Origin of the sequence: Flavisphingopyxis soli (assembly GCF_007995095.1) — a bacterium.
Lineage (GTDB): Bacteria > Pseudomonadota > Alphaproteobacteria > Sphingomonadales > Sphingomonadaceae > Flavisphingopyxis > Flavisphingopyxis soli.
Genome location: NZ_VOPY01000002.1, coordinates 224,074 through 278,646, shown reverse-complemented (window position 1 = coordinate 278,646; position 54,573 = coordinate 224,074). Strand labels below are relative to the sequence as shown.

Below are 54,573 nucleotides of genomic sequence, written 5' to 3'. Positions count from 1 at the left end.
CGATCCAGCTACGTCAGGCGGGATTCGACGGGTCGATCGCGCTGGTCGGCGACGAGCCCGAACTGCCTTATGAACGCCCGCCGCTGAGCAAGGAATATCTGACCGGCGACAAGGACTTCGAACGGATGCTGTTCCGTCCCGAATCGTTCTGGCGCGAGCGCGACATCACATTGCTAGCCGCATCGCGCGTGACGCGCGTCGACCCGGCCGCCAAGACGGTGGCGACGACGGGCCACGGGACGATCGGGTTCGACCGGATGATCTGGGCAACCGGCGGCCAGGCGCGCGCGCTGCCCTGCCCTGGCGGCGATGACGCCGCGGTGTTCGCGATCCGCAAGAAGCGCGATGTCGACGCGATCCACGCCGCGCTCGCCGACACGCGCCGCATCGTGATCGTCGGCGGTGGCTATATCGGGCTCGAAGCGGCGGCGGGTTTCCGCAAGCTCGGCAAGGCGGTGACGGTGATCGAGATGGCCGACCGGCTGTTGTCGCGGGTCGCGGGCGCGGCGCTGTCCGATTTCTATGCCGCCGAACATCGCCGCCAGGGCGTCGATATTCGCCTGGGCACGACAGTCGAGGCGATCGAGCGGAGCGACGGGGCCGTATCGTGCAGGCTGTCCGATGGTGCCATTCTCGTCTGCGACCTCGTCGTCGCGGGGATCGGCATCGTGCCCGAGGTCGGTCCGCTGATCGCGGCGGGCGCGACGGGCGGCAACGGCGTCGATGTCGACCGGGCGTGCCGCACCAGCCTGCCCGATACCTATGCGATCGGCGACTGCGCGAGCCATGCGAACGTCTGGGCCGATGGCGAGCAAACGCGGGTCGAATCGGTCCAGAACGCGCACGACATGGCCAAGGTCGTCGCGCAGGACATGATGGGCGAAGAGGCGATCTACGATGCGCTGCCGTGGTTTTGGTCGAACCAGTACGATCTGAAACTACAAACCGTCGGGCTCAATATCGGCCATGACGAGGAAATCGTTCGCGGTGACCCGGGTTCGCGCAGCTTTTCGGTGATTTATCGCAAGGCGGGGCGCGTCGTCGCGCTCGACTGCGTCGATCGGGCGAAGGATTATGTCCAGGGCCGCAAGTTGATCGAGGCGCGCGCAGAGGTCGACGCGGGCGCGCTCGCCGACATCGCGGTGCCGCTCAAGGAACTGCTGCCCTAACCCCGGAAACGTCCGCGCCAGGCCTGTTCCCACGGGCCGCCGCGATAGTGCCATGCGGCGAGCCCGGCGATGGCGAGCGGACGCGGCACGAAGTCGGCAGCCAGCGTGGCATAGAGCGCCCGCGCCGCGGCGGGATCGACCTTGTTCTGGACGGTGATGTGGAGATGCGGTGCCTGGCTGTCCTGCGGCGTCAGCAGGCCGTGAAACGCCTCTGCGAGTTCGCTTCGCAGTTCGCGCAACGCAGGCGATTCGACGCGATACGCCACGCCGCGTCCGAGCATCATGACATCGGTTAGCCGCGCCTCGGGCGGCGGGCCCGCGACCAGCACGCGCAATCGCTCGCACAGTTCGTCCAGCATCGACGGCGGCAGATGGTGGAACAGCGTGATATGCGCGGCGAGGACGTTGCGCTCGGGCGGGAAATGCGCCGTACGCAGCGCGTCGGCCCAGTGCTGGTCGGCGGCGCCCATCTCTGCAGTGACGATGATCGGCGCGGCGGACATGCGGCATCGTGGCGCGGAGACACCGCCAGGGCCAGCAAAAAGGGCGCGCACCCCATAGGATGCGCGCCCCTCGATACTCTTGCGTCGCGTTGGCGACGCACTCGCGGCTTAGGCGTTTTCGAGTTCGCGTGCTGCGCCGGTCTTGGCGGGGTTCGCCTTGACCCATGCGAGCACCGGCTCGGGCTTGCTCTCGCCATAGGGATCGCTGTCCGAACCGACGTCGTTGATGCCCGGTTCAACGAACATTGCGGTGATCACGCCGTCGTCGATGACCATGGCATAGCGCCAGCTGCGCTCGCCGAAGCCGACATGATCCTTCTTGATCAGCATGCCCATCCGGCGGGTGAAATCGCCCGAACCGTCGGGGAGCATCTTGACGTTGTTCGCGTCGAGGAACTTGCCCCACTGGTACATCACGAACGCATCGTTGACCGACAGGCAGTAGACGTCCTCGACGCCGGCGGCCTTGAAGTCGTCATAGTGACGCTCGTACGCGGGAACCTGTTCGGTGGTGCAGGTCGGGGTGAACGCGCCGGGCAGCGCGAAGACGACGTGGCGGCCCTGGGCGAACATCTCGCCGGTCGAGGCTTCTTCCCAACGGAAGGGATTGTCGCCACCGATCGCTTCGTCGCGAATACGGGTCTTGAGGGTAACGTCAGGCACGGGACATCCGGTCTGCATATTGGTCTCCTGGTAGGATTGAAGCACGGGGCAGGATGCGCCGCGCGAGAAATGGTGCGTTGCAACATCAACGGCTCGACCGAGATAGTGTTCCGGTCGGCATTTTGTAATGGATTAAATCACTCGCGACGATCGGTTGCGGCGATCACTTCATCTCGCCGCGCGCGCGGCGAATGGCGAACCATTTCTTGACGTTGGCGTTGTGCTCGGCGAGCGTGCCCGCGAACACGTGCCCGCCCTTGCCGTCGGCGACGAAATAGAGCGCCTTGCTGTCCGACGGGTTGAGCGCGGCGGCGATCGACGACTTGCTCGGATTGGCGATCGGTCCCTTGGGCAGGCCCGCCATCGCATAGGTGTTGTAATCGTTGACGTCGTGGATTTCGGACTGGCGAATACGCCGCCCGAGCGGCTTGCCGCGGGTGATCGGGTAGATGATCGTCGGGTCGGCCTGGAGCATCATGCCGACCTCGAGCCGGTTGGTATAGACCGCCGCGACGGTGGTCCGTTCGGCGGGCAAGGCGGTTTCCTTTTCGATAATCGACGCCAGCGTGATCGCCTCGTTGCGATCCTTGGGGAAAGCGCGCTGTCTGCGCTCGGGCCACAATTCGGCCCATGCCGCGTCCATCGCATCCTGCATCCGTTTGATCACGGCCGAACGTTGCTCGCCCTTCTGATAGGCATAGGTTTCGGGCAGCAGCGAGCCTTCGGCGGGCACATCGAGGCTGCCCTTGAGCTGCGGGTTCGCCATCAGCCGGTCGTAGACCATGATCGAGGGCATGCCTTCGGGCACGGTGACGAAGCGCTGGACGGTCTTGCCGTCCTGCATCATCTTGAGGACGTCGCTGCCGCTGGTGCCCTTTTCAACCGCATATTCGCCCGGCTTGATCGCGGCGTCTCCGCCCGACAGCTTGGCATAGCGCAGGAATGCGTCGGCTGATTCGATCGCACCCGCCTCTTCGAGAATCGCCGCCGCCCTAGTCAGGCTCGACCCCGGCGGGATGACGACATCGGCATCGCGCGGGGCGGTCCCGGCCGAACAGGCGGCAAGCAGGAGGGCCAGCGCGGCGGCCAGCCAGATACGCATGTCAGTCCATCGCCTTGAGCACGATGCTGGCGTTGGTGCCGCCAAAACCGAAGCTGTTGTTGAGCACCGCCTTCACCTTGCGCTTCTTGGCATGGTGCGGGACGAGGTCGACGCCCTCGGTACCCTCGTCGGGATTGTCGAGATTGATCGTCGGCGGGACGATCTGGTCGCGCATCGCCAGGATACAGAAGATTGCCTCGACTGCACCGGCACCGCCGAGCAAATGGCCGATCGCCGACTTGGTCGAGCTCATCGAGACGGTCGAGATCGCGTCACCGAACAGGCGCTTGACCGAGGCGAGCTCGATCGTGTCGGCCATCGTCGAAGTGCCGTGCGCGTTGATGTAATCGATGTCGGCGGGGACCATGCCCGCTTTCTTGAGCGCCATCTGCATCGCGTTATAGGCGCCGAGCCCTTCGGGATGCGGCGCGGTGACGTGATAGGCATCGCCCGACAGGCCGTAACCGACGACCTCGGCATAGATTTTCGCGCCGCGCGCCTTGGCGTGCTCATATTCCTCGAGACAGACGACGCCTGCGCCTTCGCCCATGACGAAGCCGTCGCGGTCCTTGTCATAGGGACGGCTCGCCTTTTCGGGCGCGTCGTTCGACGACATGTTGAGCGCGCGCGCCTGGGCAAAACCGGCGATGCCGAGCGGGCACAGGGCGCTTTCAGCGCCGCCCGCCAGCATGATGTCGGCATCGTCGTCGCGGATCATCCGCGCGGCGTCGCCGATAGAATGTGCGCCGGTCGAACACGCCGTGACGACCGCGTGGTTGGGGCCCATCAGTCCGTATTTGATCGAAACCTGGCCCGAGACGAGATTGATCAGCCGGCCGTGGACGAAATGCGGCGAGACGCGGCCCGGCCCCTTTTCGGCGAGGACGAGCGATTCCTTCTCGATCCCAGGAAGGCCGCCGATGCCCGAACCGATCGAACAGCCGAAGCGCATCCGCGTCGCTTCGTCGGCATGTTCAAGGCCCGCATCCTCAATGGCCTGACCCGCGGCATCGATGCCGAAGATGATAAACGGATCGACCTGGCGCTGGACCTTGTGATCGACGCGCAAATTGGGGTCGAAGCCGTATTCGTGCTCGGGCGGTTTGACCTCGCACGCGATGCGGCATTTCTGATCGCTCGCGTCGAACCGGGTGATCTGCGTTGCGCCCGATTTTCCGGCGAGGATATTCTTCCACGTGGTTTCGACGTCGCCGCCCAAAGGCGTGACCAGACCCAGACCTGTTACGACGACACGGCGCATGGCTTGCTCCCAGAATTCAGCAAATATCTAGTGATGATGATCATAAACGAAAACGGCTCCCCGAACGCGGGACGATGGCCCGGGCCGGGAAGCCGATAATCGGTAAGGATGCGGCGCGGCGATTTTCGTCGCGCGCCACTCCGTTCCTCAGCCCTTGTTGGCTTCGATATAGTCGATGGCGTCCTTGACGGTCGCGATCTTCTCGGCGGCATCGTCGGGAATTTCGACCGAGAATTCTTCTTCGAACGCCATCACGAGCTCGACGATATCGAGGCTGTCAGCGCCCAGATCATCGATGAAGCTCGCCTGTTCGGTGACCTTGTCGGCCTCTACGCCGAGATGTTCGACGACAATCTTCTTAACGCGTTCGGCGATCTCGCTCATTCCCTGTTCCTTCTTGTCTTAATCGGTGATCTGTTGCCCCTGCCCTAGTGCGGCTGCACGAAACTGGCAAGGGGCCGGTGGACCCGCGATATCGGTATCGATCGCGCGGTCCGCAAGGCTTTATAGCATCGCCATGCCGCCGTTGACGTGGATCGTCTGGCCAGTGACATAGCCCGCTTCGCGGCTGGCGAGATAGGCGACCGCAGCGCCGATATCGGCGCCATCGCCAAGGTCGCCGGTCGGTATCCTAGTCAGCAGCGCGGCTTTCTGCGCCTCGGGCAGGCCGTCGGTCATCGCCGAGCGGATAAAGCCCGGCGCGACGCAATTGACCGTGATTCCCCGGCTGGCAAGCTCCTGCGCGAGCGCCTTCGACATGCCGACCAGCCCGGCTTTCGAGGCAGCATAGTTGACCTGGCCCGGATTACCGGTGGCGCCGACGACGCTCGAAATCGAGACGATGCGGCCGAAGCGCGCCTTCATCATCGGCTTGGCCGCAGCACGCATCAGGCGGAACGCGGCCTCGAGGTTGACGCGGATCACCGTATCCCACTCTTCGTCCTTCATCCGCATCGCAAGGTTATCCTTGGTCACGCCGGCATTGTTGACCAAAATGTCGATCTTGCCCATTTTCTCGACAACCTGAGGGATCAGCGCATCGACCGCCGCCCCGTCGGACAGATCGCAGGTGAAAATCTCGTGCGCGCTGCCGCCGAGCGTGGCCTTCGCCTCGGCCAGCGCGATCGGGCGCGTGCCCGACAGCGCGATCGTCGCGCCCTGGTCGGCGAGCGACTTGGCAATCGCCGAACCGATCCCGCCCGAAGCGCCGGTTACCAGCGCGGTCATTCCTGTCAGATCGAACATTCTAGTCTCCCTTGGGCTTGCGCGCGACAATCTGGACGACCGCGCTTTCGCCATGATGATATTCGCCCTCGTTTACCGCGCGCATCAGCTCACGCGACACGAGAAATTCGAGCCCGGCCAGTTCTTCGTGGAGATCCGCCTCGGTCGGCATCATGTCCGAATCGCCCGGGCCACCGGTGCCGGGCGCGTCGAGCTGGGCAGGTGTATAAGCCTCGAGTAGGAAGGTGCCGCCCGGCGCCAGCGCCGCAACGACGCGCCGGTGGACCGATTTGCGCAGCGTGCTCGGGACATGTCCGAAAATCGAAATGATCGTGTTCCAGCGGCCGACGCCAAGGTCGTAGCTGGTCAGGTCGCCGACTTCGGTACGGATCGCAACGCCGCGTGCCTGTGCAAGCTCCTGCGCGCGCGCCATGCCGACCTGAGACTGGTCCATTGCGGTGACGTCCCAGCCCTGGCCGGCCAGCCACACCGCGTTGCGGCCCTGCCCCTCGGCGAGGCACAGGCAGGTACCGGGCGCGAGCAGATCGGCGCCTTCGACGAGGAAATCGTTCGGCGCGTCGCCATAAGCGAACCTGCCTTCATCGTATCGTTCATCCCACATGCCGCGTCTCCTCGTTCAAAGCGTCTTCAGCAACGCCTCGATGTCGTCCATCGTCATGACGCTGGTCGTCGTCGCGTCGGGGGCGGTGCGCTTGACCATCGGCCCGAGCACCTTGCCGCCGATCTCGACGAAATGGCTGTGTCCCGCACCGAACATCGCGAGGACCGATTCGCGCCAGCGGACCATGCCGGTGACCTGCTCGACCAGCCGCGCCTTGATCTCGTCGGGCGCGCTGATCGGCGCGGCGAGGACGTTGGCGTAAAGCGGCAGCGTCGGCCGCTCGACCTGCGCTTCGGCCAGCGCCTCGGCCATCGCGTCGGCGGCTGGCTGCATCAGCGGGCAATGGAAGGGAGCCGAGACGGGCAGCAGGATTGCGCGCTTGGCGCCCATCTCCTTGGCCAGCTCGACCGCGCGTTCGATCGCCGCGCGCGCGCCCGAGATGACGACCTGCGAAGGATCGTTGTCGTTGGCGACGGTGCAGATGTCGGTGCCATTCGGTCCTTCGGCAGCGGCGGCGGCGATCGCTTCGGCCTTTTCGATATCGGCGCCGAGCAGGGCCGCCATCGCGCCCTCGCCCACCGGCACCGCCGCCTGCATCGCGCGGCCGCGCAGCTTGAGCAACCGCGCGGTGGTGGCAAGATCGATCGCGCCTGCCGCACACAAGGCAGTATATTCGCCAAGGCTATGGCCCGCGACGCAGTCGCCCTTCTGGGCGATGCTGATATTGCCTTCGCGCTCGAGCACGCGCAGCGTCGCGATCGCATTGGCCATGATCGCCGGCTGCGCGTTTTCGGTCAGCAGCAGGTCGCTGTCGGGGCCTTCGCACATGATCGCAAAGAGCTTTTGTCCGAGCGCATCGTCGACTTCCTGGAACACCTCGCGCGCGTGCGCACTGGCGTCGGCGAGCGCCTTGCCCATGCCGACCGCCTGGCTGCCCTGTCCGGGAAAGATGAAGGCGCGCATGGGGTATTCTCCAGATCAGTCTATTGGGTGAGTGTTCGTCGGGTCGCTGCCTATGGTCGAAGGCGCGCCGATGCAAGACAGGTCAGCGGGCGAACCGTCCGAAGGGAACAATCTTGTTTTCGGCATCGTGGCCGATGTCCGCGCGGCCCAGATAAGGAATGGCGTTTCGCTGGCACCAGAGCTCGGCGATCGCTTCGCAGCTCGCTCCGAAATCATGGTCGTTGGGCAGGACATCGCCGAACCGCCCCATGCGGATGCCGGCCAGTCCTACATCGCGCAGCGCGGTGGTGACATGGTACATCGCGCGATCGAACGCATAATCATATTCGCTGACCTCTTCGAGCATCAGCACATGGCCCGACAGGTCGGGCATCAGCGGCGTGCCGATCATCATCGAAAGCGTCATCAGGTTGAACGCCACGACGGGCGCGTCGGTGTCGGCGAGCGACGGTTCGAGCGCGGTTCGGTCGCCGGTCGCAAACCACGACATCGCGCGCAGGACCGCGGCGTCTCCGCCCGGTCGGCGCAGGTCGGCGGGCATCGGGCCGTGCACCGGTCGGCCCAGCCCGCGGCGATAGAGGCCGCCGAGCAGGTTGCCGCCATCGCTATAGCCCATGAAGACCATGTCGCGCGCGGCCTCTGCGTCGACCGACATCAATGCCACCTCGGCCATCCGCGCAGCACCATAGCCGCCGCGGGCAAACCACAAAGCGTCGTATTTCCCGCAATGGATCGCGCGACAGAAGTTTTCGGCCCGGCGCCGGTCGGAACCGGCGAAATGCCCGTCGCGATCGAAAGCGGCCTCGGGGACATCGATGTCGAGCTGAGGGAAATGTTCGCGGCCCAGCGCAACCAGCCGCTCGGCGTCTTCACGGACAATCGGAGTCGAAGGGGTGATCACCCCGATCCGCCTGATCTGCTTCATCGCGCCCCTCCCGGCCATTCGCAATTGCGTTGCGCCAGCCAACCGAATAGCGAGCAACACGCATGAACGACAAAGACTATTTTTTCTGCGGAATCGGCGGATCGGGGATGTTGCCGCTTGCCGTGCTCGTCAAGGCGGCGGGAGGCCGCGTCGCCGGATCGGACCGTGCGCTCGACCAGGGACGCGGCGCGGGCAAGTTCGACTGGCTGCGCTCGCAAGGGATTGCGGTGTCTGCCCAGGACGGCAGCGGCGTCGTCAGCGCCGACCAGGTCATCGTCGCCTCGGCCGCGATCGAGGACAGCGTGCCCGACATTGCGCGTGCCAAGGCGCTGGGTTGCGCCCGCGTGACGCGCGCCGAATTGCTCGCGAAACTGTTCAATGCGCGCGCTGACGGCATCGCGATCGGCGGGACCAGCGGCAAGTCGACCGTGACCGGCATGATCGGCTGGATCCTCGCCGCGTGTGGCCGCGATCCGACGATCATGAACGGCGCGGTGATGAAGAATTTCGTCAGCGACGCGATCCCCTTTGCCAGCGCGCGTGCCGGATCGGGGCCGTTCGTCACCGAAGTCGACGAGAGCGACGGTTCGATCGCGCTGTTCCGCCCCGGCATCGCAGTGATCAACAACATCAGCCTCGATCACAAGACGCTCGACGAGTTGCGCGCGCTGTTCGGCGGTTTTGCCCGCGCCGCCGGCACCGTTATCTGGAACCGCGACGATGCCGAAACCGCCGCGCTGATGGCTAGCCTCGACCTTGCCGATAGCGTCTCGTTCGGCTTTGGCGAAGCCGATGTCCGCGCGATCGACATCGACGAACAGCCCGTGTCCGCACGCTTTACGCTCTGCTCCGCCAACGAACGCATCGCGGTGACGCTCGCCGTGCCGGGCCGCCACAACATCGCCAACGCGCTTGCCGCGATCGCCGCGGCCAAGGCGGCAGGCGTTCCGCTTGTCGAGGCATGCCGCGCGATCGAGAGCTTCACCGGCCTTGCGCGCCGCTTCGACGTCGTCGGCGGCGCAGGCGGCATCACCGTGATCGACGATTTCGGCCACAATCCAGACAAGATCGCCGCGACATTGCGCACGCTGCGCACCTTTCCCGGGCGCATCATCGCCTTCTTCCAGCCGCACGGTTACGGCCCGCTCGCCAAGATGGGCGAAGAGCTCGCGGCGACCTTTGCCAACGAACTCGGCCCCGAAGACCGGCTGATCGTCAGCGACCCCGCCTATTTCGGCGGCACGGTCGATCGCTCGATCGGCAGCGAGGTGCTGACGGCCCCGCTTGGCGATCGCGCCGAACACATCGCCGACCGCGCGGCATGCGGCGAACGCATCGTCGCTCTCGCGCAGCCCGGCGACCGGATCGTCGTGATGGGCGCGCGCGACGACACACTCGGAATTTTCGCGCACGACATCCTCGCCGGACTTGCAAAAGAGAGTGGCGCGGCGTAGGGGCGCACTCTTCCGGGGCGATGGCACTTGCCGTTGCCCCTGATTTTATTCGAGACGACAGCCGGAGGGGCCCCCGCACTGGGCGGGACAAGCCAGCGATCGGCCAACAATAAAGGATACGCGCATGCCAGCCTATGAGCATGTATTTCTCGCGCGTCAGGACCTTGCCCAGGCACAGGTCGACACGCTGGCGGAAGCTGCCGCCAAAATCGTCGAAGATCACAAGGGCAAGGTCGTCAAGACCGAGACCTGGGGCCTTCGCCAGCTAGCCTATAAAATCGACAAGAACCGCAAGGCGCATTTCGTGATGCTGTCGATCGACGCCCCCGGCGATACGATCACCGAACTCGAACGCCAGGCTTCGCTCAACGAGGACGTCATCCGTTACATGACGATCCGCCTCGAAGAGCATGAAGACGGCCCGTCGGTCATGATGCGCAAGAACGAGCGCAGCGAACGCGGCGACCGTGGTGGTCGTGGTGGCCGCAGCAACGACCGCGGCGATCGCGATAATCGCCGCGACCGCGACGAAGGGAGCAACTGACCATGGCACGCCCATTTTTCCGCCGCCGCAAATCGTGCCCCTTCTCGGGCAAGGATGCGCCGCAGATCGATTACAAGGACGTTCGTCTGCTGCAGGGCTTCGTGTCCGAACGTGGCAAGATCGTCCCCAGCCGCATTACCGCCGTTTCGGCCAAGAAGCAGCGCGAACTCGCCAAGGCGATCAAGCGCGCACGCCATATCGGCCTGCTTCCCTACGTCGTGAAGTAAGGAGCATCTGAACATGGATATCATTCTGCTCGAACGCGTCGAAAAACTCGGCGGCATCGGCGACGTCGTCACCGTCAAGGACGGTTACGCTCGAAACTTCCTGTTGCCCAACAAGAAGGCGCTGCGCGCCAACGAGGCCAACAAGAAGGTCTTTGAAGCGAACCGCGCCAAAATCGAATCGGACAATGCCGACAAGCGCGGCGAAGCCGAAAAGCTGTCGACCAATGTCGAGGGCAAGCAGGTCGTCCTGATCCGTCAGGCATCGAACTCGGGCCAGCTTTACGGCTCGGTCACCGTTCGCGACATCTCCGACGCGCTTGCCGCGCTCGGCGTCGAGGGCGTTACCAAGTCGATGATCGTGCTCGAAAAGCCGATCAAGTCGCTGGGCCTGTTCGACGTCAAGGTCGTTCTCCACCCCGAAGTTTCGGTTGCCGTCGAAGCGAACGTTGCACGTTCGCCCGAGGAAGCCGAGCTTCAGAAGGACGGCGTCGACGTCATGTCCGAGATGTTTGAAAAGGACGAGAGCGGTTTCGTTGAGGATTTCGATCCCAATGCCGAACCTGGCTCGCTCCCCACCGACAGCGATGGCGAAGACACCTCGAACGACGAAGCCGATGCCGGCGCGAACGACGAGACCGCTTCGGACGAGGACAAGGCGGAAGGCTAAGCCCTCCCCTTCGACCATACGCTACAACCGGCCAGCCCTTCGATCCGAAGGGCTGGCCGGTTTGATTCAATAGCCCATCAGGCTCAGCACTTCCTCGCGGCTGCGCGGATCGTCGAGGAAACACCCCAGCAACCGGCTGGTGGTCATCTTGACGCCGGGCGTGCGGACGCCGCGCGCTGTCATGCAGCTGTGGCTCGCCTCGATCACGACGGCGACGCCGCTGGGTTTGAGATAATCGTGGATGCACTGCGCGACTTCGGCGGTGAGGCGCTCCTGGACCTGCAGGCGCCGGGCATAGCCGTTGAGCACGCGCGCGAGTTTGGAAATGCCGACGACGCGCTCCTTGGGCATATAGGCGATCGACGCGGTGCCGATGATCGGCGCCATGTGATGCTCGCAATGCGACTGGAACGGAATGTCCTTGAGCAGGACGAGCTCGTCATAGCCGCCAACCTCTTCGAAGGTCCGCGCAAGGTGCACCGCGGGATCCTCGTCATAGCCCGCGCAATATTCGCGCCACGCCCGCGCCACGCGCTTGGGCGTATCGCGCAGTCCTTCGCGCGACGGATCGTCGCCGGCCCATTCGATCAGCGTGCGGACCGCCTCGGCGACGTTATCGGGAACGGGCAGCTTGCCCGCCTCGCGCGCCTCGAGCGCCAGTGCCATATCGTCCGAGGTTTCCATCGCCATTCTCTTCATTGCCGGAGGGTGCAGCGACCATAAGACAAAGGCCGGATCGCACAAGGCGATCCGGCCAATATCATCATCCGGAGTGGTGCGATCAGAAGCTGGCGCGCACCTTGATCCCGTAGAAGCGCGGCGGCGAGGGATAGACCGCGAAGGTCCCCGTCTGCTCGGGCACGGGGAACGACGTGATGTTGTAATAGGTGTTGAAGATGTTCTCGACGAACGCTTCGACCCCGAACCGGTTGTCGGCGAAATTCAGCCCGACGCGCGCATTGGCGATGCCATAGCCATCGTTCGTCGTTGCCGGCGCGCCCAGGGCGTTGCCCGGAATCGGAATGGTCGGATCGTTGATCGTGTTCGAATCGCTGTTCTGGCGGAAATCGACGTGGACAAGCGCACCGACACTGTCGGTAAGGCGCGGCGTCCAGGTGAGACCGCCGGTCAGCACATGGCGCGGCTGGTTGGTCAGCTGCTGACCGTTATCGGGCGCCAGCGGATCGTTAATCTTCGCGTCGAGATAGGTATAGCCCAGCTGGACGATGAAGTTGCTGACCGGACGGATGATCGATTCGAGTTCGACGCCCTTCGAGATGACCTCCTTGAACTGGCGGACAACGAAGCTGCTGCCCTCGAACCGCAGGCTCTGATACCCCGAGAAATCCTGATAGAAGCCGGTGACGTTGAAGGTGAAGGCCCGGCTGAAATTGGTCTTGAGTCCGATTTCATAGGCATTGACCTTTTCGGCCCCGAATTCGAGATCCGAAATCTGCGCCCCGTTACCCCCGAAGTACGCCGAATCGAACGTACCGCGATCGAGGTTGTAGCCGCCCGATTTGAAGCCGCGATCATAGCCGCCGTACAACAGCACGTCGGGCGTGATCTTGAACGCCAGCTTGGCGGTGCCGGTGAACTCGTTCTCCGACCGGTCACCGTTATAGACGCCGTTGAATTCCGGATTCACCGTGGGATTGCAGATTAGCAAGCGGATGCCGTCAAGCGACGGCTGGCTGGCAAGCACCGCACCGAATACACTCGAGCTGCCGCCGGGCAGAAGTGCCGAACACCCCGGGTTGACGGCGTTGAGGTTCGCGTTGATCGACTTGGTTTCATGGTTGAACCGCAGGCCGAGCGTCAGCGACAGCTGATCGGTGAGCTGCACGATGTTATGCGTGAAGATCGCGAAGGCGTTGGTATCGACGGTGTAATCGTCGTTGTTCTGACCCGCGCCGACATTGCTCGGCAAGGGGGTCGCGAACTGCGCCGCCGAGCCAGGGATGCTGGCGATCAGCCCGTTGACCAGCGCCGCCGAAGGATTGACGAACGGATTGGTCAGATAGGTGCCGAAAAACGGGCGGCCGGGGAGCGAGCCGAACAGCGAATAACCATTCGGCGCAAACGGGTTGGCCGGGTTGGCGGTCGCACCCGCAAGCAGGGCATCGACATACTGATCAGCCTGGGTGCCGAAGCGGATGGTATCGCGCAGCGTCATCTTCTCGTTGAGATAGAAGCCGCCGACCAGCCAGTCGAGCCGGTCGTTCAATGCCTTACCCTGGAGGCGGATTTCCTGCGTGATGTCGCGCAGCGTCGTCTTGTAATCTTCGCGATAGGCGCGATCCAGCCCTGAGAAATCGATATCCTGGTCGCGCAGCGCCTTCCAGTCGCGATAGGCGGTGATGCTGGTCAGCTTGACGCCGCCGAAATCGTAATTGATTTCGCCCGACGCACCATATTCTTCGACCTTTTCGGTGAACGCGCGGTTGGGCGAAATTGCCATCCGGCGCTTGCTCGGATCAAGGTCGGTCGGATAGCCGACATTGCCGCCGAGGCTGGCGAGGAACTGAACCGCGGGCGTCGTTTGGCCGTTGGTGACCTGGATCGCGCCACAGCAATTTTCGTCGGTCTTGTAATAGTCGCCGATCAGGCGAACCGACAGGTTCTCGTTTTCGTACAGACCCTGTGCGCGGACGAAATAGCGATCGAGATTGTTGATCGAGCGATCCGAGTTGACGTCCTGGATATAGCCGTCGCGCTTGTGATAGCCGCCGTCGAGACGCACCGCGAAGGTTTGCGAGATCGGGCCGGTTACGCCGGCCTTGACCTCGATATTGTCATAATTTCCGTAGGTCACCTCGCCATAACCGCCGAGCGTGAAAGCCGGGCCCTTCGTCGTGATGCTGAGTGCGCCGGCCGACGTGTTGCGACCGAACAGCGTTCCTTGCGGACCGCGCAGCACTTCGACTCGATCGACCGGCGGCAGTTCGGCAAGCGCCAGGCCTGCACGGGCACGGAAGACGCCATCGACGAAGACGCCGACCGCAGGTTCGAAACCGGGGTTGTCGCCGGCGGTACCGATGCCGCGGATCGACAGGACGACGCCGGTGGCCGACGACTGGCCAGTGGTCGCCTGGAGGCTCGGGGTCAGCTGGCGCACGCCGCGAATATCGACGACGCCGGCATTTTCGAGTTGTTCGCCGCCCACCACGGTAACCGCGATCGGCACGTCCTGGGCAATCTGGTTGCGCCGCGTAGCGGTAACGATGATGTCATCGCCATAGCTGTCGGCACCGGCATCGGGTGCGACGCCGACCGTGTCTTCCTGCTGCTCCTGCGCCGTATCCTGGGCAAAAGCCGCGGCGGGAGCGACGATAAATGCCGCCGACGCCAGAAGTCCGTGAACAATACGCATGAAATTTCCCCTCCAAGTGCCGATTCTGATGAAGCCGGCCATTATCCGAACCGCGCTGTTCCGCGCGTTGAAGCAATTACGGCACAAAAATCACGTCGCAGAGTCGCTGTCAATCGAAAGCATCGGCACAATGCGCGGTTTATTGCGTCGTGTAGCGCATCCGCCACGTCGAGACGGGGCCTGGCTCACCGGTCCGACACCCTGATCCCGCCTTTTTGCCGCGAATGGTGCGCCCGACAGGATTCGAACCTGTGGCCTCCGGATTAGGAATCCGATGCTCTATCCGACTGAGCTACGGGCGCGGGAACGATCCCCTGCCCTGCCCCTACTATCGCGGCGCGAGGTGCGTCAATTTGACAAATGAGGCGCGGGCCGCGCTCAGTCCGGATTTTCGGTATCCGAAAGCATATCGTCGAGCGCGCCCGAACGGTCGAGCTGGGCGAGTTCGTCGCTGCCGCCAATACCACGATCGCCAATGAAGATTTGCGGCACTGTGCGCGCGAACGGGGCGCGATCACGCATTTCGGCCAAGCGGTCGCCGCCCATCGTTACGTCATACTCGTCGTAGGCGATGCCCTTGCGATCGAGCAGCGCCTTGGCGCGCACGCAATAGCCGCAGCCCCATTTGCTATATATTTCAACCTTGGCCGGCACATTGAAATCCTTGTTTTTTCCCTGAGCTCCATATCGGAATGATCGCCGATTTAGTCAATGCGCCTGGTCGCGCTCGCTCTCGCGATCATCGTCGTGCACGACGCGCGACCAGCACGCCACGACAACGCTGTGCGCGCCGGCCCGCTTGAGCGTGCGGGCGATCGCCCCCGACGTCGCGCCACTGGCATAGACATCATCGACGAGCAGGATCCGCGCGCCACGCACCGCCGCGCGAACATCTGCCGGAACGGCAAAGGCGCCGCGCATCTGCTTGGCGCGCGCCGATTTGCCAAGGCCCCTGAGCGGCGGCGTCGGCTTGACCCGCGTGATCCAGTCCGCGTTGACGCGAAGCCCCCGGTCGTGGCCGATCTGACGGGCGATCAGCATCGATTGATTGAAACCGCGCGACCACAGCCGCCAGCGATGGAGCGGAACCGGGACGATCGTCCAGCCGTCCATGTCGTCGGGCAGGTTGCGCGCGATATGGTCGGCGGCCAAACGGGCGAGGCCGATCCGCCGGCCGTATTTGAGCCGCAGCGCAAGCGTGCGCGCAATCTCGCCATAAGCGAATGCCGCCAGAACACCGTCGTGATCGGGTGGCGCGGCGAGGCATTGCGCGCACTGCGCCCCCGCGCCGCGGTCGAACGCAAATGGCAGGTGACAGGACGCGCACCAGGGCGGGGAAAAGAAATCGATCGCGCTCCAGCAAGCGAGACAGAGGCGCCGGTCGCCGTCGACAATCTCGCCGCATGCGGGACAACGCGGCGGTAGCGCGTAATCGAGCGCTGGTTGCACGAGGCTAGTCAGCAATGCGAGCGGGCCCGCCATGGCAGACTTGTGGCATCGGCCATCTCGCGGCACAAGCGCCCGCATGACCAGCCCGGCCGTTCCAGAGATATTCGATACCGATCGCCTGGCCCTACGCCGCGAACGCGCGCGGCGGAGCGGCACGGGGTTTCTCGCCGATCTCGTTCTTGGTGCGGTCGTCGAACGGCTCGACGATGTCACGCGCCGGTTCGAGACCGGCCTGCTGGTCGATCGTTCGCCCGACGAGGCCGCCGCGCTGTCGAAGCAGCTGGGCTTCCGGCTCGAAGCGATCGATGCGATCGGCCTCTTTGCTGACCGCGAGACAGGCGCGACGCCGCTCGACTGCATCCTGTGGCCCGGCGGGCTGGAAAGTCTCGCCGACATCCCCGGGGCGCTGGTCCGCTGCCGTCGCCTGCTGCGCCCCGACGGGATGATCATGGGTGCCTTCTGGGGCGCGGGAAGCCTGCCCGCGCTCCGGCGCATCATGGCGGCCGCCGATGGCGAGACCCCGCGTGTGCGGCTTCATCCGCAGGTCGATGTTCGCGCGATGGGCGACCTGTTGCAACGCGCGGGCATCGCGCTTCCCGTCATCGATCGCGACGACATCGTCTTGCGCTATCGCAGCTTCGACCGCCTGATCGGCGACCTGCGCGGATCGGGCCTGACTAATGTCCTCGCCGGGCCCGTCGCTGCGCTCGACCGCTCCGCAGTGGCCCGGGCCGAGACGGCATTCGAGGCGGCGCGCGACGAGACCGGGCAGGTCGTCGAAACCATGACGCTGGTGCATTTCACCGGCTGGGCGCCCGATGCCTCGCAGCCCGTGCCCGCACGTCGTGGCAGCGCGAAAGTGTCGTTGCGCGACGCGCTCTCGAGCAAGCCCTGACGGCTTAGCCCCGCGATCGTTCGCGCAGGCTGTCAAGCAGGAGATAGTCGATCGGCGGCATCGCCAGGCGCGCGATCGAGGCGGTGTCGAACCAGCCTATTTCATCGGCATGCAGCGCAGTAACGTCGCCGCTCCAGGTCGCCACATGGTAGAGCAAGAGCAGCAAGTCGCGCGGGCCCGCCAGCCCGCTGGCAAAGGTCAGCGGCGCAACATCGCGCGCCGCGATCCCGATCCCCAATTCCTCGTGCAATTCGCGGATCAGCGCATCGACCGGGCCTTCGTCTGCTTCGACCTTGCCCCCCGGAAATTCCCACAAACCCGCCATGTCACCACCTGCCGGACGTTTCTGGAGCAGCCAGCGGCCGCCCTCTCCCGGCAAGGCCGCAGCCGCCACGATCATAATGGGACACCTATTGGAAATGTGACTGTGCCTCATAATAAATTAACCGAAATCCATCATATCAATCGCCTTTGGATACTACAGCTCCATTCAAGGGACCCGCCATCATGACCAAGATAGTTGGCCTGTTTCGGTCGGAAACCGCTGCTACGGCAATCGAATACGGTCTTATCGCTGCGTTCATCGCGGTCGGATGCATCGGCGCGTTCACCGCCATCGCCGATTCGACTTCGACCAAGTGGAATACGATCGAAACCGAGTCCACCAAGGCGATGAATTAATCTTTTGAAAAGGGTTTTCCCATAAGCCTTGATCGTTGGCCGAAAACCTTTTGGTCAGCCGGGTAGAAGCTAGAAACCTCAGGAGACCAAAAATGAAATTTTTGAAAACCATGATCCGCGACACCAAAGCCGCGACCGCCATCGAATATGGCCTGATTGCCGCACTGATCGCCGTCGCAGGCATCACCGCGTTCCAGGCTGTCGGCACGAGCGTCAAGGGCACGTTCACGAACGCCTCGACGGCAATGAACCAGTAATCAGCGACGCCTCTCGCGAGAGCGAGAACGCGACGTCAGATCTGGACAAGGGCGGTGGACCTTCCACCGCCCTCTTTCATGCGCGCCGTTTGCGATCGCGATCGGCGCATCTTTGCCTCAGCGATTGCCTTTGACGACGATTTTGACCCGATCGCCGACATTGAGCCGGGCATTCGCGCTCAACCGATTGAGCACCAGGAAACGTTCGGTGCGGAAATTGTCGTACGCCATGCGGTTGGCAAGGCTCGCCACCGTGTCACCCGCACGAACGGTCACGACATCGATATAGCGCGGCTTGATTGCCGCGGCCTGCGCCGCCGAGAGGCGACGGACGCTCTGGAACATCGAATTGAACACGCCTGCATCGCCCGCCTTGGTCAGCGTCGCGAAGTGGAACGCGCTTGTGTTCGAAAATTCATAGGCGAAGATCGTGATGTCGACCGCCCCCGACTGCGTATTCGCGCGCGCGGTGACGTAGGACGCAGGCAAGCCGTTGACCGTCGTGCGACTGACCTGGCCGACCTGCAGCTGCGTGTCGCCGGCAATCCCCTTGAGCGCGCGCGTCAGGTAATCGGACATGTTGCCGTTATAACTGCCTGCGGTGGTGAACATCGCCTGGCCGTTGGGGCCGCTGATCGTCACCGCCTGCGTGCCGTTCTGCATGCCGTAACCCTGCGGCACCGAGAAGGCGAAGCGCAGATCGGGATGCTGGAAGGTCTGGCCTTCGACGATACCCTGGGCGGGATCATCGCCATAGAGCACGCCATCGACCGCCGCCTTGAACGCGGCTTCATTGAGCCGCCCGCCAGTGACGCCGGTGCTCGCCGCGATGCGCTGGGCATCGGCGACGCGTGACGCCGGATCGGGGTGGGTGCTGGCCCATTCGGGGATCGAACGCGCATCGCGACCGGCGACGCGCGCTTCGAGATCGTCCTGCGCAGCAAGGCTGGCGAGCATCGTCGACAAGGCACGCGGATCGTAACCGGCGCGCGCGAGATACTGGACGCCGAGGCGGTCGGCCTCGAGTTCCTGGCCGCGCGAATAGCCCAATGTCGCGATCTGGGCGACCTGCAGCGCGTTGTTCTGGAGCAGGCCACCAACGGTGCTGGCAATCCCGCCGGCATTGCCGAGCAGTCCGCCCACGACGGTGCCGAGAACGCCGAGAATGGTGTTGGTCTGCGCCTTCGACTGGCGCTTTTGCGAATGGCGCGCGGCGACATGGCCGATCTCATGGCCCAGCACGCCGGCCAGTTCGGCTTCGTTGTTCATCAGCGCCATCAGCTGGCGCGTGACATAGACATAGCCGCCGGGGATCGCGAAGGCGTTGTTGACCGGCGAATTGAGCAGCGACACGGTAAACGACGAAGCAGAATTCGACAGACCCGACTGGACCGCGATATTCTGACCCACGCGGGTGACATAGGCGGCCTGTGAACCTTGATAGGTGCCGCCGAACTCCTGCAGGATCTCGGGGTGGTTCTTGGCGCCCTCGGCGCGTTCCTGGCTGGTGATCGGGGCCGACTGGCCGGCGACGACATCGCCGCCCCCGGTATTGCCCATCGTCGTGCAGCCCGAAAGGGCGAGGGCTGTCGCCGATGCGAGCAGGATGGCTTTGCAATTCATTGAAATGTCTCCCTGGGGGTTCGTTAGCTTCCCGTTATGAAAGCTAAACCCGTCAACAGGGGTGGGGTTCCGTCGAACGGCGACCGTCGCAATGTCAGCCCGCCAATTGCCCCATTGCGAGGTATTTTTCCTCGCGTTCGGTGCGCAGCGCATCGGGCGTCTTGCCGGCCAGATCGTTCAGCTCTTCGCCAAGCGCCTTTTTGAGCGCGGCGATCGCGACCGAGCGGACGCGATGCGCGCCGCCGATCGGTTCGGGAACGATGCGATCGACGACGCCAAGGCGTTTGAGGTCGTCGGCGGTCACCTGCATCGCGGTCGCGGCATCTGCGGCCTTTTCGGCGGTACGCCACAGGATCGAGGCACAACCTTCGGGCGAAATGACCGAATAGACCGCATGTTCGAACATCAGCACGCGGTTGGCTGCGGCAAGCGCGATCGCCCCGCCCGAGCCGCCTTCGCCGACGATCGCGGCGATCATTGGGACCTTAAGCTCGAGGCACGCCTGCGTCGATCGCGCGATCGCCTCGGCCTGGCCGCGTTCTTCGGCCTGGATGCCTGGAAAAGCGCCCGAGGTATCGACCAGTGATACGACCGGCAGGCCGAAGCGATCGGCGAGTTCCATCAGGCGGATCGCCTTGCGATAGCCCTCAGGCTTGCCCATGCCGAAATTGTGCTTGATGCGGCTCGCGGTGTCATCGCCCTTTTCATGGCCGATGACGAGCAGCTTGCGGGTCCCAAGCCGCGCCAGCCCGCCGATGATCGCGTGATCGTCGGCAAAGGCACGGTCGCCCGCGAGCGGCACGAAATCCTCGAAAATCCCTGCGACGTAATCCTTGAAATGCGGTCGCTCGGGGTGGCGCGCGACCTGCGTCTTCTGCCACGGCGTCAGTTTGCGATAGATGTCCGACAACATCTTGGCCGACTTGGCCTCGAGCTTGTCGATTTCCGACTGGATGTCGACACCGTCGCTCGCGCTGGCGCGCAGTTCGTGGATGCGCTCGTCGAGCGTCGCCACCTGTTTTTCGAAATCGAGGAAACTGACCATATCGGCGCGATCGGTAGGGCGCGGACGACGGTTCGTCAACGCGGTTGGTCGGGCCGCGCTGCCGCCGCGCTACCACCGGGGCGCCGGGCGAGCGGATGGCGCGCATTAACCAGCTCGATCAATCGGCTGGCATCGACATGGGTATAGATTTCGGTCGTCGAGATATCGGCATGGCCGAGCATCACTTGCAAGGCCCGCAAATCGGCGCCGCCTTCGAGCAGATGCGTGGCAAAGGCGTGGCGCAGGACGTGCGGGCTGATCCGGTCGGGCGCTATGCCCGCATCGGCGGCGTGCGCACGCAGCAGCTGGAACAGCCGGACGCGCGAAAGATGGTTCTTCCCGCTCGGGAACAGCCATGCGCTATCCTCGGGGACGAAGGCAAGCCAGCGTGCGACGACCGCGCGGCCACGATCGGACAGAGGGACGAGACGCTCCTTCCCGCCCTTGCCGCGAACGATCATGAACGGCTGGTCGATGCGGATCGCGCGGCGCGGCAGTGACACGAGTTCGGTCGCGCGCAGCCCCGAGCCGTAGAGCAGTTCGAGCAGCGCCAGCAGCCGGATCGCGGCGCGCGCATCGGGTGCTGCAGCGCGCTCTTCGGCGAGCGTGAACAGCGCCGCGATCTGCGCGCGATCGAGTGTTCGGGGCAAGGCACGACCGCGCGACGGGCTGGCTAGCGTGCGCGTCGGGTCCTCGCCGATCATCGTTTCCTCGACGAGAAACCTAAAAAAACTGCGCAGCGCCGATTGTTTGCGCGCCAGCGTCGTGGCAGCGAGCCCCGACCAATGCTGCACGACGGCACGGATCGCTTCGCCATCGGCGCTCGCCAAGCGACCACCGAGCCGTCTGCTCGCCTGTTCGAGGTCGCTGCGATAGGCCGCCAGCGTATTCGGCGCGCAGCCCTTTTCGGCTGCCATCATCTCGAGGAAACGCTCGATCAGCTCGGCATCGCTGCCTTGATCGACAGGCGGGTTCACCGCGTCCGCGCGCGCCTAGCTTCGCGCAATGGCTTCGGCCGCAATCATGCGCGCCTCGGGCTCGAGACCGACCTGACGCAGAGCACGGACGATGTGGAACAGGTGGCGCGGGCTGACCTTGTCCCAGCCCCTGCCCTGCATGCCGACCGCGGTCAGCACCGCGACGGTACCGGGTTCGCCGCGCGAGGCGGCGGCATCGATTGCGCGCGACCAGCGCGTCTGCTGACCCAGGTCGAGCGCCAGATCCTGCGCCCATTTGCTCGCGGTGCCGTCATCGATCCGGCCGAGGCCGGCGAGACCGGCGACGAGGAAGCGTGTCGCGAGTTGCTCGGCGCTCTTGTCGTCGCCGCTGAAACTGTCGATCGATCCCGACGACACGATGCCGCCATTGGGCGCGGCGAGCGCCACCATCGCCCAGGCCGGGCTCCCCTCGTCGAGCGCCTTGGCCCAGCGCGCGGCCACGGTATCGAAGCCGCCGGTCAGCATCGACGCGATCAGCGGGGCGGCGTCGTCGCCATAGTCGCCCGATACCGGCATCGTTGCCGCCGCACGCGCGGTGAGGACGTAGGCACCATAGGCATTGCCGTGCGCGTCATCGCCCCAGATATCGCGCAACGCCGCCAGCCGGTTCGCCGTCCGGCGATCGGCAAAGGCGGTGCGCAGGTCGTCGGCGAGCGCGAGCGTTGCCTCGCCGCGGTCGCCGCTGCGCGCGGCAAAGCCGATGAGATCGCCATAGGCACGGTTCGAGAGGATACCGATGCTCGCGGCGGCCTTGGCATCGCTGACGCGCGCGTCGATCGGCGTCATTGCCGCCGCCATCCGCCATGCGCGCATCCGGGCGTTGAAATTCTGCGTCAGCCGGTCGGGGATATCGAGCCCCGCGGCAGTCGCGAGACCGAAGCGCCAGCCGTCGAGCTTGTCGACATTGTCCCACTGGACGGTCACCGACCGGCGCCCGGCGGCCCCCGCGCCGACGATCCGCTGCGCCAGCAAGATATCGATCGTCTCGCCCTCGCGTCGGCGCAGCCGGTCGATCGTGCTCGACGCGATACCTGCCTCGCCCGCCATCGCGGCGCACATGCTGCGCGCCACTTCCCAGCGCTTGTCCTTGGTCTTGCTCAGCCCCTGGTCGACCAGCGGGCACAGGCCTGCCGGATCGGCGTTGGCCATTGCGGTGCCCAGCGCAACGTTGAGCAGGCGCGGCGTCGCGTTGTCGCTGTCGATCGACTGGACGATCGCCTGCGCGCCGCGCGCATCACCCATCCTGAGCAGCAACGAGGCGCGCGCCGCAGCCCAGTCGGCGCCATTGATCGTCGCAGGCGTGGCGACATCGGACAATAGCGTGCGGCGGAGCAGGATCGACGCCCAGCGCGAGGCGATCGGCGCCTGCGTTTCGCGCATCAGGATGCTGAGATATTCGCCGCCGCTCGCGCCGAACGCATCGGGGGCAAGCCCGCCGACGTCGGTGCCGAGCGGTCCGAACTGGTCGAGACTGCGGCGCGCCGATGGTGGCAGGTCATAGCGTACCGCTGCAGGCACGTCGCTCTGGTCGCCTTCGTCGGTGCCGGTTTCGCCCGAGACATCCTCGCTGGTTGCAGGGGACGGTGCGGGCGTTGTCCCCGGATTCGACGGAGCGCTCGGCGTCGGCGCAGGTGCGGGTCGCGGCGCGGGTGCGGGCGTCGGAGCCGGCGTCTCGCCAAAGCCCGGGGGCAGCAGCGATTCCTGGCTGGCGACGGGCCCCGACAGCGACAGCGCGATCAACGCTACACCCGACAGGCCGAGCGCCAGGCGCCGACGACGGGACGAATTGACCGATGGAGCGGATGTCATTGCGCTGCGCTTATTTCGCCGGAGCGGCCTGGACCGGGGTTTCGATGCGGCTCACCGGCTGTTCGCCGTTGCGCGAGGCAAAGAAGAACAGGCCGCCGACGAGCAGCACCAGCAACAACAAAATGATTACGAGCGAACGCGACATGATACCCCCGGGGTGGCGGAACAGAAATGCGGCGGCGCGTGCTTGGTGCCAGTCGTCGGTCAAAAGCTTTGCCCGCCGCGATGGCAAAGCTATAGCGGGCGCATCCATGCAGCGGAACCCGAAAACCAGCCCCCAACCTTCGCCCACGCGTGCGGCGAATGCGGTCGGCCCATTGCCGCCAGCGGTCGCATCGCGGACGATCGTCCTCGTCGGACTGATGGGCGCGGGCAAGACGACCGTCGGGCGCCGCCTGGCGCGCGTCCTCAAGCGCCGCTTCGTCGATGCCGACAGCGAGATCGAACATGCCGCCGACATGGCGATTGCCGACATGTTCGAACGCTATGGCGAGGAAGAGTTTCGCGACGGCGAACGCCGCGTCATCGCCCGCCTGCTCGACAGCGAGCCGATCGTGCTGGCAACCGGCGGCGGCGCGTTCATCGATCCCGAAACGCGCGCCTTGATCGCGGCGCGAGGGATCAGCGTCTGGCTTGACGCCGACCTTGCCGTGCTGGCCGAACGCGTCGTCAGGCGTGATACCCGCCCGTTGCTGCGCGGCGACGATCCGCTGACCCTGCTCGGCGCGCTCGCCGAAAAACGCCTGCCGATCTATGCACAGGCCGATATCCGTGTCGAATCGAGCCAGGCGCCCCACGACCGGACGATCTCCAGCATCCTGACGGAGCTTGCCGCATGGAAAGGCTGACCGTCGACCTAGGATCGCGCCGCAGCGACATACTGATCGCTCCGGGCCTGCTCGACCGCGCAGCCGATTTTCTCGCCAGCGACGCGCGCAACGCCCGCATCGCCGTCGTCACCGATGACAATGTCGCGCGCGCTCAACTGCCGCGGCTTGCCGCATCGCTAGACAAGGCGGGCATTGCCATCGATCCGATCGTGGTGCCCGCGGGCGAAGCGAGCAAATCTTGGGATCAGCTTGCCGCTTTGTGCGACGCGTTCGCGGCGCGCGGCGTCCAGCGCGGCGAAGCGATCGTCGCGCTCGGCGGCGGCGTCGTCGGTGATCTGGCCGGCATGGCGGCCGCGCTGCACCTGCGCGGCGTGCCGATCGTCCAGATCCCGACCTCGCTCGTCGCCCAGGTCGACAGCAGCGTCGGCGGCAAGGTCGCGGTCGATACGAAGGCTGGCAAGAACATGGCGGGCAGCTTCCACCAGCCGCGCCTCGTGCTGATCGATCCCGGCTGCCTCGCCACATTGCCGGAGCGCGAAATGCGCGCGGGCTATGCCGAGATCGTCAAATACGGGCTGATCGGCGACGCGGACTTCTATGCTTTTTGCGAAGCCAATGTGACGGATATCATGGCGCGCAATCCTGACGCCCTGTCGCACGCGATCTCTCGCTGCGTGGCGGCCAAGGCGCGCATCGTCGAAGCCGACGAGGACGATACCGCGGGCACCCGCGCGCTGCTCAATCTCGGCCACAGCTTCGGCCACGCCTTCGAAGCGCTCGCCGGATATGACGGCGCCTTGCTCCACGGTGAAGCCGTCGCGGCGGGCATGGCGCTGGCCTATGCCTATTCGGCGCGGATCGGCCTGTGCGATCCTGCCGTCGCGCGGCGCGTCTCGGCGCATATTGACGATGCGGGACTATCGACGCGCATTCCCGATGCGATCGGCCAAGCGGACTCTCGCCAGATCGTCGAGTTCATGATGCGCGACAAGAAGGCTGCTGGCGGAGGCCTGACGCTGATCCTTGCCGAAGACATCGGCCGCGCGGTGCTGCGCAACGGGATTGCGCCAGACGACGTCGCCGCCTTCCTCGACGAGACACGAGCCTAGCCTTCGACCGCGGGCCTTTGTGCCCGGTCGCCGACCCGGAAACGATGCTCGTCGCCGGCGTGCAGGTCGCCGCTTTCGATCTGCAGGTCGAGCCGCGTCTGGTCGTTGTGGCGGAACGCCTGTTCGACGTCGTTGATCTCTTCGGCCGTAGTTTCGAGCGCCTCGAGCGCGAGCCGGCCCATGCAGATCGAGCCTTCGAACACCTCGCGCACCGCCGCGCAATGCCCCGCCTGTTCGATCGCGATCAGGTGGCGACGGTCGAACACGCGGACGAGCAACTGCGCCTGCGGGAAGGCCTCGGCAATCGCTTCGACCGCCTTGCGATCGAGCGCCCCGTCGTCGATGCACAGCGCGATCAGCTCGGCCTGATCGGCGCCCGCGCGGCGCAGCAGATCGAGCCGCAGGCCATCGCCGAAATAGACTTTGACGTCATATTCCTCGCTGAGTTCGATCTGTTGCGGCTTCTTGTCGATCAGCGTCACCGACGCGTCGACCGCAGTCAGCATCTGCGCAACGGTCTGGCCGAAACGACCATGGCCGACGACAATCGCGCGGTTGCGCTTGGCCTCGCCCGGATCGGCCATATCGGGATCGTCCCTGGGCGCCGAAAATTCGAGCCGGCGCGCGATCATCATGAGGAACGGGGTCGAGGCCATCGACAGCGTCACGATTGCGCCGAACAGGCTTGCTGCCTCGTTCTCGATCAGCAGCGCATCGCGCGCCTGCGCGAACAGGACGAAGCCGAACTCGCCGCCCTGGCTGAGCAGCAAGGCGAGACCGAGCGCGGGCTTGCTGTCGACCTTCCACAATCGCGCAAGGCCATAGATGACGAGCGTCTTCACGATCACCACCGCCGCCGCCATCGCCAGCACGAAGACCGGATTGTCGATGATCGCCTGGATATCGAGGACCATGCCGACGGCGAGGAAGAACAGGCCGAGCAGGATCGAGCGGAACGGCTCGACATCGCTTTCGATCTCGTGGCGATAGGGTGAATCGGCGAGCATCACGCCGGCGATGAACGCGCCGAGCGCGGTCGACAGGTGCAGTGCCTCCATCACCGCCGCGCTGGCGAGGACGGTGAACAGCCCGACGACGACGAACAGCTCGCGCTCGCCGAGCCGCCCGACCAGCCGCAACAGCGGGCTGAGGACAAAGCGCCCGACCAGCACCAGTCCGACGATCGCCCCAACCGTATAGACGCCGAGCATCCATCCCGGCGGCGCCGAGGGGTCGGCGGGCGCACGCGACAGCGCCGCGATGATCGTGATCAGCGGGACGATCGACAGGTCCTGGAACAGCAGGATCGAAAAGGCGCGCTCACCAAATGGCGAGTTGATCCGCCCCGAACTCTTGAGCCCTGGCAGAACCTGCGCGGTCGAACTCAGTGCCAGCGGGAGACCGAGCGCGATCGCTGCGGCGAGCGTAAAGCCGGTGGTGAAATAGATAACCGCAAACAGCGCCAGGCCGCACAACATGACCTGGGCGAAGCCGAAGCCGAAAATATCGCGGCGCAATCGCCACAGGCGCGAGGGGTTTAGCTCGAGCCCGACGAGGAACAGGAGGAGGACAATGCCGATCTCGGCGATCGCCATCTTCGATTCGCCGTCGCCGACCAGCGCCAGCCCCTGCGGCCCGATCAGCGCGCCCGCGGCGAGATAGCCGAGCACCGCGCCGAGACCGAACTTGCGGAAGATCATGACGAAGACAAGCGCCGCACCGAGCAGCAGGACACCTTCATAGAGCAGCGACTGGCTCGCCGCGGCCGCGGCTGCGGCCTGCGCGTCCATCAGCGCCGCTCCGCGCTCAAGCGGCTTCGCCGCCAGCGCAGCACGCCGCTTCGACGCCCGCTTCAAAGGCGAGCATCACCGATTCGTGGCGCGACGGCGCGGCGCGCGCATCGGCGACCGCATCGAGTTCGGGCCAGTCAGGGGTCGGCGCATCGCCATCGGCAAGCCACGCCTTCATCGCGTCACGCGCGGTGATCAACTCGGCGCGCGACTTGCCGCAGCAGTGGCTGGCGAAAATGGCCGCCGATGCCTGGCCGAGCGCGCACAGATGCGGCGTGATGCCAACGCGGCAGACGCAGCCGCCGTCGTCGAGGTCGAGCCCCAAAGCGAGCCGGCTGCCGCACACCGAGGTGCGCCGCTCGACCCGTGCCTGCGGCGCATCGGGCATCGGATAATCGGCCAGCCGCGCGGCGAGCCGGATGATATCGCGATTGTAGAGTGCTCCGCTCATGATGCGCTGTGTCCCTTGCGCTGTTGTTCGACCAGATCGGTAATCGCGATCCCGCTCGCGTTCAACAGCGCATAGCTGCGGCTGTCGGTCATCCAGGCGGGGCGATCGGCGTTGCGGCCGTAGACGGTGTTGTAGGCGAGGCTCGCGAGCAAAAATAGGACCGTCGCGATGACCAGTCCCTTGACCAGCCCGAACCCCACGCCGATCGCGCGGTCGAACGGCCCGATGAACGAACTGCGCGATCGCTGTCCGATGCGGTGTGCAATGAACTTCCCAACGCCCAGCGTCACGCCGAACAATATCGCAAAGGCGAGCATCGCGGCACCCGAACTGTTGCCGACATAATCCTGCGCGATGACGGCGGCGGGGGCGTGGAACAGGCGCACGACGATGATCGCCGCGATCAGCGCAGCCAGAGCGAAAACCTCGTGGACGAAGCCGCGACGAAACCCGATCGTGGCATTGAAGCCGAGCAGCAGGATGACGAGGATATCGAGTGCGGTCATGGATGCGATCGTTCCGGCTACAGCGTGCGCCCGCTATTAGGCGGCGACGGCCGTCGGCTCAAGCGTCGAGAAGACCGAACACGATCTATCGATCATCGCGTCACCGCCCGAGCATATGATCGACGAATGCCTGCAGATTGGCGAAGCCGGCGACGTCGTTGCTGTTCTTGGGTCCGCCCTTGTTCGCCACCGCGCGCGGGACGAGGCTGCGCGTGAAGCCCAATTTGGCCGCCTCGCGCTGGCGCAGCTCGGCGTGGGCAACGGGGCGCAGCTCGCCCGACAGCGCGACTTCGCCGAAAATCACCGCATCGCTCGGCACCGGTCGCTCGGCAAGCGCCGAGACCAGCGCGCCCGCAACCGCGAGGTCGGCGGCGGGGTCGGTCAGGCGATAGCCGCCGGCAATGTTGAGATAGACTTCGCACGCCGAAAAGCTCAGCCCGCAGCGCGATTCGAGAACCGCGAGGATCATTGCCAGCCGCCCCGAATCCCAGCCGACGACCGCGCGGCGCGGGGTCGCGCCGCTCGCCAGCCGCACGGTCAGCGCCTGCACCTCGACGAGGACGGGGCGCGTGCCTTCTAGCGCAGGAAACACCGTTGCGCCGGCGACGTCGCTCGTCCGGTCGGTCAGGAACAGCGCGCTCGGGTTAGTGACTTCGTCGAGCCCGTCGGAGCCCATCGCGAACACGCCGATCTCGTCGGTGCCGCCGAAGCGGTTCTTGAGCGCGCGCAGGATGCGATACTGGTGGCTGCGTTCGCCTTCGAAGCTCATCACCGTGTCGACCATGTGTTCGAGCACGCGTGGCCCGGCAATGCTGCCGTCCTTGGTGACATGGCCGACGAGGATCAACGCGGTCCCGCGCTCCTTGGCAAAGCGGATCAGCTCGTGCGCCGATGCGCGGACCTGACTGACCGTCCCGGGCGCGCCCTCGATCAGGTCGCTATGCATCGTCTGGATCGAATCGATCACCAGCATCGCGGGCGCGGGCCGGTTCGCAAAAGTCGTCAGGATATCGCGCACCGATGTCGCCGCGGCGAGCTGGACCGGCGCCTTGCCGAGGCCGAGGCGGACGCCGCGCATACGCACCTGTCCGGCCGCTTCTTCGCCTGAAATATAGGCGACCGCATGGCCCGCGCTGGCGAGCTTCGCCGCCGCCTGGAGCAGCAGCGTCGATTTACCGATGCCGGGATCGCCGCCGATCAACGTCGCCGATCCCGCGACGAGGCCGCCACCCAGCGCGCGATCAAGCTCGGCAATGCCGGTCGGCAGCCGGTCGGGCAGCGGGATATCGCCGTCGAGACCTTCGAGCGTAACCGCGCGTCCGCCGGCGCGCAGATCGTGCTTGGCGGCGAAGACGGTGGCGGGCTTTTCCTCGACCAGAGAATTCCATTCGGCGCAGTCGGCGCACTGGCCCTGCCAGCGATTCGATTCGCTGCCGCAACTTTGACAGACATATCTGCGTTTCAGTTTCGCCATGCACAGCGTGTAACGGGAACAAAGGCGGAACGCCAGCCCTTCCCCACCGAAAAGGAAATGACCCTATGACCGAATTGCCAATCCTCACACGCCGCCGCCTGATGAGCGGCGCGCTCGCGCTGCCGATCCTTGCCCTGCCCGGTTGCACGACCGGCCTTGGCGGCTTTGGCCTGGTCGATGCGATCCGCGAACTGCTGACGCTTTCGTCGCAGCGTGCCTTTGCCAATCTGCTGCGGCCCAACGGATTTTTCGACAGCGAGGTCGCACGCATCACGCTGCCAGCGCAGCTCGGCGGCGACGGCGCGGGATCGATTTTGTCGCGCGTGCTCACCTCGGGGCCGGTCAAGGACCGCCTCACCCTACAGGTCAATCGTGCCGCCGAACGCGGTGCCGAGCGCGCTGCGCCGCTCGTCTATGACGCGATCCGCACGATGAGCATCACCGATGCGCTGAGAATCGTTCGAGGCGGGCCGACCGCCGCGACCGGCCTGCTCCGCAACGTGATGGGCCAAAGCCTCGTCAGCGCGATGTTCCCCGCGATCGGCGAAGGACTGCGCCTCGCCGATTCGGCAGTCGTCAGCGAAGCCTTGCGGCTCGCCACCGGGATCGATTTCAACGGCCTGTCGCAGGATATTTCGCGCAAGGCATCCGACGGCATCTACGCCGCGATCGGCCAGGAGGAAGCCGCCATCCGCGCCAATCCGCGCAGCAGCAACAGCGCGCTGATCCAAGGGGTATTCGGGGTGCTGTAAACGCCACTCCTCGCCAGTTCCCCTGTTTACGCGGGCAATTCTCTCCCCATCCGTTCGTCCTGAGTAGGCTCGAAGAGCCGTATCGAAGGACTCTCGCGGGGTAGGTAGGGTTGAAACAGGTCCTTCGATACGCGCCTGCGGCGCTACTCAGGACATACGGGGTTGGGAGGGGGAGATGAAAGGCCCGGTGGGGTGCGCCCACGGTCCCTGCCCGCTATAGCGATGGCGAATCGATCCACCGCGCCACGGGAGCCGCACCATGAAATTCTTCGTCGACACCGCCGACATCGCCGACATCAAGGAAATGGCCGACACCGGCCTGCTCGACGGCGTCACCACCAACCCGTCGCTGATCAAGAAGGCGGGGCGCGATTTTATCGAGGTGACGAAGGAAATCTGCGGCCTGGTCGACGGACCGGTCAGCGCCGAGGTCGTCGCGCTCGACCATGACGGAATGATGCGCGAGGCCGAAATCTTGCGCAAGATCGCCGATAATGTCGCGATCAAGGTTCCGCTGACGATCGACGGGCTCAAGACGTGCAAGAAACTGACCAGCGACGGCACGATGGTCAACGTCACGCTCTGCTTCTCGGCCAACCAGGCGCTGCTCGCGGCCAAGGCGGGGGCGACATTCATCTCGCCCTTCGTCGGCCGCCACGACGACAACGGCTTCGACGGCATGGCGCTGATCAGCGACATTCGCCTGATCTACGACAATTACGATTTCGACACCGAGATCCTCGTCGCCTCGATCCGCCACCCGATCCACGTCCTCGAATCGGCCAAGATCGGTGCCGACGTCGCGACGATGCCGCCCGCTGTGATCAAGAGCCTGTTCAAGCACGTGCTGACCGACAAGGGCATCGAAGGCTTCATGAAGGATTGGGCGCAGACCGGTCAGTCGATCGGCTAAGCCAAGACGCTATGCCACCGTCATTGCGTTAAGCGGCGCAAGGAGTGCCGCGCGGCTTGGCCGCTCGCAATGACGGTAACGGCTAGATCACCATTTCGTCGGTGCCGGGTCGACGACCTTGAAACCGCCGGCGCCGACTTCGCTGACTTCGAGCGCGCGCTGGGCGATGCCGAGATTGTCGAAGCGGAAGATGCCGTCGATCCCGCCGAAGCCGTCGCTGGCGAACAGCCGGTTGATCGGGAAGGTCGTTCCCGGCTTCCAGTCGCGCGACACGCGCACCGTCAGCAGGACCGCGTCATAGCCCAGCGCCGACAGGCGGAACGGCGTTTCGCCGTACCGTGCGCGGTACTTGCTTGCGAGCTGGCCGTAATAGCCGTCCGACACGCTAGCGAACCATGATCCGCGCAACGCCGGCGCGCCCGCGAGCGAGCTGTCGGTGTTCCACAATTCGGTGCCGAGGAAACGCATGTCAGCTCCCGCCGCCTCGCGCAGCATCGGCGCTGCCTGCACCGCGACGCGGCCGCCATCGGCGATCAGCACAGCGTCATAGCCCGAGACGCGTCCAAGCCGCCGCACCGCACCGGTGATCGACGCGGCCGACCGGTCGTAGCGTTCGGCGGCGATGACCGCCCCGCCATGGTCCTTGACCGCGCTTCGCATCGCGGCGAGCGCACGTTCGCCATAGGGACCCGCAGGTGCCAGCGCAGCGAAGCTCTTATAGCCCTTGGAGCGGGCGAAGGTGACAACGCGCTCGACCGATTGCGACGGGACATAGCCGAGCAGGAAGGTGCCGTTGCCGGCAACCGACGTGTCGTTCGAAAAGCTCAACAGCGGGACGTTGGCAGCACGCGCGATCGGCGCGGCGATCTTGACGTCGGAGGCGAGCAACGGGCCGAGGATCAGCTTGTTGCCGTCAGCGATGGCCTGGCGCGTCGCATTGGCGGCACCCATCGCGGTGTCATAGGTCGTGATGCGCACGCTTTCGGACTTGGAATCGAGCAACGCCATCGTCGCCATGTTGGCGATCGAGGTACCGACGCCAGCATTCTCGCCGCTTTGCGGGACGAGCAAGGCGACGCGGTGGCGCGTTTCGTCGCCTGGCAGGCCCGGGGTTACACCGGGTCCGGTCGGCTGCGTCGTCGGCGTCTGGTCGGTCCGTTGCGGCCCCTTGGGCAGGAGCGTCTGGCACCCCGTCACGAGGACCGCGAGAAACGCGATCATCAGCGCCTGCCAAAGCCGTTTCAGGCCCATCGATTCGCTCTGCGCTTGCGGCGCATATCGCCTATCTGCCAAGACCGTACTCATGAAATCGTCTCCCTCTTCAGGTCTCTATATCGTGGCGACGCCAATCGGCAACCTGGGAGACTTGTCCGATCGTGCGAAATCCTTGTTCGCGCTCGCCGATCTCGTCGCCTGCGAGGACAAGCGCGTCACCGGCAAGCTGCTCAACCACCTCGGCATCAAGCGCCCGATGGTCGCCTATCACGACCATAGTGACGATGCCGCGAGGGATGCCCTGATCGCGCGCGCGGCAAGCGGCATTGTCGTGCTGGTCAGCGATGCGGGCACGCCGCTGATATCCGATCCGGGCTACAAGCTGGTGCGCGCCGCGCGAGCCGCGGGGATCACGATTGCCACACTGCCGGGGCCGAGCGCCGCGATCGCCGCGCTGACGCTCGCCGGTCTGCCGACCGACCGCTTCGTCTTTGCCGGCTTCCTGCCCAACAAGACCAAGGCGCGGCGCGATGTCGCGGCCGAGTTCGCCGCTCTGCGCGCGACGCTCGTCTTTTACGAAACCGGTCCGCGCCTTGCCGCCAGCCTTGCCGATCTCGCCGATGTTCTCGGCCCGCGCGAGGCGGCGGTCGCGCGCGAGATCACCAAAATGCACGAGGAGTGCGTGACGGGCACGCTGCCTGCGCTTGCCGACCGCTATGTCGATGCGCCGCCCAAGGGCGAGATTGTCATTGTCATCGCGCCGCCGATCACCGCTGTCGCAGCCGATCTCGACGACGCGGCGCTCGATGCGCTCCTTACCGATCTCCTATCCGATATGCCCGTTGCCAAGGCGGCACGGGAGGCAGCGCGCAACCACGGTGTCGAACGCAAACGCGCCTATGACCGCGCGGTGGCACTGAAAGGCGGTCAATGAGCCGCGCGCCAAGCCGCGAACTCGCTGAGCAACGCGGGCGCAAGGGCGAAAGCCTCGCCGCCTGGTACCTGCGTCTCCACGGCTGGCGGATCGTCGCGCGGCGCGTGCGCGCGCCCGGCGGCGAAGTTGACCTGATCGCCCGGCGGGCGCGCACCGTCGCCTTTGTCGAGGTCAAGTGGCGCGCAACCGATGCCGAGCTCGACCGTGCGATCGACCGCAACCGCCTGCGCCGCGTCGCTGCCGCTGCCAATGCGCTCGCCCCGCGCTATGCCCCGCATGGCGAAGACGTGCGGATCGACGTACTGCTCCTTGCGCCGCGCCGCTGGCCACGCCACATCGCCAACGCGTGGATAGGATAGGAACGCCCATGACCCTGAATGTCGCCGTCCAGATGGACCCCCTCGATGGAATCAACATCGCGGGCGATTCGAGCTTTGCGCTGATGCTTTCGGCGCAGGATCGCGGGGCCAGGCTGTGGCATTATGACGTTCGCAACCTGACCTGGCAGGGCGATACGCTGACGACGCGCGCGCATCCGGTCACGGTCAAACGCGACGCGGCCGACTGGTTTGCCTTTGGCGACGCGGAGGTGATCGACCTCGGCAGGGACATCGACGTCGTCCTGATGCGACAGGATCCGCCGTTCGACCTCGGTTATATCACCGCGACGCACCTGCTCGAACGGATCATGGACCGCACGCTGATCGTCAACGACCCGGTCCAGGTCCGCAACGCGCCCGAAAAGGTGATGGTGCTCGATTATGCGCGCTTCATGCCGCCGACGCTCGTCACGCTCGACCTGAACGAAGTGCGCGCGTTTCACGCCAAGCACGGGTCGATCGTCGTCAAGCCGATCCACGGCAACGGCGGCAAGGCGGTGTTCCGCATCGGCGACGACGGCATGAACCTCTCCGCGCTGGTCGAACTGTTTGGCCAGGTCTGGCGCGAGCCGTTCATGGTCCAGGCGTTCCTGCCGAGCGTCGCCGAGGGCGACAAGCGCATCGTCCTGGTCGACGGAGAGATCGCCGGCGCGATCAACCGCAAGCCCGGCGCAGGCGAGTTCCGATCGAACCTCGCCGCCGGCGGCCATGCCGAGGCGACGACGCTGACCGCGCGCGAAGAGGAAATCTGCGCCGCGATGGGCCCCGAGCTCAAGCGCCGCGGGCTGATCTTCACCGGCATCGACGTGATCGGCGGCGAGTGGCTGACCGAAATCAACGTCACCTCGCCGACCGGCATCGTCGCAATCGATACATTCAACGGCACCGATACGCCCGGCATGATCTGGGACGCGATCGATCGGCGGCTGGCGGCGATGGCCTAGCCCGCCCGGGCTCACTCGGCGCGCGGGTGCGCGCTGCGATAGACGTCGAGCAGGTGCGCCGCGTCGACCGCGGTATAGACCTGCGTCGACGTCAGGCTGGCATGGCCGAGCAGTTCCTGCAGGCTGCGCAGATCGGCACCTCCCGCCAGTAAATGCGTCGCAAAGCTGTGGCGCAGCGCGTGCGGAGTGGCACGATCGCACAGGCCGAGCCGCGTGCGCGCGGCCTGGACTGCGCGGCGGATGATCGCGGGCGACAGCGGTCCGCCCCGTTGGCCACGAAACAGCGGCGCGTTGCCGACGAGATCATAGGGGCACAGAGCGACATATGCCTCGATGCCTTCGCGCACGGTGGCGAGCAACGGGACGATACGCGTTTTGCCGCGCTTGCCGGTAACGCGCAGGCTATCGCCGAGCGGCATGACGGATCCGGTCAGCGACAGCGCCTCGCCGATGCGCAAACCCGCGCCGTAGAGCAGCATCAGCACCGCCCAATCGCGCGCGCCGGTCCATGCATCGGTAGCGCTCTCGGCGAGATCGTCGGCAAGCGCGACCGCCTCGTCGGGCGTGACCGGGCGTGGCACGCCTTTGCTGACCCTGGGTCCCTTGACCAGCGGCACGACCGCATCCTCGCCGCCAACGAAGCGCAGGAAGCCGCGCACCGCCGACAGTTCGCGCGCCGCCGAGGCGTTCGACAGGCCGTCACCACGCCGCGCGGCAAGATAGGCGCGCAGGTCGCCGGGGGTCAGCGCGGCGATATGCGCTGCGGTCACCGCCTCGCCGCGATGCGCCATGACGAATGCGCACAATCGCTGGGCGGTCGTCGTGTAGGCGCGCACGGTATGCGCCGAGCGCCGTCGTTCGATCGCGAGATGGTCGCGCCAGCGGTCGATCAAGGCGGATGCAGGCGTCATGCGAACAGCGTAGCGACTTTGGCGGCGGGGTGAAGACCCCTCCTCTCGCCCCGCGAGCATGCGCGAGGGGGATCGTCGCGCTAAATCGCCACCAGCCTGGGCAGGATCGCGTCGAGCAGGATCATTCCGGCCTCGGTCACGGTGACCCGCGTGCCGTCGCGCGTCAGCAGCCCCAGCGCCGCCAACTGATCAGCGGCGCGGGCGTCGATCAGATTACCTTGCGCAATGCCGCTGTCGGCGGCGATCGCGGCGAGATCGACGCCCTCGGCAAGCCGCAGGCCCATCAGCAGCGCCTCGGTCGCGCGCGTCGCGGGGTCGAGATCGGCCTCAGCCTTGATCCCGTGGGCATTGCGCGCGACCGCGGCGAGGTAGTTTTCGGGCTTCTTGTGCCGCTCGCTCGCCGCCTTGCCGCGCCGCCCGTGCGCTCCGGGGCCGATGCCGACATAATCGCCATAGCGCCAATAGGTCAGGTTGTGGCGGCTTTCCTCGCCGATGCGCGCGTGGTTGCTGATCTCATAAGCGGGCAGCCCCGCCGCCGTCGTCATCGCGCGCGTCGTTTCGAACAGGTCGGCGGCTTCATCGCCGCCGGGAATCGTCAGCTCGCCCTTTGCCGCCAGCGTGGAAAAGCGCGTGCCCGGCTCGATTGTCAGCTGGTAGAGCGACAGATGCCCCGTGCCGAACGCCAGCGCGCGGGCCAGCTCGGTCTCCCAATCGGCGAGTTTCTGATCGGGACGCGCGTAAATCAGGTCGAAACTGACGCGATCGAACGCATCCTGCGCGACATCGAGCGCGGCGAGGCCTTCACCGACATCATGCGCGCGGCCGAGAAACGCGAGCGCGCCGTCGTCGAGCGCCTGCAGGCCGAGCGAGACGCGATTGATCCCGGCAGCGGCCAAATCACCGAAGCGCGCGGCCTCGACCGATGACGGATTGGCTTCGAGCGTGATCTCGATGCCCGCGGCAAAGCCCCAGTGGCGATCGGCGGCGGCGAGAATGTCGGCGACGAGCGCGGGCGGCATGAGAGAAGGCGTGCCTCCGCCAAAGAATATCGACGACAGAGGGCGTCCGGGCGTCAGCGCCGCCTCATGAACCAGGTCGGCGATGATCGCATCACGCCATGCGTCGATATCGACCGCATCGCGGACATGGCTATTAAAATCGCAATAGGGGCATTTCGAAACACAAAAGGGCCAATGGACATAGAGCGCCAACGGGTTCACGCTATCGCTTCGCTGCTCATCGAGGATTGCCGCATGGTTCATCGTAAAGCCCTTAGGCGCACCGCCGCCGTGCTGCCAGCCCTGCTCGGCCTCGTGGCGCTGAGTGCGTGCAGCGTCGCCTCCGCCGGCGGCGCGCCCGTTGTCACCAAACGCTGGACCGACACGCGCCCCGCCCCGCGTGGCGATGCGGCGTTGCGTAGCGCGATGCTGAGTGCCCACAACGAAGCGCGCCGCGCGGTCGGAGTAGCACCGCTCGTCTGGGATCCGGGACTGGTCGCCGATGCCGCGCGCTATGCGCAGGAGATGGCAAGGACTCGCCGCTTCGCCCATGCGCCGCACGATCCGGCGAGGCTCGAGGGCGAGAATCTGTGGATGGGCACGCGCGGTGCCTATGCATACGGCGACATGGTCGGCGCCTGGGTCGCCGAGCGGCGCTATTACCGCGCGGGCAGGATTCCCGACACCAGCAGCACTGGAAGATTTGGCGACGTCGCGCATTACACGCAGATCATCTGGCGCAGCTCGACGCGCGTCGGTTGCGCGCTGGCGAGCAATGCGAGCGACGATTACCTCGTCTGCCGCTATACCCCGGTGGGCAATGTCTTCGGGCAATCGCCGCTCTAGGCGCCGACCGCTCGCGGCTATCGCGGTCCGCCGCCGCCCCAGCGAAACGGCGTATGCCAGTCGGGCGGGTCGATCTCGCCCCGCGCCAGCTTGAGCGCGAGACCAATGGCGGTGCCAATCGCGATCGCCAGCGTCAGATCGGCAAAGACGGTGAGCCCCGCCGTCAGCAGCATCAATGCGAGATCGGACCGGCGCAGGCGTAGGCGCTCGGGCCAGCGGTGCGGTTCGCTCATCGTCCACGCCGTCACGATCAGCAGCGCCGCCAGCGCCGGCAGGACAAGCGCGCCCGCCAAAGGTGCCGCGAGCAGCAGGACGGCCAGGATCACCGCAGCGTGGACCATCCCCGCAACCGGCGTCCGTCCGCCCGCGCTGACGTTGGTCGCGGTGCGTGCAATCGCGCCCGTCGCCGGCAGGCCACCAAACAGCGGCGAGGCGATGTTGGCCGCGCCTTGCGCGATCAGCTCGGCGTTTGACCGGTGCGCCGCGCCGATCATCCGGTCAGCGACGATCGCCGACAGCAGCGATTCGATCCCGGCGAGAAAGGCGATCGTCACCGCCGCAGGGAGCAGCGCAACGAGCCTTGCGCCGTCGATCGTCGGAAGATGCGGCACTGGCAGGCCCTGCGGCAGCGCACCGTAGCGCCCCGCGACCGACTCGATCGACGGCAGGCCGAAATAGGCGATTCCGCTCGCCAGCGCGACGATCACGACGAGCCACGGCAATCTCGGCGCGATCCGGCGCAGGATGAGGATGGCGGCGACACAGCCCACGCCCATTGCCAGCGCAACCGGATCGATCGTCGCCTTCGCCGCCCACAATGCGGAGAGTTTGGGAAGGAAATCAGCCGGCAGCGCAGCGCCGGTCATCCCCGACAGGTCTTTCAGCTGGCCGACCGCGATGACGATCGCGATGCCAATCGTAAAGCCTTCGATCACCGCCTCTGGAATGTGGCGGATCAGCCGTCCCGCGCGCATCAGGCCAGCCGCCAGCAATATGACGCCTGCCATCAGTGTCGCGACGAGCAAGCCGTCGAAACCGTGCGTGTGGATGATGCCATAGACAACGACGATGAACGCTCCGGTCGGGCCGCCGATCTGGACCCGGCTGCCGCCGAGCGCCGATATCAGGAACCCTGCGACGACCGCCGTGATCAGGCCCGCCGCCGGCGGCGCGCCCGATGCTATCGCGATGGCGATGCTGAGCGGCAGCGCGACCAGCGCAACGGTTATGCCGGCAAGGCCGTCGGCGGCGAACTGGCGCGGTGTATAACCGACCATCGTGGTGAGGATCTTGGGCTTCACGCCCTATCGCCTAGGCGCATTGCGCCCGTCGAGCCAAGCATTGCGCGCCGCTGGCTAGCGCGAACGGCGGGTTTGCGTGGCAAATCGCGCAATCACGCGACTGCGAGCGATCAGAAAACGGTGGCAACGAGCATTTCAAATGCGCGCGAGCGATGGCTCATTGCATGCTTCGCCGCAGCATCCATCTCGCCGAAGGTCTGCTGATGGCCATTGGGCACGAACATCGCGTCATAGCCGAAGCCATTCCGCCCGCGCGGTGGCCAGGCGAGCAGGCCATCGATGCGCCCTTCGAAACTTTCGCTGTGCCCGTCGGGCCAGGCGAGCGTCAGCGCGCAGGTGAAGTGCGCATCGCGCGGCGCGTCGGGCCCCGCGTCCTGCAGGCGCGCCTCGACGCGGCGCATCGCCTCGGCGAAATCGCGGCTGCCGTCGTCGAGCTCTGCCCAGCGCGCCGAGAATATTCCCGGCTCGTCGCCCAATGCCGCGACGCACAGGCCGCTGTCATCGGCGAGCGCGGGCAGACCCGACAGATCGGCAGCCTGGAGCGCCTTGAGTTCGGCGTTGGCGATGAAGGTCGTGCCGTTCTCGACCGGCTCGGGCAGGTCGAGCGCTGCGGCCGAGACCGTCTCTATGCCGTAAGGCGCGAGCAAGGCGCCGATTTCACGCACCTTGCCCGCATTGTGGCTGGCGATCACCAGCCGACCGGGGGCGAGTTTGCGGATCGCCTGCTCTCCCGCCCCGGCGCTCATGCTGCGCGCACCTTGTCGACCGCGGCGTCCTGCGCCGCGAAGATGCCGTTGCAGCCGATCCGCGCGAGGCGCAGCAGGCGCAACAGTTCCTCTTCGTCAAAGGTCGCGCCCTCGGCGGTTGCCTGCACTTCGGCGAGCTTGCCGTCGCCGGTCAGGACGAAATTGGCGTCGGCCTGGGCATTGCTGTCCTCGTCGTAATCGAGATCGAGGACGGGCGTGCCGTTATGGATACCGCAGCTGATCGCGGCGATCTTCTGTGCGATCGGGTCGGTCTTGATAAGCTTGTCGCGCAGCAGCCCGTCAACCGCGAGGCGCAATGCGACCCACGCGCCGCTGATCGAGGCGGTCCGCGTGCCGCCATCGGCCTGGAGCACGTCGCAATCGAGCGTGATCTGGCGTTCACCGAGCGCCTTGAGGTCGACCACCGAACGGAGCGAACGCCCGATCAGGCGCTGGATTTCCTGCGTCCGGCCCGACTGCTTGCCGCGCGCTGCCTCGCGATTGCCGCGCGTATGCGTGGCACGTGGCAGCATGCCGTATTCGCCCGTTACCCAGCCCTCGCCCTTGCCGCGCAGCCACGGCGGCACGCCCTTTTCGACGCTCGCGGTGCACAGCACGCGCGTGTCGCCGAAGCTGACCAGCACCGACCCTTCGGCATGGCGGGTATAGCCCGTCTCGATGGTGATGGCGCGCATTTCGTCTGGCGCACGGCCCGATGGTCGCATGAATTCGTCTCCTGTGAATGATGCCCACGCCCTAGCGACCTTGCGCCGAGCATGCCAGCCACCTTACATCGCTGACATGACCCCGCCCGCCGCACCTTATGATATTGGCGACCTCAACGATCGTGCCCGCGATATCTTTCGGCTGGTTGTCGAAAGCTATCTCGCGACGGGTGCACCGGTGGGGTCACGAACGATCTCACAGGCCGGACGGCTCAACCTGTCGCCCGCCTCGATCCGCGGCGTGATGCAGGATCTCGAAGGGCTCGGCCTGCTCGCCGCGCCGCATACCAGCGCGGGTCGGATGCCGACGATCAGCGGCCTCCGCCTGTTTGTCGACGGCATGATGCAGGTCGATGAGCCCGATGCCGGGGTGCGCGCGCAGATCGAGGCACAGCTCGGCGGCGATGGCCCGGTCGAGGACGCGCTGGCGGCGGCGACGATGGCGCTGTCTGGCCTGTCGTCGTGTGCGGGCCTGGTACTCGTACCGAAAAGCGAGCCGGTGCTGAAGCAGATGAGCTTTGTTCCGCTGTCCGAGACGCAGACGCTTGCGGTGCTGGTCGGCAGCGACGGCAGCGTCGAGAACCGGGTGATTGAACTTACCGAGCCGATTCCGCCCTCGGCGCTGGTCGAGGCCGGCAACTACGTCACCGCGATGCTTGCCGGGCTGACGTTGCCGCAGGCGCAGGCGCGCCTGCGCGGCGAGCTTGAAAGCCAAAGGATCGCGCTCGACCGCGCGGCAAGCGAGCTCATCACGCGCGGCTTGGCGACGTGGAGCGAGGATGCCGCCGATCGCCCGGTGCTGATCGTGCGCGGTGCGGCGAACCTGATCGACGCCGCGGCAGCCAGCGACATCGAGCGCGTCCGCGGGCTGCTCGACGCGCTCGAGAGCAAGCAGGAGATCGCCCGGTTGCTCGGCCTGACGCGCGACGGCCAGGCGACGCGGATTTTCATCGGTGCGGAGAACGAATTGTTCTCGCTGTCGGGGTCGAGCGTGATCGCTGCGCCCTATCGCAACAGCGAGGATCGCGTCGTCGGCGTCGTCGGCGTGATCGGCCCCATTCGCTTGAACTATGCCCGCATCGTGCCCATGGTAGATTTCACCGCTCAAATGCTGTCGAGATTGATTACGTAATGACCGAAAACGAAATGCCCGAAAACGAAACCGAAAAGCCTGAAAACGGAGCCGAAGAGCTGCGCCAGGAAACCGCCGCTGAGGCCCCCGAGCTCGAGGAGCACGATCGCTTTGCCGAGCTTGAGGCCGATTTCGACAAGATGCGCCAGGACCTGCTTTATGCCCGCGCCGAGACCGAGAACGTCCGCCGCCGCCACGAGCGCGAGCTGGCCGAGGCGCACAGCTATGCGGCGACCAAGTTCGCCCGCGACATGCTGTCGGTCGCCGACAACCTGGCGCGCGGCCTTGCCGCCATTCCCGCAGATCTCAAGTCGGACGACAAGCTGAAAGGCGTCATCGCCGGGATCGAGGCGACGGGGCGCGAGATCGAAACGGTGTTCGAACGCCACGGGATCAAGCGAATCGACACGATCGGCGAACCGCTCGACCCCAACCGCCACCAGGCGATGGTCGAGATCCCCGATGCCGAAGCCACGCCGGGGACGATCGTCCAGGAAATGCAGTCGGGCTACATGATCAAGGACCGGCTGCTGCGTCCGGCGCTCGTCGGGGTTGCCAAGGCCCCCTGACCCAGCGGCGGCTCGAAGGGGATCGAAGCATGAGCGAACTTCTTTATCCCCGCCGTCGAATTCTCGCCGGGATGGGGGCCTCCGTGGGCGGACTGCTGTTGTCCGGATGCGACAAGCTAAATGATAGCGAACGATTCCGCTCGGTTTTGAAGGTTGGCGAAAAACTGCATTATGGCGGACAACGGCTGGTCACCGATCGTATGGCGCTGGCAAAGGAATTTGCGCCCAGCCAGATGTCGCCGGTCTTCAGAACCAATGGCAATACCATGCCGGAATCTGCGGCTTACCAGATGCACGCTACCGAAAATTTCACAAACTGGAGCCTGGAGATCGGCGGCTTGGTCGCCAACCCGCTCAAGTTGACCCATTCCCAGATGATCAGCTTGCCGACGCGGACTCAGATAACCCGACACGATTGCGTCGAGGGGTGGAGCGCGATCGGCAAATGGTCGGGCCCGCAGCTGTCGATGTTGCTGCGTCAGGCCGGTGTCTCCGGCCGGACAAGATACATTGTCTTCCATTGCGCCGACAATTTCGGGGCGAGACCGTACTACGAATCGATCGACATGATCGATGCCCTACATCCTCAGACGATCCTCGCCTGGCGAATGAACGACGAGATGATTTCGGTGGCGCATGGTGCGCCCATCCGCCTGCGTGTGGAACGCCAGCTCGGCTACAAACAGGCGAAATATGTCATGCGTATCGAGGCGCGGGACCGGATCGACAACCTCTACGATGGCAAGGGCGGCTATTGGGAAGATGCGGCCGGCTACGAATGGTATGCGGGGATTTGACATGAAAAGCATTATGCTCGTTGCGCTCGTTTCGATGTTTTTGGCTGGATGTTCGGAATCGTCCGATAGCCCCATGCCGATGGCGCAGGCCGAAGCCACCGCTCCGCGCACCAGCGGGGGCGATGCGCGCCATCCGGTTGTCGTCGAGCTGTTCCAGAGCCAAGGCTGTTCGTCGTGTCCGCCCGCCAATGCAAACGTCAATGCAATCGTCGACCGCGACGACATTCTCGCCCTGAGCTTCGCTGTGACCTACTGGGACAAGCTAGGCTGGAAGGACACATTCGCCAAGCCCGAGTACACCCAACGCCAACGCGACTATGCCAAAAGGGCGAGCAATTTCGATGTCGCCACACCGCAAGTCGTCATTAATGGTCGAAGCGGGCTGATTGGACACAAGAAGGATGAGCTTGAACGGGCTATAGTCGCCGGCGGGGCGCTCGTCGCCGGTCCGTCAATCGAGCGCATGGGAGATACACTGGTGGTAGGAACCGGCCGCCGCGACCAGGCGGCCCGCGTGTTGCTGGTCAGTTATGATCCACGTGCAGTCGAGGTGCCCATTTCTGCTGGCGAGAACAACGGTCGGACCTTGCCGCATCGCGACGTCGTTCACAGCCTCATTGATCTGGGGGAATGGAAAGGAAGCGAGTTGATGCTCAAGATTCCTCCGCTGGCCGATCCCAACTACAAGATTGCCGTGCTTCTGCAGCAAGGCCCAGGCGGCCCGATCGTCTCCGCCCGTAAATTCTGATGCCGTGGATCTTCACTTGCTCATCGCCGGCATAATCTCCGCATTCGTTTTCGGCTAAGCTGCCAAGCAAGGCACGACCTGCGCCATCACCGCGGCGAAGGAAGTGCTTCGCGATAGCGTCTTCTCGCTCTGAATCGGTTACGCCATAGCTTCGGGATGCGCGACCATCGTCGTTGTGCCGCTTCACTTCTGGCTTGGACAGGAATTCGCGCTGGCTCCGGCCTTGCGGACAGGTCTTCCGCTTATCACCGGATCGATCACGATCACGTTCGGGGCAGTTCTCAACGACGCCTGTCTGTTAGGTACGCTTTATCATTTGGACATTGGTCAATCACGCTTTGTCGCAATTGTACCAGGCCTTGCTGCCGGAAGGGCGGCAGTCCGTTCTCACCCGCGCTGGTGCACACCATTCTGACCCGCGAGACATATATCGGTCGCCACTATTACCACGTTAAAGACAGCCGTACCGGCGAAAAGCGTCCACGCAAGGAGCGGATCGAGGTCGCGGTGCCCGCAATTATTCCAGAGAAGACCTTCGGCAAGGTCCAGGCGATCCTCAAATCCCGTGATCCGGAGATGGCACCTGGGCGCTCGCATTCGAGCCCCGTTCTGCGGTCAGGTCGCGGCCGGCGCGGCAAGCCCGGTTGCAATGGCACCATGACGCTCATGATCGGCAAAGGTGGTCAGTATCGCTAATATTCATGCTCAAACGTGCGCAGGAAGAAGGATCGCTCGTGCGGCGGCAACAACGTCTCGATGGCGCAGGTTGACGACGCTGTTGTCACCGTCCTGGAAAAGCGCTTGCTCGATCCTGCTCGCCTCGAGAAACTGCTCGCGCAGCTCCTTGAACGTTCCGCCGGTGCAGATGTGAGATGCAAGCACGACATCGCTACGTTGCGCATTGAGCGCACCGCCGCTGAGACGGCGATCCAGCGGCTGTTCGAATCGTTCGAGGCAGGTCTCGTCGATCCCAAGGACAAAGACCTCAAGAAGCGTCTGGCCAGTCATCAGGATCGGCGCGCTGCTCTCAGCCAGGAGATCGACCTCATAGAACGACAGTGCGGCGATAAGCTTGATCGGATCGACTGCAAAACGATCGCAGTGTTTGCCGATGGCCTCAAGAAGAAGCTCACCGATCCCGACCGCCCGGGCCTCCGCAAGAACTACGTTCAGGCGTCCGTGCAGAGGTCGTGATGACGAAAGTGGATCTGATCGTGCGTGGCCCTGTGGCCAGTCTGGCCCAGGCAGAAAGCACGCCCGAGGCCGATGCGCCACCGGTGCGCACTTCTATGGTAAATTGGTGCGCCCGGAAGGATTCGAACCTCCGACCCCTTGATTCGTAGTCAAGCACTCTATCCAGCTGAGCTACGGGCGCACTGCCGACGGGCGGCAGAGGGGGCGAAATAGGCGGATCGCCGCGGCGGCGCAACCCCTGAATCGTGCTTATTTGTCGCCCTTGCCATCACCGCTGCGATTGCGCGCCGCGAGCGCCGCCTGCGCCGCAGCCAGCCGCGCGATCGGGACGCGATAGGGCGAGGCCGAAACGTAATCGAGGCCGACGCTCTCGCAAAAGTCGATGCTGGCAGGATCGCCGCCATGTTCGCCGCAGATGCCGAGCTTGAGCCCGTCGCGCGCGCCCCTGCCCCGCTGGGCAGCGAGCTCGATCAGCTGGCCGACGCCGGCGACGTCGATGCTGACGAACGGGTCGGTCGCGTAGATCCCCTTGTCGACATACTGGCCGAGGAAACGCCCGGCATCGTCGCGGCTGACGCCAAGCGTCGTCTGGGTGAGGTCGTTGGTGCCGAAGCTGAAGAATTGCGCGCTCGCAGCAATTTCATCGGCCATCAGGCACGCGCGCGGCAGTTCGATCATCGTGCCGACGAGATAGGCGATTTCGCGCCCGCGCTCGGCAAAGACGGCGCGCGCGGTGTCATCGACAACCGTCTTCATCAGTTCGAGCTCGCGCGCGGTGCCGACGAGCGGGATCATGATCTCGGGAATCGGGGCGACAATGCCTTCGCCTCCCCGCTCACCCTGAGCTTGTCGAAGGGCAGCGCGCGCTGGGGCTTCGACAGGCTCAGCCTGAGCGGGATGGGAGGGATTTGGAGATTCGGACGCAACATGACGGGCGGAAGAGTCGGCTGCGAATTTCCCCTCGGCGACATCGATCGCGGCTTCGAAGATCGCGCGCGCCTGCATCTCGTAGATTTCGGGGTAGGTGACGCCGAGGCGGCAGCCGCGATGGCCGAGCATCGGGTTGAACTCGTGCAGCTCGGCAGCACGGGCGCGCAGTTTCTCGACCGATACGCCCGAAGCAGCGGCGACCTCGTCGAAATCCTTATCGGCGTGCGGCAGGAATTCGTGCAGCGGCGGATCGAGCAGCCGGATCGTGACGGGCAGTCCCGCCATCTCGGTGAAGATGCCGGCGAAATCGGCGCGCTGTTCGGGGAGCAATTTGGCCAGTGCGACGCGGCGGCCGGCCTCGTCATCGGCGAGGATCATCTCGCGCACCGCGGCGATGCGGGCAGCGTCGAAGAACATGTGCTCGGTGCGGCACAGGCCGATCCCCTCGGCGCCGAATTCGCGCGCAACGCGGCAATCGGCGGGGGTTTCGGCGTTGGCGCGCACGCCTAATCGCCGAACCTTGTCGGCCCAGCCCATCAGCACGCCGAAATCTCCGCTGAGTTCGGGCTGCACGGTGGCAACCTCACCCGCCATGACTTCGCCGGTGCTGCCGTCGATGGTCAGCATGTCACCCTCGGCAAAGGCGCGTCCGGCGACCTTTAGGCTGCCCGCCTTGGCGTCGATCGACAGCGTGCCCGCGCCAGAGACGCACGGACGCCCCATGCCGCGCGCGACGACCGCGGCGTGGCTCGTCATGCCACCGCGCGCGGTGAGGATGCCGGCAGCGGCGTGCATGCCGTGAATGTCTTCCGGGCTGGTCTCGGTGCGGATGAGGATGACGCGATCGCCCGCACCAGCGCGGCGTTCGGCGGTATCGGCATCGAATACCGCGATGCCCGAGGCGGCGCCGGGCGATGCGGGCAGGCCGCGCGCGACGACGTCGCGGACGGCGGCGGGATCGAGCGAGGGGTGGAGCAGCTGGTCGAGCGCCTGCGCCTCGACGCGGGCGACCGCCTCTTCTTCGCTGATCAGGCCTTCATGCGCCATGTCGACCGCGATCTTGAGCGCGGCGGGCGCGGTGCGCTTGCCGGCGCGCGTCTGCAGCATCCACAATTGCCCGCGTTCGACGGTGAATTCGATGTCCTGCATGTCGCGATAATGCGTTTCGAGCGTGTCGAAGACGCGGCCGAGCTCACCAAACACCTCGGGCATCGCCTCTTCCATGCTCGGCAGGCGTGCGCCCGCCTCGTCGCGTGCGGCAAGCGTGAGGTACTGCGGCGTGCGGATCCCGGCAACGACGTCTTCGCCCTGCGCATTGACGAGCCATTCGCCGTACCACGCCTTTTCGCCGGTCGACGGGTTGCGGGTGAAGGCAACGCCGGTCGCCGAGGTGTCGCCCATGTTGCCGAACACCATCGCCTGGACATTGACCGCGGTGCCCCAATCGTGCGGGATCGCGTTGATCCGGCGATAGACGCGCGCGCGTTCGGACTGCCAGCTGTCGAACACCGCGCCGATCGCGCGGGTGAGCTGTTCATTGACGTCCTGCGGGAAGTCGCGGCCGAGTTCGGCGGCGACGATCGCCTTGTACTCGCCAACGAGCGCGCGCCAGTGGTCGGCACCCATCTGGGTATCGTCGGCAAAACCGCGGTCTTCCTTGGCGATTTCGAGCGCTTCCTCGAACAGGCCGTGGTCGAGGCCGAGGACGACGTCGGCGTACATCTGGACGAAGCGGCGATAGCTATCCCAGGCGAAGCGCGCATCACCCGAGGCGGCGGCGAGGCCTTCGACAGTGGCGTCATTGAGGCCCAAATTGAGGACGGTATCCATCATCCCGGGCATCGACACCCGGGCGCCCGAGCGGACCGAGACGAGCAGCGGATTGCTCGGATCGCCGAAGCTCTTTCCCGTCGCGGTCTCGATATGGCCGATGCCATCGGTCAGCGCGGCGAGGAAATCATCGGTGAAGCTGCGGTCGGCGGCGATGTAGATCGCGCACATGTCGGTGCCGATGGTGATCCCCGGCGGGACGGGCAGATCGATCGCGGCCATGCCGGCGAGGTTGGCGCCCTTGCCGCCGAGCAGGGTCTTGTCGCCCGCAACGCCGGCGTCGGCAGCGTCGGTCGCGCCGCCGCCGAAACGATAGATCGAATGTTTGATCACGCCTGCTTGCTCACTTCTGGTTGCTCACGACTGTTTTCCCACGGGCGGCCTTCGAGCTGACAAGTTCATGCGGTTCACACCGTCCAGGGGCAGGTTCACGGCTGTGACCTAATGCGAAGTCACTCTCGCCTCGCGGGCCGCTCATCCTTCGATCCGCGAGAAGTCGGCGACGGCGTGGACCGCGCTGCGGATGCGCGCGAGCAGCCGCAAGCGGGCGGCGCGTTTGTCAGGATCGGGATCGTTGACGATGACCTCCTCGAAAAACGTGTCGATCGGTGCGCGCAACGATGCCAGTGCGGCCATCGCGGCGGCGAAATCCTCGTTTGCGATCGCGTCGCGCGCGGCGGGTTCAGCCGAATCGAGCGCGGCGACGAGGGCAGCTTCGGCATTTTCCAATGTGTAGGAAAGCGAATTATCTCGCTCGCGCCCAGGCTGAGCCTGTCGAAGCCCCTCAGATGACCCTTCGACAGGCTCAGGGTGAGCGCCGTTGGTGTCAGGGTCGCCCCAGTCCTCTTTCTTGAGGATGTTCGCGGCGCGCTTGTAGCCGGCGAGCAGGTTGGTGCCTTCGGGCGTTTCGATGAACGCCTGCAACGCCTTTACGCGCGCGAGGAGGCGGACGAGATCGTCTTCGCCGCCGAGTGCGAACACCGCGTCGATGAGGTCGTGGCGGACGCCCGCTTCGCGCTGCTGGACCTTGAGGCGGTCGGCGAGGAAATTGGGCAATTTCGCGAACACGTCATTCTGCGCGGCGATGTACGCCTCGTAATTCTCGTCACCCGTCTCGGGTGAGAGCTTCTGTGGCGCGAAGCCCCCAAGCGATCGGGTGATCGCTTCCCACAAGCCCATGCGCAAAGCGTTCCGATTGAGAATCTCGAGAACGCCCAGCGCAGCCCGTCGAAGGGCGAACGGGTCACGCGATCCGGTCGGCCGTTCATCGATCAAGAAGAAGCCGACCAGAGTATCCAGCTTGTCCGCCAAACTCACCGCCACCGTCACCGGCGCGGTGGGGACGTCGTCGCCTTGGCCGACCGGCTTGTAATGGTCGCGGATGGCGTCGGCGACTTGCGGGTCGAGGCCTTCGGCGCGGGCATAATAGCCGCCGATGACGCCCTGCAGCTCGGGAAACTCGCCGACCATTTCGGTGACGAGATCGGCCTTGGCGAGCCGCGCGGCCTGTTCGACGAGGGTGGCGAGTTGGGCGCGGGACAATTCCTCCCCGGTACGGGGAGGTGGCGCGGCGGCGTCAGCCGACGTGACGGAAGGGCGCGTTTCGTCGGGGGTGGCGCTTGGGGAGACTACCCCTCCACCATGCTTCGCATGGTCCCCCTCCCCGTTCCGGGGAGGAACTTTGACGATCCCTTCTTCCACCAGCCAGCGCGCCAGCCTGGCGACGCGATCGACCTTGTCGGCCACGGTGCCGAGCTTTTCGTGGAAGGTGATGCGCGCCAAGCCCCCGGCGTGCTGCGCGAGCGTTTTCTTGCGGTCCTGGTCCCAGAAATGGCGCGCATCGGAGAGGCGGGCGGCGAGGACCTTTCGGTTGCCGTCGACGATCGCAGCGCCGCCGTCGTTCGCATCGATATTGGCGACGCAGATGAAGGCGGGGGCGAGCTGGGGCAGGCGCTGAGCAGCGCCTTCGGCGCCCCCTCCACCACCTTGCGGGCGGTCCCCCTCCCCATTTGCATGGGGAGGAGACTCTAGGACGAAGTATTTCTGGTTGGTGGCGAGCGTGAGCTGGATAACCTCGCGCGGGACGCTGAGGAAATCGGGGTCGAAGCTGCCGATCAGCGGCACCGGCCATTCGGTCAGCCCGGCATTTTCGGCAACGAGGGCTTCGTCGAGGATCCAGTCGAGGCCCTGATCGGCGGCAAGCTGTTTCGCACCGTCGCGGATGATCGCGCGGCGTTCCTCTGCATCGACGATGATGTGGCAGGCGCGCAGCTTTTCGGCGTAATCGTCGGCGCCGCCGATGGTAATCACACCGGGGTGATGGAAGCGGTGGCCGAGCGTTTCATAGCCCGAGGTCACATCGCCGATCGTGCACGGCACGAGATCGCTGCCGAAGATCGCGACGATGCCGTGGAGCGGGCGAACCCAGCGGAGCGATTCGGTGCTGGTGCTCGCGGCGCCCCAGCGCATCGACTTTGGCCAGGGAAAGGCGCGGACGATGGCGGGGATCGCCTCGGCAAGGACGTCGCGCGTGTCGCGGCCGGGGGTCTGTTTCGAGGCGAACCAGATGCCGTCGCGGTCCTCGAGATCGGACTGCTGCAGGCCGGTCTTGCCCAGGAATCCTTCGAGCGCCTGTGGCGGGGCCGAGGTGCGCGGGCCCTTGATCTCTTCGGACTGCGCCTCTGTGGCTTCGGGCAGGCCGCGCGCGATCAGCGCGAGGCGGCGCGGGGTGACGAAGGTCTGCGTTTCAGTGGCGGCCAGGCCGGCGGCGGCGAGCTGTTCGGTGAACAGGCGGGCGAGGTCGGCGGCGGCCTTCGCCTGCATCCGTGCAGGGATTTCCTCGGAGCGCAGTTCGAGCAGGAAATCGGTCATGCTGCCCACCCGTTATGGTCCATCCACGCGGTGCACGCGCCCTTGGCGAGGTCGCGGACGCGCGCCATGTAGGCGGCGCGTTCCTGGACCGAGATCACGCCGCGCGCCTGCAGCGTGTTGAAGACGTGGCTCGCCTTGATCGCCTGTTCGTACGCGGGGATCGGCAGCTTGTGCGCGAGGCAGTTCTCGCACTCGGCGACCGCCTTCCTGAACAGGTCGAACAATGTGTCGGTGTCGGCGACCTCGAAATTCCATTTCGACATCTGCTTCTCGTTCTCGAGGAAGATGTCGCCATAGGTCAAAGCGGGCATGCCCGGTTGCGGCGTGTTGTAGGCGAGGTCGAGGATCGAATCCTTGTCCTGGATATACATTGCGAGGCGTTCGAGCCCGTAGGTCAGCTCGCCCGAAACCGGCTTGCAGTCATAGCCGCCCATCTGCTGGAAATAGGTGAACTGGGTGACCTCCATGCCGTCGCACCAGACCTCCCAGCCGAGACCCCAGGCACCGAGCGTCGGGCTTTCCCAGTCGTCCTCGACGAAGCGGATGTCGTGCTTCAGGGGATCAATGCCGATCGCGGCGAGGCTGCCGATATAGAGCGCCTGCAGATCGGGCGGGCTGGGCTTCAGGATCACCTGATACTGGTAATAGGCGCCGAGCCGGTTGGGATTCTCGCCATAGCGGCCGTCGGTCGGGCGGCGACACGGCTGAACGAAGGCGGCGTTCCACGGATCGGGGCCGAGCGCGCGCAGCGTGGTGGCGGTGTGGAACGTCCCCGCCCCCATTTCGAGATCGTACGGCTGGAGGATCGCGCAGCCATGCGCTCCCCAATAGGCGTGCAGCGTCAGGATCAGGTCCTGGAAGCTGAGCGGAGGAGCATCGGACGGTCGTTTGGGCGCAGGGTGCGGCATGGGCGAGGGCTTTGGCGGAGCAGGCGGCGCAAATCAAGGCTGGGCATCGACCCGGCGAACGATATAGATGCGCCCGGCCCGCCCCTTTCGGCCCTGGAGAAACGACGATCATGACCTTCCGCAAAGTCCTTCGCCTCGCCGCCCTGCCCTTGATGCTCGGCCTGGCGGGCTGTGCGACGACCGGCGACCTCGCCGCAAACGGCGCTGCCGCGTTCGATCGCGGCGATGCCGATCCGGCGATCTGGGTGATCAAGGACGCCGACACGACGATCTACCTGTTCGGCACGATCCACCTGCTCAAGCCCGACCTCGTCTGGTTCGACGACGCGGTGAAGACCGCGTTCGACGCGTCGGACGAGCTCGTCCTCGAGATGGTCGAGCCCGATGCAGCGACGATGCAGCAGGTGATCATGGCGCGCGCGATGGCGAGCGACGGAATCGCGCTGCGCGACCGGCTGGATGACGCGCAGCGCACGCGTTACGACGCGGCGTTGGGCCAGATGGGTATGGCGCCCGCGACCTTCGACAAATTGAAGCCGTGGGCGGCCGCGATCACGCTGTCGACGATGCCGATGCAGAAGCTCGGCTTCGATCCCGACGCCGGGGTCGAGAAGATCGTCGCGAACGGCGCGAAATCCGGAGGCAAGAAAATCGCCGCGGTCGAAACCTTCGACGAACAGATCGGGTTTTTCGACGCGCTGCCGGTCGCCGACCAGATAGCCTTCCTGATGGCGACAATCGACGGCCTGCCCGATCTCGCCAAGGAAACCGCGCGGATGGAGCGTGACTGGGCGACAGGCGATGTCGCCGACCTCGCCGCTCTGCTCAACGAGGGGCTCAAGACGACGCCGACGCTCGGCAAGATCCTGCTCGCCGACCGCAATGCGCGCTGGGCGGCGTGGCTCGACGAGCGGATGAAGCAGCCGGGCACGGTCTTCATGGCGGTCGGCGCGGGACACCTGGCGGGCGACGCCAGCGTCCAGGCGTATCTCGCCCAGCGCGGCATCGTCGCCACGCGGATCGATTACTGATCGGCATGCGGCGCGCGCTGGCCAGATCGTCGCGTGGCCTGTGGCTGAGCGTGACGCTCGCGCTCGCCGCGGCGATCGGCGTGCTCGTCTTCGCGCTGCTGCACGACCGGCCGCAGCCGCAGGCGGCCAGCACCCCCGCAGCGGTCGCCAGGCCGGCGCTGTGGCGGATCGCCGATGGCGACACGACGATCTATTTCTTCGGCACGATCCACGCGCTGCCGCACGATGTCGCGTGGCGCACCCCGGCGGTCGAACGCGCGATCGATGCGTCGGACGAGCTGATCATGGAAATCGCCGATAGCGACAGCGTCGACGAACTCAGCCTGTTCGCCGCGATGGCGAGCGACCATGCGCCGAACACACCGATCGCCGCGCGGATCGATCGCAAGCTGTCGCTGGCATTCGACCATGTCGTCGAACGCGCCAAGCTGCGCCGCTCGCAGCTCGACGACATGGAGGACTGGGCCGCCGCGCTGGTCATCGGCAATGCGGTCGGCGCGCGCGCCGGCTTCGACCCCGCGCGCGGTGTCGAACCCGCGCTCGATGCGCGCTTTCGCAGTGCCGGAAAGCCGGTCGCAGGCTTTGAGACGACCGCCAGCCAGCTCGGCATTTTCGACGCGCTGCCGCCAGCGACGCAGAACGCCTTTCTGGTGAAGGCGATCACCGGCGCCGAGAGCGATGCGGCGCAGGCGACGGCGCTGGCGCGGGCGTGGGAAACCGGCGATGTCGCGACGATCGACCGGCTCGTTTCGGACGACCTGCGCTCGGTCGACGGGCTGGCGGGACCGCTGCTCGACCAGCGCAACGCGCGCTGGGCCGACCAGCTCGAAGCGCGGCTCGCACGACCCGGCACGATCTTCGTCGCGGTCGGCATCGCGCACCTCGCCGGCACGCAATCGGTCCAGGCGCGCCTTGCCCGGCAGACCGGCCTCACCGTCGAGCGGATCGAGTAGCCGCCGCTTGCATAAAGCGCGCTTGCCGACTATAGGCGCGCGCTTGCCAAGCCATGGTCATCCCTGGAGGCGTGGCGGCATGAACCAACCATTTGGAGACACATTATGAGCGATCAGCTGACGCTGTCGGCCGAGACTCGCGATCGGGCAGGCAAGGGAGCCTCCCGTGCGCTACGTCGTGAAGGCCGCGTACCCGCCGTTATCTACGGCGGCAAGGAAGACCCGATTACCATCCACGTCGAGGAAAAGGCGCTCGTCAAGCAGTTGATGACCGGCCATTTCATGAACTCGGTCGTCATGGTCGACGCCGGCGGCAAGACCCACCGGACCCTGCCCAAGGACGTCGCCTTCCACCCCGTCACCGATCGCCCGATGCACGTCGATTTCTATCGCCTTGCCAAGGGTTCGACCGTCGCGGTCAACGTTCCCGTCGTGTTCGAGAACGAAGAAGCAGCGCCCGGCCTCAAGCGTGGCGGCGTGCTCAACGTCGTGCGCCATGAGCTCGAACTGATGTGCGACGCGTCGAAAATCCCCGACGAGATCCACATCGACCTCACCGGCCTCGAAATCGGCGATTCGATCCACATCTCGAACGTCACCCTGCCCGAAGGTTCGGTCTCGGCGATCGACGATCGCGACTTCACCATCGCAACGCTCGTCGCACCGTCGGCACTCAAGAGCCAGGACGACGAAGCCGAAGGCGCAGACGACGAAGTCGATGCCGGCGACGTTCCTGCGACCGAGCAGACCGACGATGCCGAAGGCGGCGAAAATGCCGAGACATCGGACGACGCCAAGGGCGAATAAGCCCTCCACAATACGCTACGAGCGCCGGCCCGGAGACATCCGCGGCCGGCGCTTTGCGTTTGGGTCCGGGCCGGGGCAAACTTGCCCGGTGGCTCCGGCCTAGTGAGGCATTATGCCGCGAACGATTTCGCGGCGGATCGGTTGTTACCGGGCCTGGTGAAGCGGAAGGCGGCTTGCACGCGACGCAGGACGGCGAAGCGCGATGGCGGCCCGACTACCACCGCGAACAGCGAGATCGCCAGTCCGACCAGCCAGCCATAGACACTCAGCCAGCCAGTCAGCCGGTGGATAAAAGCGCCTCGTTCGGCCGGATAGCGGTCGATATCGGTAAAGGTGATCTTGCCGAGCTGCGCCGCTTCCTCGAACTGGAGGCCGAGATCGTCGCCGTGGCCAAAGCCCGGAGCGCCCGCTTTTCCGCGATACATTTCGCGCAGTACGTGGCCGCGCATCACCTCGTCGAACCTGACCAGCCGGTCACGGTGCGGTTCGATATCGGCATCGAAATAGTACCAGGTACCGTCGAT

Annotated in this window: 59 protein-coding genes and 2 tRNA genes (2 of these 61 cut by a window edge); 26 read left to right on the top strand and 35 right to left on the bottom strand. The window is 65.5% G+C overall.

What is annotated here, in order from left to right; translation table 11 throughout:
• Positions 1-1,169, top strand: partial view of an NAD(P)/FAD-dependent oxidoreductase gene (locus FSZ31_RS08020; protein ID WP_147123250.1) — the 3' portion only. 55 nt of this gene lie to the left of the window's left edge; the window shows 1,169 of its 1,224 coding nt (coding positions 56-1,224); the start codon falls outside the window, past its left edge; the stop codon is at positions 1,167-1,169.
• On the opposite strand, the gene FSZ31_RS08015 is transcribed toward FSZ31_RS08020, so the two are convergent.
• The 9 genes from FSZ31_RS08015 to FSZ31_RS07975 form a co-directional block, all read right to left on the bottom strand.
• Positions 1,166-1,672, bottom strand: coding sequence for a 2'-5' RNA ligase family protein (locus tag FSZ31_RS08015; RefSeq protein WP_147122851.1), 507 nt, complete (start codon positions 1,670-1,672; stop codon positions 1,166-1,168). The genes FSZ31_RS08020 and FSZ31_RS08015 overlap by 4 nt on opposite strands.
• Positions 1,673-1,780: 108 nt before the next feature.
• Entirely contained in the window at positions 1,781-2,353 is a 573-nt protein-coding gene (locus tag FSZ31_RS08010) for a peroxiredoxin (RefSeq protein ID WP_147122850.1), read from the bottom strand.
• 145 nt (positions 2,354-2,498) lie between these two features.
• Complete coding sequence (gene mltG, locus FSZ31_RS08005) at positions 2,499-3,437, bottom strand: endolytic transglycosylase MltG (RefSeq protein ID WP_147122849.1); 939 nt, start codon at positions 3,435-3,437, stop codon at positions 2,499-2,501.
• Position 3,438: 1 nt separating this feature from the next.
• Entirely contained in the window at positions 3,439-4,698 is a 1,260-nt protein-coding gene (gene fabF / locus FSZ31_RS08000) for a beta-ketoacyl-ACP synthase II (RefSeq protein ID WP_147122848.1), read from the bottom strand.
• A gap of 147 nt (positions 4,699-4,845) precedes the next feature.
• Positions 4,846-5,082, bottom strand: a complete 237-nt coding sequence (locus FSZ31_RS07995) for an acyl carrier protein (RefSeq protein WP_147122847.1) — start codon at positions 5,080-5,082, stop codon at positions 4,846-4,848.
• 120 nt (positions 5,083-5,202) lie between these two features.
• Positions 5,203-5,943 (bottom strand): 3-oxoacyl-[acyl-carrier-protein] reductase, encoded by a 741-nt coding sequence (fabG, locus tag FSZ31_RS07990; RefSeq protein ID WP_147122846.1) that lies wholly within the window; start codon positions 5,941-5,943, stop codon positions 5,203-5,205.
• A 1-nt stretch (position 5,944) separates the two neighbouring features.
• Positions 5,945-6,544 (bottom strand): class I SAM-dependent methyltransferase, encoded by a 600-nt coding sequence (locus FSZ31_RS07985; protein ID WP_147122845.1) that lies wholly within the window; start codon positions 6,542-6,544, stop codon positions 5,945-5,947.
• A gap of 15 nt (positions 6,545-6,559) precedes the next feature.
• Positions 6,560-7,507 (bottom strand): ACP S-malonyltransferase, encoded by a 948-nt coding sequence (gene fabD / locus FSZ31_RS07980; RefSeq protein WP_147122844.1) that lies wholly within the window; start codon positions 7,505-7,507, stop codon positions 6,560-6,562.
• 82 nt (positions 7,508-7,589) lie between these two features.
• Positions 7,590-8,432 carry an LD-carboxypeptidase gene (locus tag FSZ31_RS07975; protein ID WP_147122843.1) on the bottom strand — a complete coding sequence of 281 codons (843 nt, stop codon included), beginning with the start codon at positions 8,430-8,432 and terminating at the stop codon, positions 7,590-7,592.
• A gap of 62 nt (positions 8,433-8,494) precedes the next feature.
• On the opposite strand from FSZ31_RS07975, the gene FSZ31_RS07970 reads away from it, so the two are divergent.
• The 4 genes from FSZ31_RS07970 (at position 8,495) to rplI (ending at position 11,324) form a co-directional block, all read left to right on the top strand.
• On the top strand, positions 8,495-9,886 hold the full coding sequence (locus FSZ31_RS07970; protein WP_147122842.1) for a glutamate ligase domain-containing protein: 1,392 nt from the start codon (positions 8,495-8,497) through the stop codon (positions 9,884-9,886).
• Positions 9,887-10,010: 124 nt separating this feature from the next.
• On the top strand, positions 10,011-10,430 hold the full coding sequence (rpsF, locus tag FSZ31_RS07965) for a 30S ribosomal protein S6 (protein ID WP_147122841.1): 420 nt from the start codon (positions 10,011-10,013) through the stop codon (positions 10,428-10,430).
• A 2-nt stretch (positions 10,431-10,432) separates the two neighbouring features.
• Positions 10,433-10,657: a 30S ribosomal protein S18 gene (gene rpsR / locus FSZ31_RS07960; protein WP_147122840.1), complete on the top strand. Its 225-nt coding sequence runs from the start codon at positions 10,433-10,435 to the stop codon at positions 10,655-10,657.
• Positions 10,658-10,670: 13 nt separating this feature from the next.
• Positions 10,671-11,324, top strand: a complete 654-nt coding sequence (gene rplI / locus FSZ31_RS07955) for a 50S ribosomal protein L9 (protein WP_147122839.1) — start codon at positions 10,671-10,673, stop codon at positions 11,322-11,324.
• 66 nt (positions 11,325-11,390) lie between these two features.
• Here rplI and folE read toward each other — a convergent pair whose 3' ends face one another.
• Positions 11,391-12,008, bottom strand: coding sequence for a GTP cyclohydrolase I FolE (gene folE / locus FSZ31_RS07950; RefSeq protein ID WP_236643762.1), 618 nt, complete (start codon positions 12,006-12,008; stop codon positions 11,391-11,393).
• A gap of 97 nt (positions 12,009-12,105) precedes the next feature.
• Positions 12,106-14,697, bottom strand: coding sequence for a TonB-dependent receptor (locus FSZ31_RS07945; protein ID WP_147122838.1), 2,592 nt, complete (start codon positions 14,695-14,697; stop codon positions 12,106-12,108).
• Here FSZ31_RS07945 and FSZ31_RS07940 point away from each other — a divergent pair.
• Positions 14,696-14,902: a hypothetical protein gene (locus FSZ31_RS07940; protein WP_147122837.1), complete on the top strand. Its 207-nt coding sequence runs from the start codon at positions 14,696-14,698 to the stop codon at positions 14,900-14,902. The genes FSZ31_RS07945 and FSZ31_RS07940 overlap by 2 nt on opposite strands.
• A gap of 20 nt (positions 14,903-14,922) precedes the next feature.
• Here FSZ31_RS07940 and FSZ31_RS07935 read toward each other — a convergent pair.
• The 3 genes from FSZ31_RS07935 to FSZ31_RS07925 all read right to left on the bottom strand — a co-directional run bounded on the left by FSZ31_RS07935 (position 14,923) and on the right by FSZ31_RS07925 (position 16,179).
• A tRNA-Arg gene (locus FSZ31_RS07935) sits at positions 14,923-14,999 on the bottom strand.
• 76 nt (positions 15,000-15,075) lie between these two features.
• Positions 15,076-15,351, bottom strand: coding sequence for a glutaredoxin 3 (gene grxC, locus FSZ31_RS07930; protein WP_147122836.1), 276 nt, complete (start codon positions 15,349-15,351; stop codon positions 15,076-15,078).
• A gap of 54 nt (positions 15,352-15,405) precedes the next feature.
• Entirely contained in the window at positions 15,406-16,179 is a 774-nt protein-coding gene (locus tag FSZ31_RS07925; protein ID WP_147122835.1) for a ComF family protein, read from the bottom strand.
• Positions 16,180-16,222: 43 nt separating this feature from the next.
• Between FSZ31_RS07925 and FSZ31_RS07920 the strand changes: the two genes are divergently transcribed.
• On the top strand, positions 16,223-17,041 hold the full coding sequence (locus FSZ31_RS07920; RefSeq protein ID WP_147122834.1) for a class I SAM-dependent methyltransferase: 819 nt from the start codon (positions 16,223-16,225) through the stop codon (positions 17,039-17,041).
• Between the two features lie 4 nt (positions 17,042-17,045).
• Here FSZ31_RS07920 and FSZ31_RS07915 read toward each other — a convergent pair whose 3' ends face one another.
• A complete protein-coding gene (locus FSZ31_RS07915; protein WP_147122833.1) occupies positions 17,046-17,441 on the bottom strand; it encodes an NUDIX domain-containing protein in 396 nt (131 codons plus the stop codon).
• Between the two features lie 107 nt (positions 17,442-17,548).
• Here FSZ31_RS07915 and FSZ31_RS07910 point away from each other — a divergent pair, with 107 nt between their 5' ends.
• Together FSZ31_RS07910 and FSZ31_RS07905 are read left to right on the top strand one after the other, a co-directional pair.
• Complete coding sequence (locus FSZ31_RS07910) at positions 17,549-17,722, top strand: Flp family type IVb pilin (RefSeq protein ID WP_147122832.1); 174 nt, start codon at positions 17,549-17,551, stop codon at positions 17,720-17,722.
• Between the two features lie 92 nt (positions 17,723-17,814).
• Positions 17,815-17,979, top strand: coding sequence for a Flp family type IVb pilin (locus FSZ31_RS07905; RefSeq protein ID WP_147122831.1), 165 nt, complete (start codon positions 17,815-17,817; stop codon positions 17,977-17,979).
• Between the two features lie 117 nt (positions 17,980-18,096).
• On the opposite strand, the gene FSZ31_RS07900 is transcribed toward FSZ31_RS07905, so the two are convergent.
• The 5 genes from FSZ31_RS07900 to FSZ31_RS07880 all read right to left on the bottom strand — a co-directional run bounded on the left by FSZ31_RS07900 (position 18,097) and on the right by FSZ31_RS07880 (position 23,662).
• Complete coding sequence (locus FSZ31_RS07900) at positions 18,097-19,602, bottom strand: M48 family metalloprotease (protein WP_456236446.1); 1,506 nt, start codon at positions 19,600-19,602, stop codon at positions 18,097-18,099.
• Positions 19,603-19,696: 94 nt separating this feature from the next.
• Positions 19,697-20,647, bottom strand: a complete 951-nt coding sequence (locus FSZ31_RS07895; protein WP_147122830.1) for an acetyl-CoA carboxylase carboxyltransferase subunit alpha — start codon at positions 20,645-20,647, stop codon at positions 19,697-19,699.
• Between the two features lie 35 nt (positions 20,648-20,682).
• Entirely contained in the window at positions 20,683-21,624 is a 942-nt protein-coding gene (locus FSZ31_RS07890) for a tyrosine recombinase (RefSeq protein ID WP_268934268.1), read from the bottom strand.
• Between the two features lie 15 nt (positions 21,625-21,639).
• Complete coding sequence (locus FSZ31_RS07885; RefSeq protein WP_147122829.1) at positions 21,640-23,454, bottom strand: hypothetical protein; 1,815 nt, start codon at positions 23,452-23,454, stop codon at positions 21,640-21,642.
• A 10-nt stretch (positions 23,455-23,464) separates the two neighbouring features.
• Positions 23,465-23,662 (bottom strand): hypothetical protein, encoded by a 198-nt coding sequence (locus FSZ31_RS07880; protein WP_147122828.1) that lies wholly within the window; start codon positions 23,660-23,662, stop codon positions 23,465-23,467.
• Positions 23,663-23,705: 43 nt separating this feature from the next.
• Here FSZ31_RS07880 and FSZ31_RS07875 point away from each other — a divergent pair, with 43 nt between their 5' ends.
• Both FSZ31_RS07875 and aroB read left to right on the top strand, forming a co-directional pair.
• Entirely contained in the window at positions 23,706-24,302 is a 597-nt protein-coding gene (locus FSZ31_RS07875; RefSeq protein WP_147122827.1) for a shikimate kinase, read from the top strand.
• Entirely contained in the window at positions 24,290-25,393 is a 1,104-nt protein-coding gene (gene aroB, locus FSZ31_RS07870) for a 3-dehydroquinate synthase (RefSeq protein WP_147122826.1), read from the top strand. The genes FSZ31_RS07875 and aroB overlap by 13 nt, the downstream gene beginning before the upstream one ends.
• On the opposite strand, the gene FSZ31_RS07865 is transcribed toward aroB, so the two are convergent.
• From FSZ31_RS07865 to radA, 4 genes are all read right to left on the bottom strand, one after another.
• The gene (locus FSZ31_RS07865; RefSeq protein WP_147122825.1) at positions 25,390-27,183 is read right to left on the bottom strand and encodes a cation:proton antiporter domain-containing protein; all 1,794 of its coding nucleotides are present in this window, start codon (positions 27,181-27,183) and stop codon (positions 25,390-25,392) included. The genes aroB and FSZ31_RS07865 overlap by 4 nt on opposite strands.
• Before the next feature lie 16 nt (positions 27,184-27,199).
• The gene (locus FSZ31_RS07860; RefSeq protein ID WP_147122824.1) at positions 27,200-27,634 is read right to left on the bottom strand and encodes an iron-sulfur cluster assembly scaffold protein; all 435 of its coding nucleotides are present in this window, start codon (positions 27,632-27,634) and stop codon (positions 27,200-27,202) included.
• Positions 27,631-28,140: a CvpA family protein gene (locus FSZ31_RS07855; protein ID WP_147122823.1), complete on the bottom strand. Its 510-nt coding sequence runs from the start codon at positions 28,138-28,140 to the stop codon at positions 27,631-27,633. Before FSZ31_RS07855 ends, FSZ31_RS07860 begins: the two co-directional genes overlap by 4 nt.
• Before the next feature lie 100 nt (positions 28,141-28,240).
• Positions 28,241-29,614 carry a DNA repair protein RadA gene (gene radA / locus FSZ31_RS07850; protein WP_147122822.1) on the bottom strand — a complete coding sequence of 458 codons (1,374 nt, stop codon included), beginning with the start codon at positions 29,612-29,614 and terminating at the stop codon, positions 28,241-28,243.
• A gap of 65 nt (positions 29,615-29,679) precedes the next feature.
• Here radA and FSZ31_RS07845 point away from each other — a divergent pair, with 65 nt between their 5' ends.
• Both FSZ31_RS07845 and fsa read left to right on the top strand, forming a co-directional pair.
• A complete protein-coding gene (locus FSZ31_RS07845) occupies positions 29,680-30,366 on the top strand; it encodes a DUF4197 domain-containing protein (RefSeq protein ID WP_147122821.1) in 687 nt (228 codons plus the stop codon).
• A 259-nt stretch (positions 30,367-30,625) separates the two neighbouring features.
• Complete coding sequence (gene fsa, locus FSZ31_RS07840; RefSeq protein ID WP_147122820.1) at positions 30,626-31,279, top strand: fructose-6-phosphate aldolase; 654 nt, start codon at positions 30,626-30,628, stop codon at positions 31,277-31,279.
• 87 nt (positions 31,280-31,366) lie between these two features.
• Here the strand turns inward: fsa and FSZ31_RS07835 are convergent, their stop codons facing one another.
• Entirely contained in the window at positions 31,367-32,572 is a 1,206-nt protein-coding gene (locus FSZ31_RS07835) for a penicillin-binding protein activator (RefSeq protein ID WP_236643722.1), read from the bottom strand.
• A gap of 10 nt (positions 32,573-32,582) precedes the next feature.
• Here FSZ31_RS07835 and rsmI point away from each other — a divergent pair, with 10 nt between their 5' ends.
• Genes rsmI through gshB form a run of 3 tightly spaced genes read left to right on the top strand, consistent with a single transcriptional unit; the run spans position 32,583 to position 34,752 of the window.
• On the top strand, positions 32,583-33,428 hold the full coding sequence (rsmI, locus tag FSZ31_RS07830; RefSeq protein WP_147122819.1) for a 16S rRNA (cytidine(1402)-2'-O)-methyltransferase: 846 nt from the start codon (positions 32,583-32,585) through the stop codon (positions 33,426-33,428).
• The gene (locus FSZ31_RS07825; protein ID WP_147122818.1) at positions 33,425-33,787 is read left to right on the top strand and encodes a YraN family protein; all 363 of its coding nucleotides are present in this window, start codon (positions 33,425-33,427) and stop codon (positions 33,785-33,787) included. Before rsmI ends, FSZ31_RS07825 begins: the two co-directional genes overlap by 4 nt.
• An 8-nt stretch (positions 33,788-33,795) precedes the next feature.
• Positions 33,796-34,752 (top strand): glutathione synthase, encoded by a 957-nt coding sequence (gene gshB, locus FSZ31_RS07820; RefSeq protein WP_147122817.1) that lies wholly within the window; start codon positions 33,796-33,798, stop codon positions 34,750-34,752.
• An 11-nt stretch (positions 34,753-34,763) separates the two neighbouring features.
• Here gshB and FSZ31_RS07815 read toward each other — a convergent pair whose 3' ends face one another.
• Positions 34,764-35,663, bottom strand: a complete 900-nt coding sequence (locus FSZ31_RS07815) for a tyrosine recombinase XerC (protein WP_147122816.1) — start codon at positions 35,661-35,663, stop codon at positions 34,764-34,766.
• A gap of 80 nt (positions 35,664-35,743) precedes the next feature.
• Positions 35,744-36,925, bottom strand: coding sequence for a radical SAM family heme chaperone HemW (gene hemW / locus FSZ31_RS07810; RefSeq protein ID WP_147122815.1), 1,182 nt, complete (start codon positions 36,923-36,925; stop codon positions 35,744-35,746).
• On the opposite strand from hemW, the gene FSZ31_RS07805 reads away from it, so the two are divergent.
• Positions 36,917-37,507: a CAP domain-containing protein gene (locus tag FSZ31_RS07805; RefSeq protein ID WP_147122814.1), complete on the top strand. Its 591-nt coding sequence runs from the start codon at positions 36,917-36,919 to the stop codon at positions 37,505-37,507. The two genes, hemW and FSZ31_RS07805, sit on opposite strands and share 9 nt — an antisense overlap.
• 17 nt (positions 37,508-37,524) lie before the next feature.
• On the opposite strand, the gene FSZ31_RS07800 is transcribed toward FSZ31_RS07805, so the two are convergent.
• The 3 genes from FSZ31_RS07800 to rph all read right to left on the bottom strand — a co-directional run bounded on the left by FSZ31_RS07800 (position 37,525) and on the right by rph (position 40,279).
• Positions 37,525-38,808 (bottom strand): SulP family inorganic anion transporter, encoded by a 1,284-nt coding sequence (locus FSZ31_RS07800; RefSeq protein ID WP_147122813.1) that lies wholly within the window; start codon positions 38,806-38,808, stop codon positions 37,525-37,527.
• A gap of 110 nt (positions 38,809-38,918) precedes the next feature.
• On the bottom strand, positions 38,919-39,554 hold the full coding sequence (locus tag FSZ31_RS07795) for a non-canonical purine NTP pyrophosphatase (protein WP_147122812.1): 636 nt from the start codon (positions 39,552-39,554) through the stop codon (positions 38,919-38,921).
• Positions 39,551-40,279, bottom strand: coding sequence for a ribonuclease PH (gene rph, locus FSZ31_RS07790; RefSeq protein ID WP_147122811.1), 729 nt, complete (start codon positions 40,277-40,279; stop codon positions 39,551-39,553). The genes FSZ31_RS07795 and rph overlap by 4 nt, the downstream gene beginning before the upstream one ends.
• Before the next feature lie 76 nt (positions 40,280-40,355).
• On the opposite strand from rph, the gene hrcA reads away from it, so the two are divergent.
• The 6 genes from hrcA (at position 40,356) to FSZ31_RS07760 (ending at position 44,719) form a co-directional block, all read left to right on the top strand.
• Entirely contained in the window at positions 40,356-41,411 is a 1,056-nt protein-coding gene (gene hrcA, locus FSZ31_RS07785; RefSeq protein ID WP_147122810.1) for a heat-inducible transcriptional repressor HrcA, read from the top strand.
• Positions 41,411-41,980: a nucleotide exchange factor GrpE gene (gene grpE, locus FSZ31_RS07780; RefSeq protein ID WP_236643721.1), complete on the top strand. Its 570-nt coding sequence runs from the start codon at positions 41,411-41,413 to the stop codon at positions 41,978-41,980. Before hrcA ends, grpE begins: the two co-directional genes overlap by 1 nt.
• Positions 41,981-42,009: 29 nt before the next feature.
• The gene (locus FSZ31_RS07775) at positions 42,010-42,777 is read left to right on the top strand and encodes a molybdopterin-dependent oxidoreductase (protein ID WP_147122809.1); all 768 of its coding nucleotides are present in this window, start codon (positions 42,010-42,012) and stop codon (positions 42,775-42,777) included.
• Position 42,778: 1 nt separating this feature from the next.
• The gene (locus tag FSZ31_RS07770; RefSeq protein WP_201739146.1) at positions 42,779-43,525 is read left to right on the top strand and encodes a DUF1223 domain-containing protein; all 747 of its coding nucleotides are present in this window, start codon (positions 42,779-42,781) and stop codon (positions 43,523-43,525) included.
• A 156-nt stretch (positions 43,526-43,681) separates the two neighbouring features.
• Entirely contained in the window at positions 43,682-44,221 is a 540-nt protein-coding gene (locus tag FSZ31_RS13040) for a recombinase family protein (RefSeq protein WP_147122808.1), read from the top strand.
• 15 nt (positions 44,222-44,236) lie between these two features.
• Complete coding sequence (locus FSZ31_RS07760; RefSeq protein ID WP_147122807.1) at positions 44,237-44,719, top strand: hypothetical protein; 483 nt, start codon at positions 44,237-44,239, stop codon at positions 44,717-44,719.
• Between the two features lie 104 nt (positions 44,720-44,823).
• Here the strand turns inward: FSZ31_RS07760 and FSZ31_RS07755 are convergent.
• The 4 genes from FSZ31_RS07755 to FSZ31_RS07740 all read right to left on the bottom strand — a co-directional run bounded on the left by FSZ31_RS07755 (position 44,824) and on the right by FSZ31_RS07740 (position 51,258).
• Positions 44,824-44,900 (bottom strand) — tRNA-Arg (locus FSZ31_RS07755).
• A gap of 68 nt (positions 44,901-44,968) precedes the next feature.
• On the bottom strand, positions 44,969-47,812 hold the full coding sequence (ppdK, locus tag FSZ31_RS07750; protein WP_147122806.1) for a pyruvate, phosphate dikinase: 2,844 nt from the start codon (positions 47,810-47,812) through the stop codon (positions 44,969-44,971).
• A 141-nt stretch (positions 47,813-47,953) separates the two neighbouring features.
• On the bottom strand, positions 47,954-50,350 hold the full coding sequence (gene glyS / locus FSZ31_RS07745) for a glycine--tRNA ligase subunit beta (RefSeq protein ID WP_147122805.1): 2,397 nt from the start codon (positions 50,348-50,350) through the stop codon (positions 47,954-47,956).
• The gene (locus FSZ31_RS07740; RefSeq protein ID WP_201739145.1) at positions 50,347-51,258 is read right to left on the bottom strand and encodes a glycine--tRNA ligase subunit alpha; all 912 of its coding nucleotides are present in this window, start codon (positions 51,256-51,258) and stop codon (positions 50,347-50,349) included. Before FSZ31_RS07740 ends, glyS begins: the two co-directional genes overlap by 4 nt.
• A gap of 110 nt (positions 51,259-51,368) precedes the next feature.
• Between FSZ31_RS07740 and FSZ31_RS07735 the strand changes: the two genes are divergently transcribed.
• The 3 genes from FSZ31_RS07735 (at position 51,369) to FSZ31_RS07725 (ending at position 54,049) form a co-directional block, all read left to right on the top strand.
• Positions 51,369-52,289, top strand: a complete 921-nt coding sequence (locus tag FSZ31_RS07735) for a TraB/GumN family protein (protein ID WP_147122804.1) — start codon at positions 51,369-51,371, stop codon at positions 52,287-52,289.
• Positions 52,290-52,294: 5 nt separating this feature from the next.
• On the top strand, positions 52,295-53,242 hold the full coding sequence (locus FSZ31_RS07730; protein ID WP_147122803.1) for a TraB/GumN family protein: 948 nt from the start codon (positions 52,295-52,297) through the stop codon (positions 53,240-53,242).
• A 105-nt stretch (positions 53,243-53,347) separates the two neighbouring features.
• Positions 53,348-54,049, top strand: coding sequence for a 50S ribosomal protein L25/general stress protein Ctc (locus tag FSZ31_RS07725; RefSeq protein ID WP_147122802.1), 702 nt, complete (start codon positions 53,348-53,350; stop codon positions 54,047-54,049).
• A 110-nt stretch (positions 54,050-54,159) separates the two neighbouring features.
• Here the strand turns inward: FSZ31_RS07725 and FSZ31_RS07720 are convergent, their stop codons facing one another.
• Positions 54,160-54,573, bottom strand: the 3' portion of a protein-coding gene (locus FSZ31_RS07720; protein WP_147122801.1) for a hypothetical protein. The gene runs 474 nt beyond the window's last position; only the last 414 of its 888 coding nucleotides appear in the window; the start codon falls outside the window, past its right edge; it ends in the stop codon at positions 54,160-54,162.

What these genes read in the sequence shown, in the direction of transcription:
- FSZ31_RS08015 (WP_147122851.1), bottom strand. Translation starts at nt 1,672, where the DNA reads ATGTCCGCCGCGCCGATCATCGTCACTGCAGAGATGGGCGCCGCCGAC.
- FSZ31_RS08010 (WP_147122850.1), bottom strand. Translation starts at nt 2,353, where the DNA reads ATGCAGACCGGATGTCCCGTGCCTGACGTTACCCTCAAGACCCGTATT.
- mltG (WP_147122849.1), bottom strand. Translation starts at nt 3,437, where the DNA reads ATGCGTATCTGGCTGGCCGCCGCGCTGGCCCTCCTGCTTGCCGCCTGT.
- fabF (WP_147122848.1), bottom strand. Translation starts at nt 4,698, where the DNA reads ATGCGCCGTGTCGTCGTAACAGGTCTGGGTCTGGTCACGCCTTTGGGC.
- FSZ31_RS07995 (WP_147122847.1), bottom strand. Translation starts at nt 5,082, where the DNA reads ATGAGCGAGATCGCCGAACGCGTTAAGAAGATTGTCGTCGAACATCTC.
- fabG (WP_147122846.1), bottom strand. Translation starts at nt 5,943, where the DNA reads ATGTTCGATCTGACAGGAATGACCGCGCTGGTAACCGGCGCTTCGGGC.
- FSZ31_RS07985 (WP_147122845.1), bottom strand. Translation starts at nt 6,544, where the DNA reads ATGTGGGATGAACGATACGATGAAGGCAGGTTCGCTTATGGCGACGCG.
- fabD (WP_147122844.1), bottom strand. Translation starts at nt 7,507, where the DNA reads ATGCGCGCCTTCATCTTTCCCGGACAGGGCAGCCAGGCGGTCGGCATG.
- FSZ31_RS07975 (WP_147122843.1), bottom strand. Translation starts at nt 8,432, where the DNA reads ATGAAGCAGATCAGGCGGATCGGGGTGATCACCCCTTCGACTCCGATT.
- FSZ31_RS07970 (WP_147122842.1), top strand. Translation starts at nt 8,495, where the DNA reads ATGAACGACAAAGACTATTTTTTCTGCGGAATCGGCGGATCGGGGATG.
- rpsF (WP_147122841.1), top strand. Translation starts at nt 10,011, where the DNA reads ATGCCAGCCTATGAGCATGTATTTCTCGCGCGTCAGGACCTTGCCCAG.
- rpsR (WP_147122840.1), top strand. Translation starts at nt 10,433, where the DNA reads ATGGCACGCCCATTTTTCCGCCGCCGCAAATCGTGCCCCTTCTCGGGC.
- rplI (WP_147122839.1), top strand. Translation starts at nt 10,671, where the DNA reads ATGGATATCATTCTGCTCGAACGCGTCGAAAAACTCGGCGGCATCGGC.
- folE (WP_236643762.1), bottom strand. Translation starts at nt 12,008, where the DNA reads ATGGAAACCTCGGACGATATGGCACTGGCGCTCGAGGCGCGCGAGGCG.
- FSZ31_RS07940 (WP_147122837.1), top strand. Translation starts at nt 14,696, where the DNA reads ATGAAATTTCCCCTCCAAGTGCCGATTCTGATGAAGCCGGCCATTATC.
- FSZ31_RS07945 (WP_147122838.1), bottom strand. Translation starts at nt 14,697, where the DNA reads ATGCGTATTGTTCACGGACTTCTGGCGTCGGCGGCATTTATCGTCGCT.
- FSZ31_RS07925 (WP_147122835.1), bottom strand. Translation starts at nt 16,179, where the DNA reads ATGGCGGGCCCGCTCGCATTGCTGACTAGCCTCGTGCAACCAGCGCTC.
- FSZ31_RS07920 (WP_147122834.1), top strand. Translation starts at nt 16,223, where the DNA reads ATGACCAGCCCGGCCGTTCCAGAGATATTCGATACCGATCGCCTGGCC.
- FSZ31_RS07915 (WP_147122833.1), bottom strand. Translation starts at nt 17,441, where the DNA reads ATGATCGTGGCGGCTGCGGCCTTGCCGGGAGAGGGCGGCCGCTGGCTG.
- FSZ31_RS07910 (WP_147122832.1), top strand. Translation starts at nt 17,549, where the DNA reads ATGACCAAGATAGTTGGCCTGTTTCGGTCGGAAACCGCTGCTACGGCA.
- FSZ31_RS07905 (WP_147122831.1), top strand. Translation starts at nt 17,815, where the DNA reads ATGAAATTTTTGAAAACCATGATCCGCGACACCAAAGCCGCGACCGCC.
- FSZ31_RS07900 (WP_456236446.1), bottom strand. Translation starts at nt 19,602, where the DNA reads ATGAATTGCAAAGCCATCCTGCTCGCATCGGCGACAGCCCTCGCCCTT.
- FSZ31_RS07895 (WP_147122830.1), bottom strand. Translation starts at nt 20,647, where the DNA reads ATGGTCAGTTTCCTCGATTTCGAAAAACAGGTGGCGACGCTCGACGAG.
- FSZ31_RS07885 (WP_147122829.1), bottom strand. Translation starts at nt 23,454, where the DNA reads ATGACATCCGCTCCATCGGTCAATTCGTCCCGTCGTCGGCGCCTGGCG.
- FSZ31_RS07875 (WP_147122827.1), top strand. Translation starts at nt 23,706, where the DNA reads ATGCAGCGGAACCCGAAAACCAGCCCCCAACCTTCGCCCACGCGTGCG.
- aroB (WP_147122826.1), top strand. Translation starts at nt 24,290, where the DNA reads ATGGAAAGGCTGACCGTCGACCTAGGATCGCGCCGCAGCGACATACTG.
- FSZ31_RS07865 (WP_147122825.1), bottom strand. Translation starts at nt 27,183, where the DNA reads ATGGACGCGCAGGCCGCAGCCGCGGCCGCGGCGAGCCAGTCGCTGCTC.
- FSZ31_RS07860 (WP_147122824.1), bottom strand. Translation starts at nt 27,634, where the DNA reads ATGAGCGGAGCACTCTACAATCGCGATATCATCCGGCTCGCCGCGCGG.
- FSZ31_RS07855 (WP_147122823.1), bottom strand. Translation starts at nt 28,140, where the DNA reads ATGACCGCACTCGATATCCTCGTCATCCTGCTGCTCGGCTTCAATGCC.
- radA (WP_147122822.1), bottom strand. Translation starts at nt 29,614, where the DNA reads ATGGCGAAACTGAAACGCAGATATGTCTGTCAAAGTTGCGGCAGCGAA.
- FSZ31_RS07845 (WP_147122821.1), top strand. Translation starts at nt 29,680, where the DNA reads ATGACCGAATTGCCAATCCTCACACGCCGCCGCCTGATGAGCGGCGCG.
- fsa (WP_147122820.1), top strand. Translation starts at nt 30,626, where the DNA reads ATGAAATTCTTCGTCGACACCGCCGACATCGCCGACATCAAGGAAATG.
- rsmI (WP_147122819.1), top strand. Translation starts at nt 32,583, where the DNA reads ATGAAATCGTCTCCCTCTTCAGGTCTCTATATCGTGGCGACGCCAATC.
- FSZ31_RS07825 (WP_147122818.1), top strand. Translation starts at nt 33,425, where the DNA reads ATGAGCCGCGCGCCAAGCCGCGAACTCGCTGAGCAACGCGGGCGCAAG.
- gshB (WP_147122817.1), top strand. Translation starts at nt 33,796, where the DNA reads ATGACCCTGAATGTCGCCGTCCAGATGGACCCCCTCGATGGAATCAAC.
- FSZ31_RS07815 (WP_147122816.1), bottom strand. Translation starts at nt 35,663, where the DNA reads ATGACGCCTGCATCCGCCTTGATCGACCGCTGGCGCGACCATCTCGCG.
- FSZ31_RS07805 (WP_147122814.1), top strand. Translation starts at nt 36,917, where the DNA reads ATGGTTCATCGTAAAGCCCTTAGGCGCACCGCCGCCGTGCTGCCAGCC.
- hemW (WP_147122815.1), bottom strand. Translation starts at nt 36,925, where the DNA reads ATGAACCATGCGGCAATCCTCGATGAGCAGCGAAGCGATAGCGTGAAC.
- FSZ31_RS07795 (WP_147122812.1), bottom strand. Translation starts at nt 39,554, where the DNA reads ATGAGCGCCGGGGCGGGAGAGCAGGCGATCCGCAAACTCGCCCCCGGT.
- rph (WP_147122811.1), bottom strand. Translation starts at nt 40,279, where the DNA reads ATGCGACCATCGGGCCGTGCGCCAGACGAAATGCGCGCCATCACCATC.
- hrcA (WP_147122810.1), top strand. Translation starts at nt 40,356, where the DNA reads ATGACCCCGCCCGCCGCACCTTATGATATTGGCGACCTCAACGATCGT.
- grpE (WP_236643721.1), top strand. Translation starts at nt 41,411, where the DNA reads ATGACCGAAAACGAAATGCCCGAAAACGAAACCGAAAAGCCTGAAAAC.
- FSZ31_RS07775 (WP_147122809.1), top strand. Translation starts at nt 42,010, where the DNA reads ATGAGCGAACTTCTTTATCCCCGCCGTCGAATTCTCGCCGGGATGGGG.
- FSZ31_RS07770 (WP_201739146.1), top strand. Translation starts at nt 42,779, where the DNA reads ATGAAAAGCATTATGCTCGTTGCGCTCGTTTCGATGTTTTTGGCTGGA.
- FSZ31_RS13040 (WP_147122808.1), top strand. Translation starts at nt 43,682, where the DNA reads ATGCGCGACCATCGTCGTTGTGCCGCTTCACTTCTGGCTTGGACAGGA.
- glyS (WP_147122805.1), bottom strand. Translation starts at nt 50,350, where the DNA reads ATGACCGATTTCCTGCTCGAACTGCGCTCCGAGGAAATCCCTGCACGG.
- FSZ31_RS07740 (WP_201739145.1), bottom strand. Translation starts at nt 51,258, where the DNA reads ATGCCGCACCCTGCGCCCAAACGACCGTCCGATGCTCCTCCGCTCAGC.
- FSZ31_RS07735 (WP_147122804.1), top strand. Translation starts at nt 51,369, where the DNA reads ATGACCTTCCGCAAAGTCCTTCGCCTCGCCGCCCTGCCCTTGATGCTC.
- FSZ31_RS07730 (WP_147122803.1), top strand. Translation starts at nt 52,295, where the DNA reads ATGCGGCGCGCGCTGGCCAGATCGTCGCGTGGCCTGTGGCTGAGCGTG.
- FSZ31_RS07725 (WP_147122802.1), top strand. Translation starts at nt 53,348, where the DNA reads ATGAGCGATCAGCTGACGCTGTCGGCCGAGACTCGCGATCGGGCAGGC.